Source organism: Noviherbaspirillum cavernae (assembly GCF_003590875.1).
Classification (GTDB): Bacteria; Pseudomonadota; Gammaproteobacteria; order Burkholderiales; family Burkholderiaceae_D; genus Noviherbaspirillum; species Noviherbaspirillum cavernae.
On the sequence record NZ_QYUN01000002.1, the window covers coordinates 2,979,612 to 3,037,282 of the forward strand.

49 protein-coding genes and 1 tRNA gene (2 of these 50 cut by a window edge) are annotated in these 57,671 nt (G+C 60.1%); 32 read left to right on the forward strand and 18 right to left on the reverse strand.

What is annotated here, in order from left to right; translation table 11 throughout:
- From D3870_RS13965 to D3870_RS14000, 8 genes are all read left to right on the forward strand, one after another.
- Nucleotides 1–1,068, forward strand: the 3' portion of a protein-coding gene (locus D3870_RS13965; protein ID WP_119742125.1) for an oxidoreductase. Its footprint begins 954 nt before the window's first position; 1,068 of the gene's 2,022 nt are visible here — the last part of the coding sequence; the start codon falls outside the window, past its left edge; the stop codon is at nt 1,066–1,068.
- Nucleotides 1,069–1,116: 48 nt separating this feature from the next.
- Complete coding sequence (locus D3870_RS13970) at nt 1,117–1,548, forward strand: nuclear transport factor 2 family protein (RefSeq protein WP_119739993.1); 432 nt, start codon at nt 1,117–1,119, stop codon at nt 1,546–1,548.
- 107 nt (nt 1,549–1,655) lie between these two features.
- The gene (locus D3870_RS13975) at nt 1,656–2,195 is read left to right on the forward strand and encodes a PadR family transcriptional regulator (protein WP_119739995.1); all 540 of its coding nucleotides are present in this window, start codon (nt 1,656–1,658) and stop codon (nt 2,193–2,195) included.
- Nucleotides 2,196–2,314: 119 nt separating this feature from the next.
- Nucleotides 2,315–3,106: a TOBE domain-containing protein gene (locus D3870_RS13980; protein ID WP_242489981.1), complete on the forward strand. Its 792-nt coding sequence runs from the start codon at nt 2,315–2,317 to the stop codon at nt 3,104–3,106.
- Nucleotides 3,103–3,855 carry a molybdate ABC transporter substrate-binding protein gene (modA, locus tag D3870_RS13985; RefSeq protein ID WP_119739999.1) on the forward strand — a complete coding sequence of 251 codons (753 nt, stop codon included), beginning with the start codon at nt 3,103–3,105 and terminating at the stop codon, nt 3,853–3,855. Before D3870_RS13980 ends, modA begins: the two co-directional genes overlap by 4 nt.
- Nucleotides 3,852–4,259 carry a TOBE domain-containing protein gene (locus D3870_RS13990; protein ID WP_119740001.1) on the forward strand — a complete coding sequence of 136 codons (408 nt, stop codon included), beginning with the start codon at nt 3,852–3,854 and terminating at the stop codon, nt 4,257–4,259. Before modA ends, D3870_RS13990 begins: the two co-directional genes overlap by 4 nt.
- Entirely contained in the window at nt 4,259–4,927 is a 669-nt protein-coding gene (gene modB, locus D3870_RS13995; RefSeq protein WP_119740003.1) for a molybdate ABC transporter permease subunit, read from the forward strand. Before D3870_RS13990 ends, modB begins: the two co-directional genes overlap by 1 nt.
- A gap of 1 nt (nt 4,928) precedes the next feature.
- Nucleotides 4,929–5,807, forward strand: coding sequence for an ABC transporter ATP-binding protein (locus tag D3870_RS14000; RefSeq protein ID WP_119740005.1), 879 nt, complete (start codon nt 4,929–4,931; stop codon nt 5,805–5,807).
- Nucleotides 5,808–6,219: 412 nt separating this feature from the next.
- On the opposite strand, the gene D3870_RS14005 is transcribed toward D3870_RS14000, so the two are convergent.
- From D3870_RS14005 to D3870_RS14015, 3 genes are read right to left on the reverse strand one after another with little or no spacing between them, the layout of a single operon-like run.
- Nucleotides 6,220–6,954 carry a hypothetical protein gene (locus tag D3870_RS14005; protein ID WP_147375801.1) on the reverse strand — a complete coding sequence of 245 codons (735 nt, stop codon included), beginning with the start codon at nt 6,952–6,954 and terminating at the stop codon, nt 6,220–6,222.
- Nucleotides 6,955–6,967: 13 nt separating this feature from the next.
- Nucleotides 6,968–9,028 (reverse strand): peptidoglycan DD-metalloendopeptidase family protein, encoded by a 2,061-nt coding sequence (locus D3870_RS14010; protein ID WP_158590466.1) that lies wholly within the window; start codon nt 9,026–9,028, stop codon nt 6,968–6,970.
- Nucleotides 9,003–12,029, reverse strand: a complete 3,027-nt coding sequence (locus D3870_RS14015) for a type VI secretion system Vgr family protein (protein ID WP_158590467.1) — start codon at nt 12,027–12,029, stop codon at nt 9,003–9,005. The genes D3870_RS14010 and D3870_RS14015 overlap by 26 nt, the downstream gene beginning before the upstream one ends.
- Before the next feature lie 254 nt (nt 12,030–12,283).
- Between D3870_RS14015 and D3870_RS14020 the strand changes: the two genes are divergently transcribed.
- From D3870_RS14020 to D3870_RS14025, 3 genes are all read left to right on the forward strand, one after another.
- A complete protein-coding gene (locus tag D3870_RS14020) occupies nt 12,284–13,744 on the forward strand; it encodes a catalase (RefSeq protein WP_119740013.1) in 1,461 nt (486 codons plus the stop codon).
- Between the two features lie 88 nt (nt 13,745–13,832).
- The gene (locus D3870_RS22565) at nt 13,833–14,120 is read left to right on the forward strand and encodes a hypothetical protein (RefSeq protein WP_199710807.1); all 288 of its coding nucleotides are present in this window, start codon (nt 13,833–13,835) and stop codon (nt 14,118–14,120) included.
- Nucleotides 14,084–15,832, forward strand: a complete 1,749-nt coding sequence (locus D3870_RS14025) for a cation:proton antiporter (protein ID WP_119740014.1) — start codon at nt 14,084–14,086, stop codon at nt 15,830–15,832. Before D3870_RS22565 ends, D3870_RS14025 begins: the two co-directional genes overlap by 37 nt.
- 24 nt (nt 15,833–15,856) lie before the next feature.
- Here D3870_RS14025 and hutC read toward each other — a convergent pair whose 3' ends face one another.
- Nucleotides 15,857–16,579, reverse strand: a complete 723-nt coding sequence (hutC, locus tag D3870_RS14030) for a histidine utilization repressor (protein ID WP_242489982.1) — start codon at nt 16,577–16,579, stop codon at nt 15,857–15,859.
- Between the two features lie 225 nt (nt 16,580–16,804).
- Between hutC and D3870_RS14035 the strand changes: the two genes are divergently transcribed.
- The 10 genes from D3870_RS14035 to hutI all read left to right on the forward strand — a co-directional run bounded on the left by D3870_RS14035 (nt 16,805) and on the right by hutI (nt 28,040).
- Nucleotides 16,805–17,959, forward strand: coding sequence for an ABC transporter substrate-binding protein (locus tag D3870_RS14035; protein ID WP_119740018.1), 1,155 nt, complete (start codon nt 16,805–16,807; stop codon nt 17,957–17,959).
- Nucleotides 17,960–18,138: 179 nt separating this feature from the next.
- Complete coding sequence (locus D3870_RS14040; RefSeq protein WP_119740020.1) at nt 18,139–19,002, forward strand: branched-chain amino acid ABC transporter permease; 864 nt, start codon at nt 18,139–18,141, stop codon at nt 19,000–19,002.
- 8 nt (nt 19,003–19,010) lie between these two features.
- On the forward strand, nt 19,011–19,856 hold the full coding sequence (locus D3870_RS14045; RefSeq protein ID WP_242489983.1) for a branched-chain amino acid ABC transporter permease: 846 nt from the start codon (nt 19,011–19,013) through the stop codon (nt 19,854–19,856).
- On the forward strand, nt 19,853–20,668 hold the full coding sequence (locus D3870_RS14050; RefSeq protein ID WP_119740022.1) for an ABC transporter ATP-binding protein: 816 nt from the start codon (nt 19,853–19,855) through the stop codon (nt 20,666–20,668). The genes D3870_RS14045 and D3870_RS14050 overlap by 4 nt, the downstream gene beginning before the upstream one ends.
- Complete coding sequence (locus tag D3870_RS14055) at nt 20,661–21,365, forward strand: ABC transporter ATP-binding protein (protein WP_119740024.1); 705 nt, start codon at nt 20,661–20,663, stop codon at nt 21,363–21,365. The genes D3870_RS14050 and D3870_RS14055 overlap by 8 nt, the downstream gene beginning before the upstream one ends.
- A 40-nt stretch (nt 21,366–21,405) precedes the next feature.
- The gene (gene hutU, locus D3870_RS14060) at nt 21,406–23,124 is read left to right on the forward strand and encodes a urocanate hydratase (RefSeq protein WP_119740026.1); all 1,719 of its coding nucleotides are present in this window, start codon (nt 21,406–21,408) and stop codon (nt 23,122–23,124) included.
- Nucleotides 23,125–23,587: 463 nt separating this feature from the next.
- Nucleotides 23,588–25,129, forward strand: coding sequence for a histidine ammonia-lyase (hutH, locus tag D3870_RS14065; protein ID WP_119740028.1), 1,542 nt, complete (start codon nt 23,588–23,590; stop codon nt 25,127–25,129).
- Nucleotides 25,130–25,226: 97 nt separating this feature from the next.
- Complete coding sequence (hutG, locus tag D3870_RS14070) at nt 25,227–26,189, forward strand: formimidoylglutamase (RefSeq protein WP_119740030.1); 963 nt, start codon at nt 25,227–25,229, stop codon at nt 26,187–26,189.
- 2 nt (nt 26,190–26,191) lie between these two features.
- A complete protein-coding gene (locus tag D3870_RS14075) occupies nt 26,192–26,797 on the forward strand; it encodes a HutD/Ves family protein (RefSeq protein WP_119740032.1) in 606 nt (201 codons plus the stop codon).
- A complete protein-coding gene (gene hutI / locus D3870_RS14080; RefSeq protein WP_119740033.1) occupies nt 26,787–28,040 on the forward strand; it encodes an imidazolonepropionase in 1,254 nt (417 codons plus the stop codon). Before D3870_RS14075 ends, hutI begins: the two co-directional genes overlap by 11 nt.
- Nucleotides 28,041–28,109: 69 nt before the next feature.
- Here hutI and waaF read toward each other — a convergent pair whose 3' ends face one another.
- The 4 genes from waaF to D3870_RS14100 form a co-directional block, all read right to left on the reverse strand.
- Entirely contained in the window at nt 28,110–29,156 is a 1,047-nt protein-coding gene (waaF, locus tag D3870_RS14085) for a lipopolysaccharide heptosyltransferase II (RefSeq protein ID WP_242489984.1), read from the reverse strand.
- Nucleotides 29,153–29,740, reverse strand: a complete 588-nt coding sequence (locus D3870_RS14090) for a peroxidase-related enzyme (protein ID WP_119740035.1) — start codon at nt 29,738–29,740, stop codon at nt 29,153–29,155. Before D3870_RS14090 ends, waaF begins: the two co-directional genes overlap by 4 nt.
- Nucleotides 29,737–31,476, reverse strand: coding sequence for a lipid A export permease/ATP-binding protein MsbA (msbA, locus tag D3870_RS14095; RefSeq protein ID WP_119740037.1), 1,740 nt, complete (start codon nt 31,474–31,476; stop codon nt 29,737–29,739). The genes D3870_RS14090 and msbA overlap by 4 nt, the downstream gene beginning before the upstream one ends.
- A 93-nt stretch (nt 31,477–31,569) precedes the next feature.
- Complete coding sequence (locus D3870_RS14100; protein ID WP_158590468.1) at nt 31,570–32,856, reverse strand: O-antigen ligase family protein; 1,287 nt, start codon at nt 32,854–32,856, stop codon at nt 31,570–31,572.
- 193 nt (nt 32,857–33,049) lie between these two features.
- On the opposite strand from D3870_RS14100, the gene D3870_RS14105 reads away from it, so the two are divergent.
- Nucleotides 33,050–33,865, forward strand: a complete 816-nt coding sequence (locus D3870_RS14105) for a glycosyltransferase family 2 protein (RefSeq protein WP_119742132.1) — start codon at nt 33,050–33,052, stop codon at nt 33,863–33,865.
- A 55-nt stretch (nt 33,866–33,920) separates the two neighbouring features.
- On the forward strand, nt 33,921–34,790 hold the full coding sequence (locus D3870_RS14110) for a glycosyltransferase family 2 protein (RefSeq protein WP_119740041.1): 870 nt from the start codon (nt 33,921–33,923) through the stop codon (nt 34,788–34,790).
- Between the two features lie 18 nt (nt 34,791–34,808).
- Here D3870_RS14110 and D3870_RS14115 read toward each other — a convergent pair whose 3' ends face one another.
- Nucleotides 34,809–35,723, reverse strand: coding sequence for a LysR family transcriptional regulator (locus tag D3870_RS14115; protein ID WP_119740043.1), 915 nt, complete (start codon nt 35,721–35,723; stop codon nt 34,809–34,811).
- Between the two features lie 145 nt (nt 35,724–35,868).
- On the opposite strand from D3870_RS14115, the gene D3870_RS14120 reads away from it, so the two are divergent.
- Both D3870_RS14120 and D3870_RS14125 read left to right on the forward strand, forming a co-directional pair.
- Nucleotides 35,869–36,258, forward strand: coding sequence for a DUF2917 domain-containing protein (locus D3870_RS14120; RefSeq protein ID WP_119740045.1), 390 nt, complete (start codon nt 35,869–35,871; stop codon nt 36,256–36,258).
- A gap of 23 nt (nt 36,259–36,281) precedes the next feature.
- Nucleotides 36,282–36,953, forward strand: coding sequence for a GNAT family N-acetyltransferase (locus D3870_RS14125; protein WP_158590469.1), 672 nt, complete (start codon nt 36,282–36,284; stop codon nt 36,951–36,953).
- A 40-nt stretch (nt 36,954–36,993) separates the two neighbouring features.
- Here D3870_RS14125 and D3870_RS14130 read toward each other — a convergent pair whose 3' ends face one another.
- Together D3870_RS14130 and D3870_RS14135 are read right to left on the reverse strand one after the other, a co-directional pair.
- Nucleotides 36,994–38,019 (reverse strand): aromatic ring-hydroxylating oxygenase subunit alpha, encoded by a 1,026-nt coding sequence (locus tag D3870_RS14130; protein WP_119740049.1) that lies wholly within the window; start codon nt 38,017–38,019, stop codon nt 36,994–36,996.
- A 15-nt stretch (nt 38,020–38,034) separates the two neighbouring features.
- Nucleotides 38,035–39,219 carry an ABC transporter substrate-binding protein gene (locus D3870_RS14135; protein WP_119740051.1) on the reverse strand — a complete coding sequence of 395 codons (1,185 nt, stop codon included), beginning with the start codon at nt 39,217–39,219 and terminating at the stop codon, nt 38,035–38,037.
- A gap of 132 nt (nt 39,220–39,351) precedes the next feature.
- Here D3870_RS14135 and D3870_RS14140 point away from each other — a divergent pair, with 132 nt between their 5' ends.
- A complete protein-coding gene (locus D3870_RS14140) occupies nt 39,352–40,263 on the forward strand; it encodes a LysR family transcriptional regulator (protein ID WP_119740053.1) in 912 nt (303 codons plus the stop codon).
- A gap of 77 nt (nt 40,264–40,340) precedes the next feature.
- Here D3870_RS14140 and dnaE read toward each other — a convergent pair whose 3' ends face one another.
- Nucleotides 40,341–43,787 (reverse strand): DNA polymerase III subunit alpha, encoded by a 3,447-nt coding sequence (gene dnaE, locus D3870_RS14145; protein ID WP_119740055.1) that lies wholly within the window; start codon nt 43,785–43,787, stop codon nt 40,341–40,343.
- Nucleotides 43,788–43,947: 160 nt separating this feature from the next.
- Between dnaE and D3870_RS14150 the strand changes: the two genes are divergently transcribed.
- A complete protein-coding gene (locus tag D3870_RS14150; protein WP_119740056.1) occupies nt 43,948–44,814 on the forward strand; it encodes a sulfurtransferase in 867 nt (288 codons plus the stop codon).
- 51 nt (nt 44,815–44,865) lie between these two features.
- On the opposite strand, the gene D3870_RS14155 is transcribed toward D3870_RS14150, so the two are convergent.
- Nucleotides 44,866–45,564, reverse strand: coding sequence for a pirin family protein (locus D3870_RS14155; RefSeq protein WP_119742134.1), 699 nt, complete (start codon nt 45,562–45,564; stop codon nt 44,866–44,868).
- 100 nt (nt 45,565–45,664) lie between these two features.
- Between D3870_RS14155 and gluQRS the strand changes: the two genes are divergently transcribed.
- Nucleotides 45,665–46,534, forward strand: a complete 870-nt coding sequence (gene gluQRS / locus D3870_RS14160; protein WP_119740058.1) for a tRNA glutamyl-Q(34) synthetase GluQRS — start codon at nt 45,665–45,667, stop codon at nt 46,532–46,534.
- A gap of 75 nt (nt 46,535–46,609) precedes the next feature.
- Here gluQRS and D3870_RS14165 read toward each other — a convergent pair whose 3' ends face one another.
- A complete protein-coding gene (locus tag D3870_RS14165; RefSeq protein ID WP_119740060.1) occupies nt 46,610–48,049 on the reverse strand; it encodes a DEAD/DEAH box helicase in 1,440 nt (479 codons plus the stop codon).
- 451 nt (nt 48,050–48,500) lie between these two features.
- Here D3870_RS14165 and D3870_RS14170 point away from each other — a divergent pair, with 451 nt between their 5' ends.
- The 3 genes from D3870_RS14170 to D3870_RS14180 all read left to right on the forward strand — a co-directional run bounded on the left by D3870_RS14170 (nt 48,501) and on the right by D3870_RS14180 (nt 52,110).
- A complete protein-coding gene (locus D3870_RS14170; RefSeq protein ID WP_158590470.1) occupies nt 48,501–49,604 on the forward strand; it encodes a GNAT family N-acetyltransferase in 1,104 nt (367 codons plus the stop codon).
- 45 nt (nt 49,605–49,649) lie between these two features.
- Nucleotides 49,650–50,798: a GNAT family N-acetyltransferase gene (locus D3870_RS14175; protein WP_119740064.1), complete on the forward strand. Its 1,149-nt coding sequence runs from the start codon at nt 49,650–49,652 to the stop codon at nt 50,796–50,798.
- Nucleotides 50,799–51,087: 289 nt separating this feature from the next.
- On the forward strand, nt 51,088–52,110 hold the full coding sequence (locus D3870_RS14180; RefSeq protein ID WP_158590471.1) for a GNAT family N-acetyltransferase: 1,023 nt from the start codon (nt 51,088–51,090) through the stop codon (nt 52,108–52,110).
- 31 nt (nt 52,111–52,141) lie between these two features.
- Here D3870_RS14180 and cydB read toward each other — a convergent pair whose 3' ends face one another.
- The 4 genes from cydB to rpoD all read right to left on the reverse strand — a co-directional run bounded on the left by cydB (nt 52,142) and on the right by rpoD (nt 57,332).
- Complete coding sequence (gene cydB, locus D3870_RS14185; RefSeq protein WP_119740068.1) at nt 52,142–53,149, reverse strand: cytochrome d ubiquinol oxidase subunit II; 1,008 nt, start codon at nt 53,147–53,149, stop codon at nt 52,142–52,144.
- Entirely contained in the window at nt 53,139–54,614 is a 1,476-nt protein-coding gene (locus D3870_RS14190; RefSeq protein ID WP_242489985.1) for a cytochrome ubiquinol oxidase subunit I, read from the reverse strand. The genes cydB and D3870_RS14190 overlap by 11 nt, the downstream gene beginning before the upstream one ends.
- Before the next feature lie 391 nt (nt 54,615–55,005).
- Nucleotides 55,006–55,084: transfer RNA gene (locus D3870_RS14195), tRNA-Ile, on the reverse strand.
- Nucleotides 55,085–55,109: 25 nt separating this feature from the next.
- A complete protein-coding gene (gene rpoD, locus D3870_RS14200) occupies nt 55,110–57,332 on the reverse strand; it encodes an RNA polymerase sigma factor RpoD (RefSeq protein ID WP_242489986.1) in 2,223 nt (740 codons plus the stop codon).
- On the opposite strand from rpoD, the gene D3870_RS22825 reads away from it, so the two are divergent.
- A protein-coding gene (locus D3870_RS22825) for a hypothetical protein (RefSeq protein WP_242489987.1) crosses the window boundary here: on the forward strand, nt 57,322–57,671 show its 5' portion. The gene runs 52 nt beyond the window's last position; only the first 350 of its 402 coding nucleotides appear in the window; it begins with the start codon at nt 57,322–57,324; its stop codon lies beyond the right edge, outside the window. The genes rpoD and D3870_RS22825 overlap by 11 nt on opposite strands.

Sequence of the window (57,671 nt, forward strand, 5' to 3'; positions counted from 1 at the left end):
CCCTTCTTCGTGCGCAAGGCGGAACAGGGACGTGCGGACGAGATCAATACCTGCATCGGCTGCAATCAGGCCTGCCTGGACCACACCTTCGGCGGCAAGATCACGTCCTGCCTGGTCAACCCGCGCGCCTGCCACGAAACCGAACTGGTCTATCAACCTCTTGAAAAACGCAAGCGCATCGCCGTGGTTGGCGCGGGGCCGGCCGGACTCAGCTTCTCGATCACCGCCGCCGAGCGCGGCCACGACGTGACGCTGTTCGAGGCCGGTCCGGAAATCGGCGGCCAGTTCAACATCGCCAAGAAAGTGCCGGGCAAGGAAGAGTTCCACGAAACGCTGCGCTACTTCGGCAGGCAGGTCGCGCTGCGCGGGGTCAGGCTGGTGCTGAACACGCGCGTGGATGCGCATCAACTGCAACAGGATGGCTACGACGAAATCGTGCTGGCGACCGGCGTGACGCCGCGCGTGCCGGCAATCGACGGCGTCGATCATCCCAAGGTGCTCGGTTATCTGGACGTGCTGCGCGACGCAAAACCGGTCGGCAAATCGGTCGCGGTGATCGGCGCGGGTGGTATCGGCTTCGACGTCGCCGAGTACCTGACGCATGCGGGCGAGAGCGCCAGCGTCAACCCGGAGAAGTTCTATGCCGAGTGGGGCATCGATACGAACTACCGCGCGCCGGGCGGTATTCGTCCTCCTCAGGTCGAGGCCGCGCCACGGCAGATCCACATGCTCCAGCGCAAGGAGAGCAAGGTCGGCGACAACCTCGGCAAGACGACCGGATGGATACACCGCACTTCGCTCAAGGCACGGCGCGTCGGCATGACACCGGGCGTCGCTTACCGCAGGATCGACGACGCCGGGCTGCATGTGAGCATCGACGGGCAGGATCGCGTACTGGCGGTCGATCACGTGGTGTTGTGTGCCGGCCAGGAGCCGCTGCGCGAGCTGTACGAGGGCTTGAAATCGGCCGGTTGCAGCGTGCATCTGATTGGCGGCGCGGATGTGGCGGCAGAACTGGATGCCAAGCGTGCGATCGATCAAGGCACCCGCCTGGCGGCAGTGATCTGAACAACACAACAGCGGTAGACACCTGCAATCATTCTTTTGGAGATTTCCATGACAAATTCCCTTTCCGCGTTGAAGCCCGCCGTCGCCGCATCGCTTTCAACATGGCACGTCATGGTGGCAAAAGGCGATCTCGCTGCGCTGCCCTCGATCGTGCATCCGGATGCGGTGTTCCGCTCGCCGATGGCGTTCTCGCCATACAAGTCGGCCGATGCCGTCGTGCTCGTCCTCAACACTGTCATCCGCGTGTTCGAGAATTTCACCTATCACCGCGAACTTGCCACGGATGACGGCCTGAATGTCGTGCTCGAATTCAGCGCCAACGTCGGCGACAAGGAGTTGAAGGGCATCGACATGATCCGCTTCGACGCACAAGGCAGGATCGTCGAGTTCGAAGTCATGATCCGGCCAGCCAGCGGCTTGCAGGCGCTGGGACAGGAAATGGGGAAGCGCCTCGGACAACAGCTGCCGGCGTACAAATGAATCCTGGCGGGGTTCGAGCGGCAATGCGGCTGAACCCCGGATTCGGCGGCGTGCGCCTTCGGATCCGCGTGGGATAATCGCCCCCGCGCGTCAACTTCTCATCCCTCATGTCCCTACCCCACGCACTTCTCACCTCCCTGATCGAGCATCCTAGTTCGGGTCTGGAACTGGCCCGCCGCTTCGACCGTTCGATCGGCTACTTCTGGCATGCGACGCATCAGCAGATTTACCGGGAGCTGGGACGGCTGGAGAATGCCGGCTGGGTCGAATCCCTGCCCCCCGAGTCGGGGCGCGGGCGCAAGAAGGTGTACCGCGTGCTGCCTGCCGGTCGCAGGGAATTGAAGCGCTGGACCGCGGAAAGCCAGGACCCCAGGCCCATGCGCGACGAATTGATGCTGCGGTTGCGCGCCGAAGCGGTGATCGGCCCGACCGCAATCAGGCAAGACATCGAGCGCCGGCGCGAGATGCATCGCCAGCAACTCGCGCTCTACCGGCAGCTCGAAGCGAGCGATTTCCCCTCGGACGATCTGTCGCGCGAGAAACAAATTCAGCACCTGATCCTGAGCGCCGGCATCATGCTCGAAACGCTGTGGGTCGAGTGGTCGGAAAAAGCGATCGAGGTACTGTCGCAACCGGCGCAGAAATAGCCGGAATCCTATTCCCCTGCAAGCGCAGCATCGACCATGAAATGGCCTTATTGCGCAAAGCGTTATATCATTTCATATATAACGAATAGGCCAATGAAGCCATGCCCTCACCGAAACCCATGAAAATCCAGGGCCGCCTGTGGCTCGAACAGGACGAGCGCAGCCTCGCCGGCCATGGCCGCATCGACTTGCTGCAACGCATTGCCGAATCCGGCTCGATCAGCCAGGCGGCCAAGAGCATCGGCATGAGCTACAAGGCGGCATGGGATGCGGTCGATGTGATGAACAACCTGTCCGGCGCGCCGCTGGTGGAACGCAGCACCGGCGGCAAGGGCGGCGGCGGCACCCATCTGACGGAGCGCGGCCAGCGCCTGATCGCCTCGTTCAGGCGGATCGAGGAAGAACATCGCCGCTTCCTGCAATCCCTGGGCGAACACATCGACGACTTCGCGGACACGTACCAACTGATTCGGAGATTGAACATGAAGACCAGCGCACGCAACCAGTTCTACGGCAAGGTCAGCCGCATCAAGCACGGTGCCGTCAACGACGAGATCGAGATCGAATTGCCGGGCGGCGACAGGATCGTTGCCGTCATCACGCAGGAAAGCACGCAGCATCTGGGACTCGCAATCGGCTCTGACGCGATCGCGCTGATCAAGGCACCGTGGGTGATGCTCGCCACCGGCGCGGACGACCTCAAGCTGTCGGCGAGCAACCGCCTGTCCGGCAGCGTGGTCAAGCTGACGCCGGGCGCAGTGAATACGGAAGTGATCCTCCAGCTGCGCGGCGGTGCCACAGTCTGCGCCATCGTCACCAACGACAGCGCCGCGGAACTCGCGCTGGCCGAAGGCAGGCCGGCGACCGCCATCTTCAATGCCTCGCATGTCATCGTCGGGGTGCCGGCATGAGCCGCCTGATTTCCGTTTTCGTCGCCCTGCTGCTCCTGTCGCAGCAAGTGCTGGCCGACACGCTGACGGTTGCCGTTGCCGCCAACGTGCAATACGCATTCGACGATCTGCAGGCGGAATTCAAGAAGGAAACCGGACACGACATCAAGCCGATCTACAACTCGTCCGGCAAGTTCGCCGCGCAAATCCTGAACGGCGCGCCATTCGATGTGTTCCTGTCGGCCGACATGGAATACCCGGACACGCTATACAAGAAAGGTGCCACCGCCACCGCGCCGAAGATATATGCCTACGGCACGCTGGTGCTGTGGAGCATGAACGATATCGACCTGTCCAATTGGCAAGGCACGCTTGCCGATCCGGCCGTCAAGAAAATCGCCATCGCCAATCCGAAGACCGCCCCCTATGGCCGAGAAACTTTCAAGGCCCTCGCCTACTACAAGCTCGATGAAACGCTGAAACCCAAAATCGTGCTCGGCGAAAGCATCGCGCAGACCAACCAGTACATTCACTCCAGAGCGGCCGACGCCGGCTTCACCGCCAAATCGGTCGTGCTGTCGCCGGAGATGAAGGGCCAGGGAAAGTGGATCGACGTGCCAAAGGAGGCGTACCAGCCGATTGCACAAGGCGCGGTGATCCTCAAGCATGGCCAGGCCACCAACCCGAAGCTGTCGCAGCAATTCCACGACTTCCTGCATTCGGCGAAGGCACGGGCGATATTTGAACGCTACGGCTACGCCCTGCCATGAACCGACTGCCGGGACGCATCGCACACATCGAAATCGCCGGCAGCATCGCGCTGGTGGACGTCGAAGTGGGCGGCCAACGCTTCACCGCGACGCTGGTCGGCGCCAGTGACGAAGCTTCGACATGGCCGATCGACATGCCAGTGACGCTGCTGTTCAAGGAAACCGAAGTCTCGCTCGCGAAGAACCTGTCCGGCCTGATCAGCATGCGCAACCGCATTCCGGCCACGGTGACCGCCATCGAACGCGGGCAGCTGCTGACCAGGGTCACGCTCGACTTCATCGGCTGCGAACTGGTGTCGATCATCACCACCCGTTCATCGCACGCCCTTGCGCTGGAGATCGGCGACGCGGTCGAAGGATTGGTGAAGGCCAATGAAATGACGCTGCTGCCGGAGTCGGTCTGATGAGTTTCGACTGGCAGCCGCTGCTGCTCACCTTCCGCCTGGCAGCCATCACCACCGCCATTCTGCTCGTTATCGGCATCCCCCTCGCCTGGTGGATCGCGCACACCCGCATCCGCCTCAAGCCCGTGGTCGAAACCCTGGTCAGCATGCCGCTGGTACTGCCGCCGTCAGTGCTGGGGTTCTATCTGCTGCTCGCATTCAGCCCGCAGAACGCATTCGGTCAATGGCTGGAGCAATGGTTTCACCTGCGCCTGGTATTCAGCTTCGAAGGCCTGATCATCGGCTCGGTGATCTTCAGCCTGCCGTTCATGGTGCATCCGGTGCAGGCGGGCTTCCAGAATCTGCCGGGATCGCTGCTCGAAGCATCGCGCACGCTCGGCAAACCGGACATCGTCACCCTGTTCCGCGTGCTGCTGCCCAACATCAAACCGGCATTGCTGTCCGGCGCGGTGCTCAGCTTCGCCCACACGGTCGGGGAATTCGGCGTCATCCTCATGATCGGCGGGAACATCCCCGGCGTCACCAAGGTCGCCTCCATCGCCATCTACGACGAAGTCGAAAGCCTGAACTACGCCGCGGCGAATTTCTACGCCGCCGTGCTGTTCGCGGTGACCTTCGCGATCCTGCTGACGGTGTATGTCGTGAACAAGAAATTGAAAGCGATATGACGTGATCGAAATCGCCTTCACCAAGACATTACAAAGCGCAACCGGCCGGCTCGAACTGGATGTCCATGCCGGCATTGAATCCGGCAGCTTCGTCACGCTGTTCGGCCCCTCCGGCGCAGGCAAGACAAGCATCCTGCGCATCCTCGCCGGCGTGACCACACCCGATCACGGCAGCATCGTGGTGGACGGCGTGACCTGGTTCGACTCCGACAAGCGCATCAACCTGCCGCCCCAAAAGCGCGCCATCGGCTTCGTGTTCCAGGACTACGCACTATTCCCCAATCTCAGCGTGCGGCAGAACGTCGCATATGCCGTCACCGCGAACGACGCAGCTTGGGTGGACGAGTTGCTCGACCTGATGGGCCTGACGGCACTGCAACACCGCCTGCCGGACACCCTGTCGGGCGGACAGAAGCAGCGCGTCGCACTGGCCCGCGCCATCGCCAGAAGACCCCGCCTGCTGCTGCTCGACGAACCGCTATCGGCGCTCGACGCACAACTGCGCAGCCAATTGCAGGACGACCTGCTGCGGCTGCACCAGCGCTTCGGCCTCACCACCCTGCTAGTCAGTCACGATCTGGGAGAGGTCTTCAAGCTGTCGCAGCGAGTATTGCGTCTTGAAAACGGCCGCATCATGCAGTCCGGCTCACCCGCCGAAGCCTTCCTGCAAAAGCAGCTCGCAGGAAAACTCCAGCTGCACGCACAGGTCCTGACCATACGACGCGAAGAAGTCATTCATATCGTCACACTGCTGATCGGGCAGGATATCGTCGAAGTGATCGCCTCTGACGATGAGGTACTGGGATTGCGGCAAGGGGATTTTATTTCGATGTCGGCAAAGGCATTCAGTCCGTTGCTGATCAACAGCAGGGGGAGTTAGCGGTCCTGGCCATCGAGTGCGGCAGTTGCTGACCGCTGAACTGCCAATTGCAAACGCATTTGTTCATGCGCAAAGCATATGGAGTTATTTTGGATGGGGATCATCGCCTTGAATTCGCACCAAACGATCTCGCCGGATTCTCATCCTCGATCAACTTGTACGCAGTGCCGTCGAAGCGGTAACGCGCCTACTGAGCACGAATGGAACTCCGCAGCGTTCGCAAGTGGCAGATCTCGTACACGACGTATTCCTTGAAGTCTTCGCTTCAAATTGGATAACCGAGTTTTGTCTGCACATGAAGCTTGCGCGTGGCCAAATTCTGCAAAGATAGCCATGCACGAGCAATGGCTTGTCACAGTCAGCCAGGTTCATTTATTGGTTCGCATTCATAGCGCACGCGCTCATGCCACCTTCATTTGGAATAGATCCGCCTTTCCAATGGACCAATGGGACAATCCTCGTTCCATGTCCGACTACATTGTGCTTCAACTTCAGACTTGACGCGGAAGTCATAAAACATTTCGACGGCGCGCCCACTCTCTTCCACGTAGTTCCATCGATATTGATAAACGCCTCTACGCAGCTCCAAGGATGGATTGGGAATATATGCTCGTTCAGATTGAGCCAAGGTAAAGACAGACTTGAATTCTTTGTCATACATGAGATAGTCATGCAAACTCATTGCACTCCCACGCTTTGATTTATAAAAACACGACACAACAAAGAAAGAGAACTGTGGAGAATTCCTGAGAACACTGAAGTTCGATTCTTCACACCCCTCAGCCGCACCTAGTATGAACCCATATTGAACACCGCCGTCCGCAACTCGAAATTCCCGCAGTTTTCCCTTGCCTTTTCCTGACACAAAAATTCCCATCCTGAGGTTGTTCGCCCTTTCGATGAGCAAGTCGACCCCGGACGTAGCGAAAAGCGATCGCTGATCGTCCGGCAACCTCTGCTGACGCTCCAACTCCAACTCAATGTCGATAGCGCGGTAACAATCGGTCGAGTCGTAGTTCACGTGATCCTTGCATTGCACGAGCTTTGAACGCAACTCCTTTGCGCGAGAATTCTCATACTTATCGACACCGAAGGCCGGAGAGAGAAATCCCATTAAAAACAGAATAGGAAGGTAGAAATTTTTCATGATCATGTTTCATCTAACTGCAACGATTCAAGAATGGCAATGGATCCATGCGGCCATCAAGCCCCGTTGATATGTTTGGAGAATGGCGTGATTCGAAATGTAGGTGTCCTCCATTCGCAATTGAATCCATTCCTTTCGCATTACCGCTGTCACCGGTTTTTCCAAGAATTTCTCCAGATTTCACGTAGCTACCTTCCTGCACATTGATGCTACTGAGATGCGCATAATAGAAATGGACCAACTCATTGTTTGGATATTTGCTTTGATAGTATTGTCTTTGCTTTGCCGGAAGATCATTCACATCGACCTGCAAGGTAATGGCGGCGCCATATCCGGTCGTCACGGCAAACGCTCTGATAACTCTTTTTATTCGTCCATTTGCGACCGCATAGACAGGTGTACCAACCTTGGCAACCAAGTCGATCCCTTGATGCGCTTTCGTTCCGCCGTTGCGAACCATACCGAAGGTCGCGCTTCTACGACTAGCCAAAAGCGCCGTACGAATTGTGCATTCATCTAGTGGGTCCTGCCAACTCATCGCCGCGCCGGCCTGCTCCGTGGGGAGCTGAAATGGAAGGGAGACCTCTTTTGAATTTGGTGAAGGTGGACCTGCCGGAAGACCCAACGTCTTGCAGATTTCTTCCATACTTCTTGCGCGAAATCCGGCTGGGTTTACCATAAATTGCGTGATGCTTATATTGGAATCCACATAGCTGAACAGCCAATGGACATACGCCTTGACGGGCTCGCGATTAAAGCGCGCAATATATGCGTCTGCCTTTTCCTTAATTTGTGCCTTCAAAAGCTTCTCGGCTTCCGGTGCTGTCAAAGTACCTTTAACAATCGCAGCAGCTCCGTGCGCGCCTTCGTGATGGGCAAAGTACATAGCCTTTGCAAGATCCTCCGGCTCGAGCGAATCAATATTAATTCCCCGTTTTCTTAGGCGATCCAAGTTGATTTGGCCGTACAATGCCGCGCTATCGATCGCATACTCTGCGTCAAACCGCCAGCGCAAAGCCGGGTCTGTGGCGATCCGATGATGAGTTTGCCCCTTACGTCCGGAAATCACATAGATTCCACCCTCTCTCTTCCCGGAGATTTTTTCGTAGCCATTCTCCTGCGTAAGACGAATATTCATAAACGAGCGGCTATCGGTGCACATCTCCAGCCATGTTTCAGACATGAATTGCGTCAATCCAGCGGCATTTGTCTTCTCGTTTTTGCTATCCGCGTTCCATTCGCCGCCGCGAAGCTTTGCAGCCTCGGCATGTATCAATGCCGCCAAGGCATGTGGTGTGAAACCATACTTTTTTGCGCTGGCGATTATGAATTTTCGGTACTTTTCGTTGGCCGGTATCAAGTATAGGTTTTCGTCAGCAAATACTGTCGCCACGATATGTGTCGGATTGCCACCTTCGAGACGAGTCTCGGTGATGAGCGGCTCCGGCAGCCTCGTGGGCGGAGTCTTAGACTGTTGTCTTGGGCGCTTGCCATCGGTCGGCTGCGCATGTATATCCTGATTTTTATGCTTGATCTTCTTCTGCAATTGAGACGTCGTTGCATCTTGCTTTCCTTGCTGTGTCCAATACCGACTCTTGATCAATATTTGACGTGAATTGATGATCAACGATTTCTTCCCCAAAGGTAGAACCTTATGTTCATCAATCAATTCATATTTTCCCTCGATGTTTTGCAATCGCACTTTTAAGCCTTTGGCGTGATCGTCAATCAATATCGGCCCAACTTCTCCTCCGACATTTGTAGTGAATTCCTTTTCTTTACCATCAAAGGAAAGCTTGAGTTTTGCAAAAGCAATCGGTGCACGAATCAAATCAACAATTCTAAGAGTGAGTTCGCAGTCGTTCTCCGCAGATATATTCGGAAGGCGTAGTTTTTGTCCGGGGTGAAGTGTATGCGCTGCCTTCCCTTTCAATCCATTTTCGGTGGCAAGCAGGTCAATGTTTATATCGAATTTTTTACTGATTCCCCATAACGTGTCGTCTTTTCTCACGATATAAATTTTTGTTTGAAGTGTCATTGCGCGGCCTTTATGAATGGTTCTTTTCTTCTTCACGCCCGTCTTCATCACTCGCACTAGAGGACGCTTCGTGGTCTTCTGGCATCTGGTATTGATCGGATTCGAGTTCTTCGAAAGTACTAGTCCAAGCGCGATAGCCTGCAAGCGCGCTGTATTCTTCGGAATCCTCTTTGATATCAAGACCAATTTCACCGCCAGCCGACGCGATTGATTTTTTCAGAACAGTTTTGTCTTGTCGGCGATACATTTCTATTTGAGCCCCTTCCAATCCCTTTCCCTCGAGAGTAAGTAGCTTGAACTGCTTTGCATGCGGAACGGAAGCATAGCTAGGCAAAAAAGGCAACGCCACCGTCCTGCTCGCCGGCCCGTCCAGCACCTTCATCCCGGCCTTGAACTCCACCTTACCCGGTGCATGGATCTCGATGCTGCCGCCGGCGATCTTCAGGTACGCGCCGCCGGCGGTGAGCAGCACGTGGTCCTTCGCCGCCGCTTCCACGCTGGCGTGCGTGCTGCTGATCGACACGTCCTTGTCCGCCGCCGCGCTGATCGCGCCGCTGTGGGCCTGCACCGAGACCTTGCCGCTGGCGGCGTGCAGCTTGATGCCGCAGTCGCCCTGTTCCTTGCGTTGCGCCCTGGCGTCACCGCGGGTGAACAGGCTGATGCCGGATCTGGCGGCCGCAGCGACGTTGCGGCCGGCGGTGGCGCTGGCGTCGAGTCCGCCGGTGACGGTGGCGGCATCGGCGACGAGGTGCGCGTCCTGCGGCGTCAATAGCGCGATGCCGGCAGGGGCGCTGATCACGAGGTCGGGGCGGCCGAAGGCGGGGACCTTGCCGGCACCCCCACCTTGCTGCGTGCCGATGCCATCCTCGCTGTGCGCGAGCGAGGCAAGCGCGCGCTTGAGGACGGTTTCGGGACGTTCGTGCCGGGCCTTGTCCAGGGTCTTGCCGGCAAATGCGTTGTGCTGTTGCGCGCTGTCGGCGAGGTTTGCTTGCAGTTCGTGCGCCTGCTGCAGCTGCCGCTGCGCTTCCTGCGCGTCCATCTGTGCGCCGCTGCCACCCGGACGGGCGTCGGCACTGATCAGCAGGCCATGGCCGGCGCGCAAGGCGCCGTATGCCTCGGTGGTGAGTTCGGTGCCGTGGCCGTGGCTTTGCCGGCGTTCGTTGTCCTTCTGGCGCTTGATGTGGCCGAGGTTCAGTTGGGTGGCGTGGCCGGTGGTGGACAGCCGCGTGCCGACCTGGCCGGTGCTGTCGTCGAATACCAGTGCATTGCTGCCGCCCTGTCCGTCGTGGCTGTGGCCGATTTCCTGGGTCTTGAAGCCCGACAGCACGGCGTTGTGCGCGTGCGCGCCGCTTGCGCCGGCGAACCAGGCGGGGGCGTTGCCGGTGGCGGTGCCTGCGCCCTGCCCGACGGCGTTGCCTTGCGCGTCGTCCATGCCGCGTCCGTTGTAGAGGCTGCCGACGATGATCGGACGGTCGATGTCGCCTTCGAGATAGTCGAGCAGCACTTCCTGGCCGATTCTCGGGACGAAGCTGCTGCCCCAGTTGGGGCCGGCGGCGGTTTCGGCCACGCGCACCCAGACATAGGCGCCTTCGTTGCCGGGAGCGTTGTCGCCGCCTTGCGGGTGGGACTGGCGGCCGTGGCTCCGGCTGCCGCGCTGCCAGTGCATCTGCACCTTGACGCGGTGGTCGCGCTCGGTGTTGAGGTCCTGCCCCGCCACGCCGACCACGATGGCGGTGTGGGGGCCGGTGACGGTAGGCCGGGGATGCAGCAGCGCACCACGTCCGTCGGCGGTCAGCGGCCGCCATGGCACGTCGGCGCGCACGGCAGTGAAGCGGTTTTCGTAGAGCGGGGCGGCGTCCGCTTCCGGTGCCGGCGTGCCGGCGGTGTTGGCGAACACGCCGGCGATCAGGCTGCGCGCGTCGGAGGACAGGTTGTTGCGGGCGCGGTGGCGGACGTGGATGACAGCGAAGGTCGCGGCGGCGTCCCCGCTGCGCCGGCGCTCGGCATCGTACAGGGCGTGGCCGGTCAGCACGAAGGTGGTGGCGGGCGCGAGCGTGCGCACCGTGCTGCTGCCGCGGCAGGTGCGGTCGCGCGCCTCGAACGCTTCGAGCATGCGGCGGGCGGCGCGTTCGGCTTCGGCGCGCGTGGCAAAACGCTCGAGTCCCGGATGATCGATGACAGGCAGCGCCGGGATGGCGGCGCTGTCCTGTGTACTGTCGGCGTGCGCGTCGAGCACGGCGACCTGCGCCGGATTCCAGCTGGCGACCGACACGGCGTTGGGCACGATGCGCTGGCCGGCCTGCCAGGCGGTGATGCTGTCGGCCTGTTCGGTGGCGGCGGCGCGGTGGTAGCGGATCGCATCCTGTGCGTTTGGCGTGAATGCGCCGTTGTGGTCGCCGATGACCAGGGTGTGGCTGCCGAGGGCGGCGCTGCCTGCATCGCCGCTGTGCTCGAACCAGTAGAACAGGCCTTCGTCGGCCAGCAGGCGCTCGACGAAGGTCCAGTCGCCTTCCTCGAACTGGGTACGGATGTCGTGGCGCGGATAGCCGTCCCGATCGGCCAGCGCCAGACGCCAGGACGGTGCGAGCCGGCCGTTGTCGCGATAGCCGCCGAAGATGTCATCGAGGATGTCGAACACGCTCGCGTCCTGCCAGACGTAGCTGTCGCGCCGGTGGCGCAGGAAGGCGGTCCAGGGTTCCAGCGTGAGGACATGGCGGGTGAAGCCGCCGTCGCTGCCGAGGCGCTCGATCGCGGTGAGATGGCCGTGCAGCGGTCGCAGCGCGCTGCGGCTGTGCTGCGTCAGGATTTCCAGCAGCGCCGGCTGTCCCAGCAGACCGTGCAGGTCCAGCCGCGCGTCCGTGCTCAACGCATGGATGCGGAAGCAGAACCCCTGGCTCAATCCTTCTTCACCCTCGATGCGCTCGACCAGCAAGGCATCCGCGCCGAGCGACGTGGTGAGGCGCAGCAGGCGGGTGTCCTGGGTGTACCGGGTCAGATGCGCACGCAAGGCGGCGTTGTGGGTGATCGTGTCCGACATGAGATTTCTTGCAAGGAAGGAAGCGAAAAAGAACCGGATTTCAGCACGGAATTGCTTTTTTTGCAATTTTTTCCATGAGGCAATTTCAGTGAAATCACTCAATGGATGAATGCATGAACAGTGATAAAAAATAATGCCTTTTACGAAACCAAACATGTTCTTTCTGTTCCACATCTATTGATGTGGCGAACGCGGTGTCGCAGTCCGTGCGGCGACGTCGCACCAGGTTTAGTTAACTGACAGAAAGGGATTTGATGAAACCACTTACCACCGCCGCCGGCGCACCTGTCGCCGACAACCAGAACTCCATCACGGCCGGCGAGCGCGGTCCGATGCTGTTGCAGGATGTCTGGTTCCTGGAAAAGCTGGCGCATTTCGACCGCGAAGTGATTCCCGAGCGGCGCGTCCATGCCAAGGGTTCCGGCGCATTCGGCACCCTGACCATCACGCATGACATCACGCGTTATTCGAAGGCGAAGCTGTTTTCCGAGGTCGGCAAGAAAACCGATCTGTTCATCCGCTTTTCCACCGTCGCCGGCGAGCGCGGCGCGGCGGATGCGGAGCGCGATGTGCGCGGCTTCTCGATCAAGTTCTACACCGAGGAAGGCAACTGGGATGTGGTCGGCAACAACACGCCTGTGTTTTTCGTTCGCGATCCGCTGAAGTTCCCCGATTTCATCCACACGCAAAAACGCGATCCGAAAACCAACATGCGCAATCCGACTGCCGCATGGGATTTCTGGTCGCGCCATCCGGAATCGCTGCACCAGGTCACGATCCTGATGAGCGATCGCGGCTTGCCGCAGAACTACCGGCAGATGCATGGCTTCGGTTCGCACACCTTCTCGTTCGTCAATGCGAACAATGAACGCTTCTGGGTCAAGTTCCATTTCAAGTCGATGCAGGGCATCGCCAACTACACCAATGAAGAGGCGGTGGACATCATCGGCACGGATCGCGAATCGGCGCAGAAGGATTTGTTCGACAGCATCGAGAAAGGCAGCTTTCCGAAATGGCGCATGTGCGTGCAGGTCATGCCGGAGACCGACGCTGCCACCTATCCGATCAATCCCTTCGATCTAACCAAGGTCTGGCCGCACAAGGACTATCCGCTGATCGATGTCGGCGTTCTCGAATTGAATCGCAATCCGGAGAACTATTTCGCCGATGTCGAACAGGCCGCGTTCTCTCCGGCCAACGTGGTGCCCGGCATCGGCTTCTCGCTGGACAAGATGCTGCAGGGACGGCTGTTCTCGTATGGCGATGCGCATCGCTACCGACTCGGCATCAACCATCACAACATTCCGGTGAATGCGCCGCGCTGCCCCTTCCACAACAGCTTCCATCGCGACGGCGCGATGCGCACCGACGGCAATCTCGGCGGCACAGTGAATTACGAGCCGAACCGGTTCGGCGAGTTTGCGCAGGACCCGAATGCGGACGAGCCGCCGCTGGCGATCAGCGGAGCGGCCGATCGCTACGATCATCGCGTGGACACGGATTACTACAGTCAGCCCGGCGCCCTGTTCCGCTTGATGAACGATTCGCAGAAGCAGCAGTTGTTCGACAATATCGCCGCGGCGATTGCGGGCGTGCCGGACGATATCAAGCGTGTGCAGCTCGGACATTTCAGCAAGGCCGATCCGGCATACGGCGCGGGAGTGGAGAAAGCATTGGACATGCCGTTGCATGAAACGCCGAACGCGATTCCGTAAGCGTGCATGTCTCGTATCAGGATGACATGAGGGAACTCGAACGGGAGCGTGTGCCACATACAGATGACATTCATCGCATGCGTTCGGCGTGACAACCGATAGCGCCTGTGCCGGGCGAGACAGCTTGTTTGTTGCTGTCGAAATCATCATGGCTGCCGCGACGATGGCAGCCATTTTTTTTTGCATCGAAGCAGTGCATTGCATCGACGTTGCCGCAATTTGCAGCATCTCCACGCATGCGTTATTGTTCGTGCACATTCCAATTTCCCATCGTCAATTTTTCTATGGAAATTGTGACAACCTCCTCCACTCCTCCATCATTGAAAGGGCTCCTCACGCATGCATGCAATCGGGTTCATACAAGATCTTGCGGTGATCATGGCAATTGCCGGTATCGTCACCATCCTGTGCCATCGCTTCAAGCAGCCGGTGGTGCTCGGCTACATTGTGGCCGGCGTCATCCTCGGGCCGCATACGCCGCCGTTCCAGCTTGTCGAAGATGAGCACACGATCCAGATTCTTGCCGAACTCGGCGTGATATTCCTGTTGTTTTCGCTTGGTCTGGAATTCAGCATCAAGAAACTGTTCCGCGTGGGCGTCACTGCGCTGCTGGCGGCGGCGAGCGAAATCGCGCTGATGCTCTGGGTCGGCTACGAGATCGGCATGTTCTTCGGATGGAGCAAGATGGACTCCATCTTCCTCGGCGCGATGCTCGCCATTTCATCGACCACCATCATCGTCAAGGCGCTGGATGAACTCGGCATGAAGCGCGAAAAATTCGCGCAGCTCATTTTCGGCATCCTGATCGTTGAAGATATTCTTGCCATCGGCATGATCGCTCTGCTGTCGGGTATCGCAACCAGCGGCACCGTCAATACCGAAGATGTGTTTGCGACGCTCGGCAAGCTGTCTCTCTTCATGATCGTGGCGCTGGTGCTGGGCTTCTTGATCGTCCCCAGACTGCTGACCTATGTCTCTCGCTTCAAGAGCAAGGAAATGCTGCTGATCACCGTGCTGGGGCTGTGCTTCGGATTCTGCCTGCTGGTGGTGAAACTGGAATACAGCGTCGCGCTGGGTGCCTTCATGATCGGCGCGGTCATGGCGGAAGCGCGCCAGCTGCATATGATCGAACGCTTGATCGAGCCGATACGTGACATGTTCAGCGCCATCTTCTTCGTCACGGTCGGCCTGTTGTTCGACCCCAAGGTGCTGTCCATGTATGCCATGCCGATTGCCGTCATCACGGTCGCCGTCATCATCGGCAAGGTGCTTTCATGCGGCGTCGGCACGTTTCTCGCAGGCCACGACGGCCGCACCTCGCTGCGCACCGGGATGGGAATGGCGCAGATCGGCGAGTTCTCGTTCATCATCGCCGCGCTTGGTCTGACGCTCAAGGTCACGAGCGAATTTCTGTATCCGATGGTGGTGGCGGTATCCGCCATCACGACGCTCCTGACGCCTTATCTCATCAAGCTCGCCGATCCGCTGTCAGCCAGGGCCGCAAGCGCCATGCCGCACGGCGTGTCGCAATTCTTCAGCCGCTATCCCGCCTGGCTGCAAACGCTCCAGCCGCAAGGCGACAAGGCGCAGATGACCAGCATCGTTCTGCGCATCCTGATGCAGGTCATGGTGAACTTCGCGCTGGTGGTGGCCGTGTTCGTGGCGAGCGGCTATGTGGCCTCGGCCATCTGGCGGAACTGGACCATATGGGGTACGGATGCGGACATGCAAAAGGCGATCGCCTGGGGCAGCGCGCTCTTCATTTCATTGCCGTTCCTGATTGCCGCCTACCGCAAGCTCAAGGCCTTGAGCATGCTGCTGGCCGAACTGTGGGTCACATCGGCGCATCAGGGCAAAGCCAGGAAGCTCGTGTCGGAAATCATCCCGTTTGCGTCGATCATGGCGATCCTGCTGATCATCGCGAGCCTGAGCATCAGCATTCTGCCGCCGCTGGAGTATGTCGCCGTCATATTGATTGCGGCGACCGTGCTCACTTTCATCCTCTGGAAACCGTTCGTGAAAGTGCATGCGCGCCTGCAGATCGCACTGTTCGAAACGCTGAACGAGGACAAGAACGCGCAGCACTGACGGCTTGCCGCGGCCGGGACGTTCTCAGAAACTCCCGGCGAACTGATAGCGGCTGCCGGGATGCCACATCGTCACGAAGGAGGCGACCTGCGCCTGCGACAGCGTGCGGCGCTTCAGCACGAGGCACGGCTCCTTCGCGCGGATATGCAGCATTTCCGCGATCTCGCGCGGCGGGCTGAGTGCCTCGATGCTGTAGTTCACGCCTTGCAGCGGCGCGGCCGCCATCAGGTATTCGTTCGGCGTGATGGCGGAAAAATCCTGCTGCATGTATTCCGGCGCGACGTCGGGATTGACCCAGCGGTCTTCAAGCTGGATCGGAATGTCGTTCTCGAAATGCACGATCAACGAGTGGAACAACAGCTCGCCGATCTCCACCCCGAAGGTTCCCGCCATGTGCTCGCCCGCTTTGCCGCGCTCGAGCAGGTGCAGCTCGCTGCGATGCCTGTGGCCGCGCGCGCGCACCTCTTCCGCAATGCTCTTGATCTCCACCAGCGTGGCCTGGTACTTGTGCTGCGCGACGTAGGTGCCGGAGCCCTGAATGCGCGTCAGCAGCTGATCGTCTGTCAATTCGCGCACCGCGCGGTTGACGGTCATGCGCGAGACGCCGAACTGCTTCGCCAGAACCTGTTCCGATGGAATCGCGTCGCCTTCCTTCCAGTATCCCGCGTGAATCTGCCCGAGCAGATAGTCCTTGATCCGCTGAAACACCGGCACGGCACTGTTCTGAGCTTGTTCTTCTGCTTTCAAATTCTTCTCCAAACCGGAAGCCGCCATTGTAATTGCCTGCCGTCACACCCCACCTGTCTACGCAAAAAATAAAATTCTTGCGCCAGTTGTATATACAACTTATCATAAGCTCGGGCCGATTTGAAGCTGTACCGGTTTCAATAAGTCGCGGATCGCGTTGAAGCAACGAACACGAAAAAGATCCGGCATGCGTTTGTTTTCAAACATTCCAAAGGAGAGGAATTCATGATTCAGTCCCACCGTAAGCAGTTACTCACTACCGCAGCAATCTGTGCCGCTCTGGCAGCGCCGACCGCCTTCGCGGACATCAAGATCGGCTTCAACGCCCCACTGACCGGCTTCGCCGCAGCGGACGGCAAATCATCGCTGGAAGGCGCGAAGCTGGCCGTGGCGCAAGCCAATGCCAAGGGTGGCATCAATGGCGAGAAGATCGAACTGGTTGTCTATGACGATCAGGCGTCGCCGAAGGAAGCCGTACCGGTCGCCACCAAGCTGGTGGAAAAAGACAAGGTGGTGGGTGCGGTGTCCGGTTCCTACTCCGGCTCGACCCGCGCCGCTGCCGGCATTTTCCAGCAGGCCAAGGTGCCTTACGTCACCGCTTACGCGCTGCATCCGGACATCACCTTGACCGGCGACTACATGTTCCGCTCCTCCACCATGGGCGAAGTGCAAGGCCGTGCCGGTGCGCAACTGGTGCAAAACCTGGGCAAGAAGAAAGCCGCGCTGATCACACTGAAGAACGACTTCGGCCAGGCACTGGCCGCCGGCTTCAAGGAAGGCGCTGGCAAGTTCGGCGTGCAAGTCGTCAGCGAATACGAATACGGCATTCAAGACCGCCAGTTCGGCGCGCTGGTGTCCAAGGTCAAGTCCGACAATCCTGACGTCATCTACGCCACCGGCTATTACTTCAACGCCGGCCCGCTGGTCAGCCAGCTGCGCGCCGCAGGCGTGACAGTGCCGGTGATCGGCCAGGAAGGCTATGACTCCGACAAGTTCATCGAAATCGCCGGAGCCGCTGCCGAAGGCGTTTATGTGACCACCTCGCTGGATCGCGATTCCGAATCCCCGGTGACCAAGTCCTTCATCGCCGAATTCCGCAAGTCGGCCGGCTTCAACGCCGACATGGTGGCAGCGTCGGCCTACACCGCGACTTCGGTGCTGATCGAGAGCCTGAAGAAGAGCGGCGGCAAGGGCGGCGAGGCGCTGAAGAACGCGCTGGCAGCTGGCACCTTCGAAACGCCGATCGGCAAGCTTGCGTTCAACGACCTGCATGAAGTGAAGAAGGACGTGCAAGTGCAGATCGTGAAGGACAAGGCCTTCCGTCGTCACTCGGTGATCACCGGTCCGCTGGTGACGCCGCCGTCGAAGGCTGGGAAGTAATTCCAGACGCATCAGCGACTGACAGTAACGGTAGGGTGGGCACGAAGTGCCCACCTTGGGTCTACCGATGCAAAACTGCGTGGGCACTTCGTGCCCACCCTACGAATATTGCAAAGAGGAAGGCGTACCGCAAATACCGCCTGTCCACTGAAACAACCTAACGCAATCAAGGACTCACCATGCTCTTCCTGGAGCTGATCGCACAGGGTCTCGTACAAGGCAGCATCTACGCCCTCGTGGCGCTGGGGCTGACGCTGGTGTACGGCCTGCTGCGCATTCTGCACGTGGCACATGCCGCGTTATTCACACTCGGCGGGTACATCGGCGTGCTCGTCATGAACTCTTCCGGCAGCATGTCGCTGGCATTCATGGCCGCGATGGTGGCGGCGGGCATCATGGGCATCGCCATGTATCGCCTGTGCTACGCGCCGATGCTGAAGCAGCCGCCCTTCGTGGCGCTGATTGCATCGATCGGCCTGTACATCGCCTTCGAGGAATTGTTCCGCATCATCTTCGGCGCGTCCGGCCTGTCCTATCAGGCACCGCCGCTGCAAGAACAAGTCGCTTTGTTCGGCGGACTGCAATTCAAGCAAGCCGAACTGATGGTCATGGCCAGCACCGCCATCATCATCGCCGTGCTCGGCTATCTGCAAAACAAGACGCGCGTCGGCGTCGCCTGCCAGGCGACCGTGTCCGATCCGCAGATGGCGCAGTCCTTCGGCATCAGCCTGAACAAGGTGCGCGACATCAACTTCTTCGTCGGTTCCGCACTGGCCGGTTTCGCCGGCGTGTGGGTCGCGCTGCTGAACAATCTGGTCGAACCGACCATGGGCAGCGTGCCGTCCTACAAGGGTCTGGCGATCATCGTGCTGGGTGGCATGGGCTCGGTGCGCGGCACCTTGCTGGCGGCGCTGATCCTGGGCGTGGTCGAATCCTTCGGCACGATCTATCTCGGCAAATTCCTCGACCGTAACGCGATTGCCTTCGCGTTCCTGATCATTGTGCTGATGTTGCGTCCGCAGGGACTGTTTGCGCGGAGATAAGAAGAATCATGGATTACGAAATTTCCCTACTGACCTCGATGGGCATCAGCGTGCTGTTCGCCCTGTCGTTAAACCTGATCACCGGTTTCTGCGGCCAGATCAGCCTCGGCCACGCGGCCTTCCTCGGCATCGGCGCCTATCTGTCGGCGATGCTGTGCAAGACCGGCCTGCCTTTCTTCGCGACGCTGCCGCTGGCAATGCTGCTGGCCGGCTTCATCGGCGTCATCGTCGGTCTGGCCAGCCTGCGGGTGCGGGCCGACTTCCTCGCCATCACGACGATGGGCGTGGGCTTCCTGTTCGTCGGCATCGTGCGCCAGCAGGACTGGCTCGGTGGCGAACTGGGCGTGTCGGGCATTCCCGATTCCGGCCTGTCGAAGATCGGCTTCATGACGCTGACGCTGGTGCTGTGCGCGGCGACGGCGGCGCTCTGCATCTACATCAAGAAGTCGTGGATGGGCCGCGTGTTCAACGGCGTGGCGGAAGATGAAGACACCATGCGCGTGCTCGGCATCGACGTGCCGCGTTACAAGCTCGCCGCGTTCGCCATCGGCACCGCGCTGGCAGGCCTGGCTGGTGCGCTCTATGCGCAGAACCTGAAGTTCATCGGCCCCGACAGCTTCGGCTTCGTCGAATCGATCACCGTGCTGTCGATGGTCGTCGTCGGCGGCATCGGCTCCGTACCTGGCGTGGTGTTCGGCGCAGCGGTGTTGTCCGCCCTGCCGGCCTGGTTCCAGTTCATCGGCGACTACAAGCTGCTGGTGTACGGCGGCCTGCTGTTCCTGATGATGCGCTTCTCGCCCAGCGGCGTGGCCGGCATGGTGTCCCGCGTCTTCAACAAGGGAGGTCGCGCATGACGTCTGCAAACAAGACTCCCCTGCTGTCGGCCAACGGCGTCACGGTGCGCTTCGGTGGCCTGACCGCCATCGACAACGTATCGTTCGACGTCTACCCCGGCGAACTGCTGGGCCTGATCGGCCCGAACGGCGCAGGCAAGACCACCATGCTGCGCGCCATCACCGGCGTCGTGCGTGCCACCGAAGGCAATGTCACGCTGGAAGGCGAATCGCTGAACGGCTTGCCGATTCACAAGCGCATCCAGAAAGGCTTGTCGCTGTCGCAGCAATTGGTCAAACCGTTCCGTGAAATCTCGGTGCTGGACAACGTCGCACTGGCTGCCGGCGTGGCGCGCACGCACTCGCCGCTCAAGTCCTTGATGCATGTCTCGCAAAAGGAAGAAGAAGCCATCGGCCGCCAGATGCTGGAGCGTGTCGGCATCGCTGCACACGCCGACCAGAAGCCCGGCATCCAGCCGCTCGGCATCTTGAAGCGACTGGAAATGGCGCGTGCACTGGCGTTGAAGCCCAAGCTGTTTCTGCTGGACGAACCGCTGGCCGGGCTCAATTCCAAGGAAGCGAACGCGCTTGCCACCACCATCGCCGAGATCAACCGTCAGGGCGTGACGATCATCCTGATCGAGCACAACCTCGGTGAAGTGATGCGCATCTGCCAGCGCCTCGTGGTGCTGGACAACGGCCGCAAGATCGCCAGCGGCGAACCGCGCGCGGTGATGAACGATCCCGCCGTGCGCGCTGCCTATCTCGGCGGCGACACGATCGCGGAAGCAGGCGTGAAGGAAACAGCACACGCAGGAGACGCTCATGCTTGAAATCAAAAACATGTCATGCGGCTACGGCGCATTCGAAGCGGTCGGCGACCTGTCGCTGACCCTGAAGCCGGGCAGCATCACCGGCCTGCTCGGCGCAAACGGCGCAGGAAAATCCTCCACACTGATGTGCGTCGCGGGCCACGTCGCGATGAAAAGCGGCGACATGCTGTTCGAAGGCGAAAGCATCAGCAAGCTCTCGCCCGAGCAGCGCGTCAAGCGCGGCATCGCCATCTCGCCCGAAGGCCGTCGCCTGTTCAAGGACTTGACCGTGGAAGACAACCTGCGCGTCGGCGGCCTGATCCAGCCGGCCTCGCATTTCGCGAAGGACCGCGATTACGTGCTGAGCATGTTCCCGCGCCTTGGCGAACGCCTGACCTCGCTGGCGGGCAACCTGTCCGGCGGCGAACAGCAGATGCTCGCCATCGGCCGTGCGCTGATGACGCGACCCAAGCTGATCATGATCGATGAACTGTCGCTGGGCCTGATGCCCAAGGTCATCGACCTCTGCTATCGCGCCCTGAAGCAATTGCAGCAGGACGGCATGACGATTCTGCTGGTGGAACAAAACACCGACCGCGTGCTGTCGGTGGCCGACGATGTCTGCGTGCTCGAATCGGGCCGCACCGTCTGGCAAGGCAAGGCTGACGACGCGCGCAACGACCCAACTTTAGCTGCGGCCTATCTGGGTTTGCATTGATACCTGTATCGACACACTCAACGAGTTTGAAGGACACACCATGACTACCATCACCGAGAACACCACCCTGACCAACGACCCGCGCTGGGACGCATCCCGCGAGATCCGCGCGCCGCGCGGCAGCGAGAAGGTCTGCAAGAGCTGGCAGACCGAAGCGGCCTACCGCATGCTGCAAAACAACCTCGACCCCGAAGTGGCCGAGAACCCGAAGCACCTCGTGGTGTACGGCGGCATCGGCCGCGCCGCCCGCAACTGGGAATGCTACGACAAGATCCTCGACGTCCTGAAGAACCTGAACGACGACGAATCGCTCTTGGTGCAATCCGGCAAGCCGGTCGGCGTGTTCCAGACCCATGCCGACGCCCCGCGCGTCTTGCTCGCCAACTCCAACCTCGTGCCGAAATGGGGCAACTGGGAGCACTTCAACGAACTCGACCGCAAGGGCCTGTTCATGTACGGCCAGATGACCGCCGGCTCCTGGATCTACATCGGCAGCCAGGGCATCGTGCAAGGCACCTATGAAACCTTCGGCGAAGCCGGCCGCCAGCACTTCGGCGGCAGCCTCGCCGGGCGCTGGATCCTGACCGCGGGTCTGGGCGGCATGGGCGGCGCGCAACCCTTGGCCGCCACCCTGGCCGGCGCCGTCTCGCTCAACATCGAATGCCAGCAAAGCAGCATCGACTTCCGCCTGCGCACCCGCTATCTCGACAAGCAGGCGAAGGACATCGACGACGCCATCGCCCTGATCAAATACCACACCGAACGCAAGGAAGCCGTCTCCATCGGCCTGCTCGGCAACGCCGCCGAAATCCTGCCGGAACTGGTCAAGCGCGCCAAGGCCGGCGGCATCAAGCCCGACCTCGTCACCGACCAGACCTCGGCGCACGACCTGATCAACGGCTACCTGCCGGCCGGCTGGACTGTCGCGCAATGGAAAGCCGCGCAACAGGACCAGAGCCAGCACGCCAAATTGAGCGATGCCGCCGCCAAGTCCTGCGCGATCCACGTGCAAGCCATGCTCGACTTCCAGGCGCTCGGCAGCTACGTGGTCGACTACGGCAACAACATCCGCCAGGTCGCGCTGGATCAGGGCATCAAGAATGCGTTCGACTTCCCCGGTTTCGTGCCGGCCTACATCCGTCCGCTGTTCTGCGAAGGCAAGGGCCCGTTCCGCTGGGTGGCGCTGTCCGGCGACCCGGAAGACATCTACAAGACCGATGCCAAGATCAAGGAACTGTTCCCCGACAACAAGCACGTGCACAACTGGCTCGACATGGCGCGCGACCGCATCGCCTTCCAGGGCTTGCCGGCACGCATCTGCTGGCTCGGCCTGGGCGAACGCCACATCGCCGGTCTCGCCTTCAATGAAATGGTCAAGAACGGCGAACTGAAAGCCCCGATCGTGATCGGCCGCGACCACCTCGACACCGGCTCGGTCGCCAGCCCGAACCGCGAAACCGAAAGCATGAAGGACGGCACCGACGCCGTGTCCGACTGGCCGCTCTTGAACGCGCTCCTGAACACCGCCGGCGGCGCCACCTGGGTCAGCCTGCACCATGGCGGCGGCGTCGGCATGGGCTACTCGCAGCACTCCGGCGTGGTGATCGTGGCCGACGGCACCGAGGCGGCAGCCAAGCGGCTGGGCCGGGTGCTGGTCAACGACTGCGGCTCCGGCGTGATGCGTCACGCGGATGCCGGCTACGAGACGGCGATTGCGTGTGCCAAGCGCAATGGCTTGAACCTGCCGATGATCAAGTAAAGCAGCGCAAGAAGAGCAGGAAACAGCGTGGGCACGGTGTGCCCACCCTACCCATGGCAAGACCACGCACGGTCGCGCCGGAGGGTTTTGCAGTTCCGCTGTGACGCTGCCGCGAAAGCGATGTGTCAAACGGATAAAGAAGCGAAACCTGTCTGAGTCCTCGCGCAGCGAGGGCGAGTTCGTTTCGCTTCCCGCTTGCTGCATTGTTTTCGCGGGAACCCGAAGGGCAGCGGCTGTGCGGTCGCCTTTCTTTGCTTACTTTCTTTGGCGAAGCAAAGAAAGTGAGTGGCCGCCGGGCCACCCCCGGCCTGTCCCCACGAAGTAACAACGGCAGTAACGAAGGAAAGATCCCGGATCCCGGCGTTCGCTGGAATGACGGAGATATGCGACAGTTCTCTCTTCGTAGCATATATTCATAGCAAGACGAGCAAAGACCGAACCACCTTATAAAAGGGTATCGACCATGCAAAACAGTCTGACTCTCCACCCCGGCAACCTCACCCTAAGCAAGCTCCGCCAAATCTGGCGCGACGCCCCCAGGCTGACGCTGGACCAATCCGCCTACGCAGGCATCAACGCCTCCGCTGCAACCGTCCAGAAAATCGTCGACCGCGGCGCGCCCGCCTACGGCATCAACACCGGCTTCGGCAAACTCGCCAAGACCCACATCCCCGACGACCAGCTTGAACAGCTGCAACGCAACCTGATCCTGTCGCACTCGGTCGGCAGTGGCGAGTTGATCGACGACGCCATCGTGCACCTGATCCTCGCGATGAAAATCGGCAGCCTCGCACGCGGCTACTCCGGCATCCGCGCCACCGTGATCGACACCATGATCGCGATGCACAACGCCGGCATCATGCCCTGCATTCCGTGCAAGGGTTCGGTCGGCGCCTCGGGCGATCTCGCGCCGCTGTCGCACATGACGCTGGCGTTGTTGGGCGAAGGCAATGTCCGTGTCGCAGGAAAGATATTGCCGGCGCAGATAGCATTGAAAGAAGCAGGTATTGCACCGGTCGTGCTGGCCGCGAAGGAAGGCCTCGCATTGATCAACGGCACGCAAGTATCGACCGCCCTCGCGCTGCACGGCCTCTTCCTTGCCGAACGCATGCTGGAAGCCGCAACCGTCACCGGCGCGCTGTCGGTCGATGCCGCCAAGGGCAGCGATGCCCCCTTCGATCCGCGCGTGCATGCGGTGCGTGGCCAGCCGGGCCAGATTGCGCTGGCGGAAATCTATCGCCAGCTGCTCGCAGGCAGCGAAATCCGCCGCTCGCATCTCGACAACGACGAGCGCGTGCAAGACCCCTACAGCCTGCGCTGCCAGCCGCAAGTCATGGGTGCCTGCCTCGACCTGATCGGCAATGCCGCGCGCACGCTGTTGATCGAAGCCAATGCCGTCACCGACAATCCGCTGGTCTACGCGAAGGAAGGCGACGTGATTTCCGGCGGCAACTTCCACGCCGAGCCGGTCGCCTTCGCCGCCGATACGCTGGCGCTCGCGATTGCCGAAATCGGCGCGCTCTCGGAACGCCGCATCGCGCTGCTGATCGACGCCACGCTCTCGGGCCTGCCGCCCTTCCTTGTGCAGTCGTCGGGCCTGAACTCCGGCTTCATGATCGCGCACGTCACGGCAGCGGCACTGGCCTCCGAGAACAAGTCGCTCGCACATCCCGCCAGCGTGGACAGCCTGCCGACTTCCGCCAATCAGGAAGACCATGTGAGCATGGCGACCTTCGCCGGACGCCGCCTGCACGACATGGCGCACAACACCGCGACCATCATCGGCATCGAAGCGCTAGCTGCCGCGCAAGGCATCGATTTTCACAAGCCGCTGGCAACGTCGCCGAAGCTGGCGGCGATGCACGAAGGCTTGCGCAGGCAGGTCGCGTTCTACGACAAGGACCGCTTGTTCGCGCCGGATATCGAGGCGGCGAAACAGATGGTGCTGCAGGGCGACCTGAGCGCGACCTGCCGTGAATTGTTTGGCGATTTGTACGTCGCGTAAAAACGTAGGGCGGGTCCCACCCGCCATCATGCACAGCGGCGGGTGAGACCCGCCCTGCAACCGACACCGAGCAAAAGCAGAAAACGAGGACCACACCATGCATCAACAACCCGACATGAGCCGCTGGCAAGGCCGCATCGACAACGCCGAAGGCGAACTCGGCCGCCGCTGGCACCAGATCGTCCGCCCGCTTGCCGCGACAACGGAAGGCAAAGGCATCGCCCTGATCGGCTTCGCATGCGACGCCGGCGTGGCGCGCAATCACGGGCGCATCGGCGCCAAGAACGGCCCGGCCGCCATCCGCACGGTGCTCGGCAACATGCCGGTGCACCGCTGCACCTCCATCCACGATGCCGGCGACATCGTGTGCGTCGCCGAGGAAAAGAACGACGGACTGGAATCAGCGCAGAACTCGCTGTCGGCGGAAATCGATCAGTTGCTGGATCGCGGCCTGCTGCCCATCGCCCTGGGCGGCGGACATGAAATCGCCTTCGGCTCCTTCGGCGGCCTGGCGCGCCATCTCGCAAAAAAAGAGAAGGCGCCACGCATCGGCGTCATCAACCTCGATGCGCATTTCGACCTGCGCATGGCCGAACAGGCCAGTTCCGGCACACCCTTCCGCCAGATCGCGGAAGATTGCCAGGCACGCGGCTGGCCCTTTCAGTACTGCTGCCTCGGCGTCAGCAATTTCGCCAACACCGAAGCCCTGTTCGAGCGCGCGCGCAAGCTGGGCGTGACGTGGCGGCTGGACGACGAGATGGGTGTCGCGCAACTCGACCCGACGCTCGCCACGCTCGCGAACTTCATCGCGCAAGTCGATTACCTCTACTTCACGATCTGTCTTGACGTGCTGCCGGCCGCAGTCGCGCCCGGCGTCAGCGCACCCGCGCCGCGCGGCGTGCCGATGGAAGTGATCGAACCCATCGTCGACATGGTGGCCGCCAGCGGCAAGCTGCGCGTCGCCGACATCGCCGAGCTGAACCCGCATCACGACATCGACCAGCGCACCGCCCGCGTCGCCGCCCGCTTCGTGGCTCGGCTGGCCGAACGTACCAGCTAATCATGCGCAAATTCGACGCCAGCAATTGCAAGGTGATGCCTTGGAAAAACGGCGGCGGCATCACGACCGAGATCGCCATCGAACCGGCCGATGCCACGCTCGACAATTTCGAATGGCGCATCAGTTCGGCGCAGGTCGCCACATCGGGGCCGTTCTCGCATTTTCCGGAAATCGACCGCTCGCTGGCGGTGCTCGAAGGCAGCGGCTTGCAGCTGCGTGTCGATGACGCACAGCAGGCGACGCTGACGGCGGCGAGCACCCCCTTCGTTTTTCGCGGCGAGCAAGGCATCGAAGCCACCTTGCTCGACGGCCCGATCACGGATTTCAACGTCATGACGCGCCGCACGCGCTGGACGCATGCGCTGGAACGCCTGCAGTTTTGCGGAGACACGTCGCTGGCACGTCGCGCGGATCAAGTGTTCATCTACTGCGCACGCGGCGCCGACATCGCGTGCAGCAACGCGCTCGGACAAGGCATCGCGCTGGACGCCGGCGATTCGGTCCTGGTCGGCAGTACCGACGGCGAGCAGATTCAACTCTCTTCCGCATCGCCCGCCGATCTTTACATCGCCCATCTCTCATTACAGGAAGCAAAGAATGCCCGTTGATCAGCCTCTCCATTGGGATTCCCTCTGGATCAATGTCCATCTCGCCACTGTTGCCGACGCCAACGGCTACGGCGACATCCGCGACGGCGCGATCGCCGTCAAGGATGGCCGCATCGCATGGCTGGGAGCGCGCAGCGCACTGCCCGCCGGTTATCAGGCAAAGGAAACGCACGACGGCGAGGGCTGCTGGCTCACGCCCGGCCTGATCGACTGCCACACGCACATCGTGTACGCAGGCAACCGCAGCGACGAATTCGAAGCGCGCCTGAACGGCGTGGCCTATGAAGAGATTGCAAAGCGCGGCGGCGGCATCGTCTCGACCGTGCGCGCCACCCGCGCCGCGACGGAAGACGCGCTGTACGCCGCCAGCCTGCCGCGCGTGCGCAATCTGCTGGCCGAAGGCGTCACCACGCTCGAAATCAAATCCGGCTACGGCCTCGACCTCGAGAGCGAACGCAAGATGCTGCGCGTGGCGCGCAAGCTCGGCGCAACGCTGCCGGTGCGCGTCAAGACCACCTTCCTCGGCGCGCACGCACTGCCGCCGGAGTATGCGGGACAGGCCGACGCCTACATCGACCTGATCTGCGAACAGATGCTGCCTGCGCTGGCCGACGAAGGACTGGCCGACGCGGTTGATGCCTTCTGCGAAAAAATCGGCTTCTCCAGCGCGCAGACCGAACGCGTATTCGAGGCGGCAAAGGAACGCGGCCTGCCGGTGAAACTGCACGCCGAACAACTCTCCGATCAGGGCGGCGCGGCACTCACCGCCCGCTATCGCGGTCTCTCCGCCGATCACCTCGAATATCTGTCGGACGAAGGCATCGCCGCGATGGCCGCCGCCGGCACCGTCGCCGTGCTGTTGCCTGGCGCGTTCTACTTCCTGCGCGAAACCAAATTCCCGCCGCTGCAGGCATTGCGCGACGCCGGTGTGCCGATCGCCATTTCCACCGACTGCAACCCCGGCACCTCGCCCATGACCTCGCTGCTGCTGGCGATGAACATGGCATGCACCATCTTCCGCATGACGCCGCAGGAAGCGCTGGCAGGCGCGACCATCCACGCAGCCAGGGCGCTCGGCATGGAAAAGGATTGCGGCAGTCTGGCAGTCGGCAAGCTTGCGGATTTTGCGCTGTGGGCGATTGACCGTCCGGGCGATCTGGCGTATGCGATCGGCGGGAATCCGTGCCAGGCAGTGGTGAATGCGGGGGTCAAGCGCGGCGCCCGGATCGACGCGGCCGGCTGAACGCGCCTCGCTTGCAGCAGGGAGCGTGTCCGCAGCATGAGCGGACACGCGGCCGGGTTCACCCTCGCCTCAATGAGACGCCAATACGGGCTGCAACGGCTCCCATGCCATTTCTGCGGAAATTTCCTTCATGCATCGGTGATGACCCAAGGGACATTCGCGCTGCTTGCAGGGCGAACATTCCAGCCCGAGCCACAATGACGTGGCGACATCCGAGAACGGCGGCGCGTGTTTCGGATCAGTCGGCCCGTAGATTGCCACGATCGGCCGATTCAAGGCAGAGGCGATGTGCAGCAAGCCGGAATCGTTGCTCACCACGGCATTCGCTTTCGCGATCAGGGCAATCGCGTCGCCCAGCGAGGTAACACCGGCAAGGTTGTGTACGCCCGGCGCTGCGGCGACGATCTCGTCGCACACCGGCTTGTCTTTTCCGGAACCGAGCAAGGCGATCTGTGCCTGCGGATGCGCACGCAGGATGATCTTCGCCAGATCGGCAAAATGCGACGTCGGCCAACGCTTGGCCGATCCGAATTCGGCACCCGGCGCAAATACCACCAGCGGCAGCTCCATGCGCAATCCGATCCTCGACAAGGCGGCCTCTTGCTGCACCTCAGGCACGTTCAGCGACGGACGCGGCAGCGCGGACGGTGCCGGCACCTCGCGCGCAGGTGGTGCGGCAAGCGCGGCATAGAAAGACACCATGGGACGAGGCGCGGCACGATTGTCACGATGGATGACGTTGAGCAGGCCGTACCGCATTTCGCCGCGATACCCGACCCGGCGCGGAATCCCGGCCAGCCAGGGAATCAGCGCGAACTTCAGCGTGTTGGGCAGCACGTAGGCCTCGGCATAGCCTCTTTGCTTCAGACGCGCGGCAAACTCGCGGCGCTCCCGCAATTGCAGCGCACCATGCCTGAACGGCGCTTCCAGCACTGTGTCAACCTCGCGCATCGCCCGCCATGCCGGCGCCACCCAGCCCGGTGCAAGCACATCGATCGGGTGATCGGGATGCCGCTGGCGCAGCAGTTGCAGCAATGGCTGCGCCATCACCGCATCGCCGATCCAGTTCGGCGAGATGACGAGAATACGAGGCACGCCGGATGCAACGGATGTCATGTGCGCGGCACCCGTCCCATCAGGTAAAACTCGTCGTTCGGCCGCATGGACACCACGTTCGCCATGCGGTTGGACAAGCCGAAGAAGGCGGTGATCGCGGCGATGTCCCAGACATCTTCGTCATCGAATCCGTGCTGGTGCAAGAGCGCGTAATCGTCTTCGGTCACGTCCTGCGAACGCAGGCAAACCTTGAGCGCAAAATCCAGCATCGCCTTCTGGCGCGGCATGATATCGGCTTTCAAGTGATTCACCGCGATCTGGTCGGCCACCAGCGGCTGCTTGGAGTAGATGCGCACCAGTGCGCCATGCGCCACCACGCAATACAGGCAACCGTTCCTTGCACTGGTCGCGGTGACGATCATTTCGCGATCGGCCTTGGTCAGGCCGCCGGTGTCCTTCAGCATCAGCGCATCGTGATAGGCGAAGAATGCGCGGAATTCATCGGGCCGATGCGCGAGGGCAAGAAAGACATTCGGCACAAAGCCTGCCTTTTCCTGCACGGCCAGAATCATCTGCTTGATGTCATCCGGCAACTCAATCAACTCGGGCACGGGGAAGCGGGAGATGGGCGGCGTGTTGGTCATGATGCAAGCTCCTTTTCGAACTGCAGATGGTACAGATTGGCATAGACCCCATTTCTGGCAAGAAGCTCCGCATGCGGCCCCGATTCCACGATCCGGCCGCCCACCAGCACGACAATGCGGTCTGCCCGTTCAATCGTGGACAGGCGATGCGCAATGACCAGCGTCGTGCGGCCTTGCATCAGCTCGTCCAGCGCCGCCTGCACGGCGCGCTCGGATTCCGAATCGAGCGCCGAAGTCGCTTCGTCCAGGATCAGGATCGGCGCATCCTTGTAGATTGCGCGCGCAATGGCGAGGCGCTGGCGCTGACCGCCCGACAGGCGCATGCCGTTGTCTCCGACCGGCGTTTCCAACCCTTGCGGCAAGTTCGCGATCACCTCGCTCAGATGCGCCGCTCTCGCCGCGGCCTCGATACGCGCACGATCCGGATTCGCGTCGCCATACGCGATATTGGCCGCCACGGTATCGTCGAACAGCACGACGTTCTGGCTCACCATCGCGATCTGCGCGCGCAGGCTTTCCAGTGCAAGCTGTCCGATCGGCTCGCCATCGAGGCGGATTTCGCCGCTGGTGACGCGATAGAACTCCGGCACCAGGTTGACCAGCGTCGATTTGCCGCCGCCCGACATGCCGACGAATGCCACGGTCTCGCCCGGCATGATCTTCAGATCGATGCCGGCAAGCGCAGGCTGGTTCTGCCCCGGATAGGAGAAGCCGACGTCGACGAACTCCAGCCTGCCGTCGACGCGCCCCGTCAGTCGCTTGCCGTCGCCGCGCTCCGGCGCGGTATCGATCAGCGCGAACACCGCCTCGGCCGCCGCCATCCCGCGCTGCAAGGGCCCGTTGACTTCGGCGATATGCTTCAGCGGCGTCAGCAGCATCAGCATCGCGGTGATGAATGATGCAAAACCGCCGACAGTCGCCTCGCCTCGGCCCGACTGGATCAAGGCAATCACGATCACCACCGACACCGCACAGGCCGTCATGATCTGCGTGATCGGCACCGTCGCGGCGAAGGTGCTGGCCATGCGCATCGCATAGCTGCGCAGCTTGCCGGCGCGGGCTGCGAAACGCGTCTGTTCGTAGTGATTGCCGCCGAAGATCTTGATGACTTGCTGCGCCCGCGTGGTTTCCTCGATGACCTGCGTCAACTCGGCGTTGACCGCGAGATAGTCGCTGTTCAGCTTGCGCAGGCGCTTGCCCGTCATGCGCACCACGACCGCGATCAGCGGCAGCAGCACCAGCGTGATCAGCGTCAGACGCCAGTTCAGCCACAGCAGATAGCCCAGCAGACCGATCACCGTCAGGGTGTCGCGAATCAGGGACGTGAACACGTTGCGGATCATGTCGATGATCTGCTGCACTTCAAACATCATCGAATTGATCACCCGCGCCGATGAGCCTGTCACATAAAAGCTGACGGGCACGTCGAGCAGGCGGTTGAACATCTGCTGCCGCAACTCGTTGAGCAAGCGCGTCGAAACCCACGTCATCATGTACGTGGTCGTGAAGGTGGAAGCGCCGCGCAAGGTGAAAATCCCGACCACGAAGACCGGCACGGCCCACAGCGAGAACGACGGTGCGCCGGAGAAGCCCTTGTCCAGCAGGATCTTCATCATCGCCGCCAGGGACGGCTCGGTCAGCGCCGTCACCATCATGCCGATGAACGCCAGCGCGAGGCGGCCCTTGTACGGAGGAAGCATCAGGGCGAGACGCTTGAAGTGCGTCGGCGGTTTCATTGTTCAGCTCGCTGTATCAACATGTGCAACCTTGCTTGAAAATCAATCGGCACCGCCTGGCAGCGGCTGCGATCGGGAATTGGATTGTTCATACTAACCGACGCGATCCGCGACGGCCGCGCCGCCGCCCCATCGCATCGGGACGCCGCGCCGCGCCTGCGCATACAGGCAACCGGCAAGGAGCGCGAACCAGTGGCCTTCCGTGACATCCCACAACAAACTGTTGAACATGGCCGAGATGAAGAAGACCCCGCACAGTATCAGCACGCAGTCCGCCGCGTAGGAGGCGTTCTTGCGGCCGCCGAAAGCCAGCGATGCCATGAGCAATGCGTACAGCACCAGCCCCGCTGCGCCCAGCTGCACGCCGATCAGGATGATTTCGCTGTGCGGTTGATGCCGGCGCGACTGCATCTCACTGCCTACCGGCCATACCGTTTTTGCGATGGGGGAAAATGCTTCCTGGAACGAACCGGTTCCCGAACCCAGCAAGGGGTTTTCCGCAATCAGCCTCAGGCCGCCGCGATAAAACGCCAGGCGAATGCCGCTTGAACTGAATACCTCCGAGCCGGCAGGCGAACCGGAATGATTTTCCATCTCTGAAACGAGACGCTGAACGCGGGATTTGACATTGTTCGACATAAAGTAAGTACCGGCGAACAACATGAGCACGGTCATGATGCTGATCACCAGCATTTTCGGTCTGGCATGAAACCGCGCGAGCGACAGCACCATCAAGCCGACAAACAACACGATGTAACCGGTACGTCCCTGCGTCAGAAAAATGATCGGGAACGCAAAAAAGAGTCCGCCAACAATCGAGAGTATCCGCGTGCGCGTCGTCGCCGCGTAATGGTAATAAGCAAAGCACGCCACTGCGGCAAAGCCGAGCAGGACGCCGGTCGTGATGTGATTCTTGAAAACCACCGCATTGTGCGGGTCGGGCACGCGCTTGATGCCGATGCTTCCCGGAACCAGGCCCAGCCGCGCGAGATACGAGGAAACGGCAAGAATGGCCGCACCGGCCATGAACGCGATCATCGCGCGCTTCGTCAACTTGTCGTCGCGCCAGGCCAGCGCCATGCCCAGCGGAATCAACAGCAACTTGAGGTATTTGCCGATACCGCCGCGCACCTCATTGGCGGGCGCGATGGTCCACAGGGTGCCGAGGATGAACAGTCCGAACAATGCAAGCGCAAGCAAGGATGGCCGCAAACGCAAGCCGTCCCGCAATTCCCTGTCTGCATACAGCGCAAATGGAAAGCTCAGGTAAGCCAGCCATACGAAAACGTTCGTCAGCGCCGTGGATGTCGAAACAAAAAACAGCGCCAGCACGAAGAACCAACCCGCCATGCGCGTGGCCGCCACTCCCGATATCCTCATCAAATCCATTCCCTTTAATTGCCAGGCCGCCGTTCCGCGAAAGCCTGCGCGATTATATTGGATTATCCCGAATCGACACCATGCGTCTCGCGCCGGAACGCCGCGCCCTGGCAGCCCATCGCAAGCGCAAACCGATGCCCTATAATCCAAGCGCCTCTTTCTGTCGCCATCCGAATATCGTGCAAAACAAACAATGAATACCCCTCCCGAAACAGCGGCGGTTCGCCTGTCCGTGATCCTGATCACGAAGAATGAAGTGCATAACATCAAGGCATGTCTGAATAGCGTGGATTTCGCGGACGAGATCATCGTGGTCGACTCCGGCAGCACGGATGGCACGGTCGAACTGGCGCGCGCGGCCGGCGCTGTTGTCATCGAGACCACGGATTGGCCGGGATTCGGCCCGCAGAAAAACCGCGCACTCGAGGCTGCGCGCGGCGAATGGGTGCTGTCGATCGATGCCGATGAACGCATCACGCCGGAACTCGCCGATGAGATCAGGCAGGCGATTGAACAACGCGCATCGGCCGACGCCTGCGACATTTCGCGCCGCTCGTGGTATTGCGGCCGCTTCATCAAGCATTCCGGCTGGACGCCCGACTACGTGACGCGCCTGTTCAGGCGCGGGAAGGCGAAATTCACCAACGACATCGTGCATGAGCACCTGGTCGTCGAAGGCAGTACGCAACGCCTCAAGTCCGTGATGCTGCATTACAGCTTCCGGGATTTTTCGCAAGTGCTGCAAAAAATTGACAACTATTCCACACTATCTGCACGACAAGCTTACGCGCGCGGCAGGCGCGCCAGTGTGGGCCAGGCCGTACTGCATGGCATGTGGGCTTTCATGCGCACCTATTTCCTGCGCCTGGGCTTTCTGGATGGCGCGAACGGTCTGGCGCTGGCAATTTCCAATGCGGAAGGCAGCTACTACCGGTACCTGAAAATCTGGCTGCTCGATCAACAGGATCCGCTTGCGTCATCGTCCGCAAATACCGTGGACAGGCGCTGATCGCCATGTGCGCAACCCTTGTGAAAACTTGTCAACGACACGCCAGCTTCGAAACATGACTTCAAAAAATGACATGCTGATTTCGGTCATCGTCACCACCTACAATCGACCGGATGCGCTGACGGAGGTGATGCATGCGCTGCTGGATCAGACCGACCGGAACTTTGAAGTGATCATCGCGGACGACGGCTCGGCCGAGCCCACGCGACAAGCCATCCTGCCGTTCCGCAAAACCAGCCGGAGCCGCGGACCGCAGCGCTTCGTTCATGCATGGCAACCGGATGACGGTTTCAGGGCATCGGCTGCGCGCAATCTCGGCGTGTTCGCTTCGCGTGGTGAATATCTCATTTTCCTCGATGGCGATTGCGTTCCGCGACCCGATTTCGTCGCCAGGCACCGGCTGCTGGCGGAAGCGGGCTTCATGGTGTCGGGCAGCCGCGTGCTGCTGTCGGAGCAATTCACGCAACGTCTGCTGTCCACGGACGCGTCCGCCCCGGTTCACTCCATGGGCTTGCCGTACTGGATGATGCAAAGAATCCTCGGCAACGCCAACAAGGTCGTTCCGCTGCTGCACTTCCCCGATACACGCTTGCGCCATTACCGTTCGGTCAAGTGGAGCAGGATCAAGAGCTGCAATCTCGCCATGTGGCGCAGCGACTATGCGGCGGTGAACGGGTTCGATGAAAGCTTTGTCGGCTGGGGCCATGAAGACGCCGACCTCGTGCTGCGCCTTGCGCGGCACGGCGTCAGGCGCAAGGGTGGCGCGTTCTCGACCGAAGTCTTTCATTTGTGGCATCGGGAAAATACACGTGCCACCGAATCGGAAAATCGCCAGCGCGTGGAAGAACGCATGCGCAGCGGCTTGATCAAGGCCGAAAGCGGCTTGTCCGCCCATCCCAAGCCGGAAGATCGCATCGAGACCTGAGTCGCGCTCAGGCCTCGCTCAAAACCGGTCCCAATCCGGCTGCGGCCCGAAGTGCTCCATCAGATGATCGATGAACGCGCGCACCTTCGGCTGCATGTAGCGATTGGGCATGTAGGTCGCGTAGAGCGACGTATCCGGGTTGGCTTCGCTGTCCGGCAGGATCACCTTCAAGCGGCCGCTCTTCAGGTAGCGGCCAAGGATATAGGTGGGAAACAGCACGATCCCCATGCCATCCAACGCAAGTTGCAGCAACACTTCCGAATTGTTGACGCGGCATTTTCCGGAGATCGGCAGGACGACTTCCTTGTTCCCGATCCGGTAATGCCAGCCGCCGCTGCGGGGCGCCGGTATGCCTTGGTAGAGCAGGCATTGGTGGTTCAGCAAATCCTGCGGCGTGTGCGGCGTGCCGTGGCGTGCGAGATATTCCGGCGACGCGACCGTGACCCAGCGTACCGGCGCGATCTTGCGTGCCACCATCGCGGGCGCAGGATGATCGGTGATGCGGATGGCGAGGTCGTAACCCTCATCGACGATATCGACCATGCGGTCGCTCGCATTGAGTTCGACCTCCACGTTTTCATGACGCTGCAGAAAGGTCCGCAATGCCGGCGCAAGATGCAGCGAGGCGAAGATCACCGGCGAGGTGATTCTCAGCACGCCGCGCGGCTCGGCCTGCAGTTGCGTCACGGTTTGCGTTGCGGCATCGATTTCGTGGCTGATGCGCACGCAGTGTTCGTAATACGCCGCACCGATTTCCGTCAGGCTCATGCGGCGCGTGGTGCGGTTGAGCAATCTGACGCCGAGCGCACTTTCCAGGCTGCTGACCTGCTTGCTGACCAGCGATTTCGACGTGTTCAGCATGTGCGCGGCGCTTGAAAAGCTTTTCGTTTCCACCACCTTGGCAAACGTCATCATTTCCGCGAGTCGTTCCATCGTCTCTCCTTCGCATCGATTTATTGTTCTTCATTGAGAACAATCTTATTCCATTTTGTCGGATTGTAATTATCTGGCAACAAACCATAATGTGCTTCACAGAGGCCATATCGACGAGCGCCTCCCGTCAGCAAAGGAGAACGTCATGCGCGCTGCCATCCATGCCAATACCGGCTCCTCGCCGCGATACGAAAACCGCCAGCCGCCGGATCACACAACGATGGAATTGAACCCGCATGGCAGCACGGTCCGGTTGCAGGGAGAACAGCATCTCGCCATGCATGACGCACTCGGCTGGAGCGTGCGCGCACTGTCGGGCACCGTCTGGATCACGCAGGACCGCGACCCGCGCGACGTCGTGCTGCAAGCGGGGGAATCATTCACGCTCGATCGCAACGGCGCGGCGCTGCTGACCCCGATCGGGCGAACCGAGTTTCGGCTGCAACATGCCTGCGCAGATCGTGCCGCATGCGGCAGCGCATCCGGACGGCGGCCCTGGCAGCCGCGGTCCGGCCCGCAAGCGCAGACGGCATAAGCCGAAACAACATGGAGGACACGATGGAACAGCGCCTGCTTCCCTCCTTCCACTGGTGGCGATACCTGCGGCCTGGTCCCGGCAATGGCGCATCGCCGTCCGCGCCGATGCGCGATCGCTGGCGGCTGAAGAACGGCGCGGCTGTCGCCATCCGCGTCGCGCAATCCGGCGATGCGCCACTGATGCAGGACATGGTGCGCGGCTTGTCGATGGAAAGCCGCTATCACCGCTTCTTCTATCCAGTGCGCGAATTGACGCCCGATTTGCTCGACCGCTTCGTGCAAGCCGACCCAATGGGCTCGATGACCTTGCTGGCAGTGAGCGGGAAAGGGAAAGATGAAGTTGCAGTCGGCATGGCGCAGTGCGCAGCCGACCCGTATCCGCTGCGCGGCGAATTTGCAGTGGTCGTGACCGACGCATGGCAGCGCCTCGGCATCGCAACACGGCTGCTGCGCAATGTGATCTGCATCGCACGCGCAGCAGGGATCGAGCGCCTCGAAGGCGACATCATGTCGGACAACGAACCGATGCGCCGCCTGCTGGCAGGCATGGGGTTTGAAACGGGCATCCACCCGGATGGCGCGTATCTGGAAAAAGCATGGAAGGTGCTTGATCAGCCAACCCGGGATTGCTCGGGCTTGACGGGCCTGGTTGCCGGACGCAGCCATCAATCGCAAGCCGTGTTGCACGCGTGAGGATGGCGCGCCGGACAGGGCGTCCGGCGCCATCGCACAATCAGGACTGCAGCGCGGCCTTGTTCAAGCGATCGATAATGCGGCGTGCACGATTGGCGCCCGCATCGACATGGATATCGATCATCGGCAGATCCCCGAAGCGGCACATGTTCTGATACTGCGCTTCAATCACCACCTTGTCTTCCGCGAAAGTTGCTTCGGTCTGGCTATACACCAGCTCGCTCATGTCGGGCCTGTCCGGATGGGAGTTGCTGGCAATGGTCCAGAAATAATGCGAGGTCGTCTCCGTCTCCGGCGTGATGCCGTGGAAACCGCGCATATGGAAACCGCCACGATTCGGGTTGTCGAGCGGCTCCGTATCGGCATCAACCGCACCGGTCCAGATGTTCAGATGCGAGACGTGGAAATCGATTTCCTGCCAGCGGTCGATCAATCCCTTGAACGGCCATGCCTGGCTGTAGGTCGCCGGCGGCTGCGATGCCTTCATCCAGCGCACGACGCGCACGTAGTCGTCGTCGCTTTCAACCCGGGTCGGCGCTTCCATGTGAATCTGCGGATTGCCGCCAATGGTTTTCAAATGCACGTAGCCCAGATGACTCAGGTCCAGCAGATTGTCATGGATCAACTGATACGGCGCGTTGTAATGGAACAGGCCGCCCTTGTACTTGTAGCGCGGGTCGTCATGCGCGGCGATTTCCGGAGGCAGTGACGTCGGCTCGCTGTCAGGCTGATCGCTCAGCCAGATCCAGACGATCTGGTTGCGCTCGGCCACCTTGTATGCCTCGACGCGGCACTTGGATGGAATGCGCGCCTGCCCCGGTATCTCGACGCACTGACCGTTCGGCGCATAAAGCAATCCGTGATAACCGCAGCGAATGCCGCCCTTGTCAATTATGCCGCAGGAAAGCGGCAGTGCACGGTGACAGCAGCGGTCGTCCAATGCCGCAACTTCACCGGCAACGGTACGGAACAGGACGAGCGGACGGTTGAGTATCGTGCGTGCGACAGGTTTGTCCTGGAGTTCCCAGGCATACGCCGCGACATACCATTGATTCATCGGAAACATGATCGTATTTTTTCTTTACTTGGTGGATTCTTTGACCGGGTCTTTCACCCCGTCGAATTTGTCGATTTCGGTGGCGACCAGCTTGCCGGCCTGCCTGTCGATGCGACGGATGTAGATCGTCTGCACGATGTCGCGGGTGGCCGGATCGATCGTCACGGTGCCGCGCGGGCTGGTGCTGGAATAGCCCTTGACGGCTTCCATGAATGCCGCGCCATCGGCATTGCCGTTGGTCTTGGCCAGCGTCCTCGCGATCAGCGCCATGCCGTCATAGGAGGAGGCCGCGAGGAAGCTCGGCTTGAATTTGCCATTGACCGTCTTCGAGAATGCATCGAGGAACTTTGCATTTTCCGCACCCGGCCGGGTGTAGGAATAGAAGCCGGAGGAATAGATGCCGACCAGCGCATCGCCGCCCTCGCCCAGCACGTCATCGTCGCCCCAGCCTTCGCCGCCGAGGAAGCGGATGCCTGCCTTGTCGAGGCCCTTCTCGCGGTATGCCTTGGTGAACGACACCATAGGCTGGCCGTTGGGCAGGAATACATGCACGGCATCCGGCTTCTCATCCTTGATCCGCTGCACGAAGGCGCCATAGTCGACCGTGGATAGCGGCATGCGCACCGAGCCGACGATCTTGCCGCCCAGTCCGGTGAAGGTGTTGTTGAACCAGGTTTCGGCATCGAGGCCTGGACCGTAATCGGAGACGACGGTGAACACGCGGCGCGAGCCGGACTTGTATGCCCATTCAGCGAGCGGCTTGGCCGACTGCGCAATCGTGTAGGAGACACGCGTCACGTACGGCGAACGCGAGGTGATGGCGGACGCAGCGGCATTCATCACCACCATCGGTTTCTTCGCCTGATCCGCGATGCCTGCGGCCGCCATCGCGTTCGGCGTGAACACGAAGCCCGCGAGAATATCGACACGGTCGCGCGTGATCAGCTCTGTGGCGAGACGTTTCGCGACATCCGGCATCGTGCCGGTATCGTCCTTGTAAATGATCTCGATCTTCTTGCCGGCAACCGAATCGCCATGCAGGCGCAGATAGGTCTCGATGCCGGCCCGCATCTGCGCGCCGCTTTCTGCGGCGGTACCCGAGAGCGTCGTGATGACGCCGACCTTGATGGTTCCTTGTGCAAGTGCTGTGGAAGTCAGGCCGGTCAAGATCAGTCCGGCGCAGCAAAGCGCGGTCTTCATGCGATGCATGGGTTGTCTCCTGGTTTCGTTATCGGAATGAATGCACGCTCTTGTCGGTTGGCGCTTTCATGTCATGTTAATGCGTTCGTGTTATATATCAATGGCATTTGGCACATAACATTTATTCGAATTTCAAATATCATGTGGGATCTCGACATTGATCTGAACCTGCTGCCGGTCGTGCTGGCGGTCACGGAAGAACGCAGCGTGAGCCGCGCCGCGCAACGGCTGGGGTGGACCCAGCCCAAGGTCAGCATTGCGCTGAACAAGCTGCGCGCCAGCCTAGGCGATCCGCTTTTCATTCGCACCTCTCACGGCATGGAGCCGACGCCGCGCGCACTGTCGCTGATCGCGCCAACGAAGGACATCCTGCAGCGCGTGAAATCCAATGTGCTGTTGAACGAGGCCTTCGACCCGGCAGCGACGACGCGCAAGTTCACGTTCGCACTGTCGGACATCGGCGAGATGACCTTCCTGCCGAAGCTGCTCGCGTATTTCGAAAAGCATGCGCCCAATGCATCGGTATCATCCGTGACGCTGCCGCCGAACGAGATCGCGAATGGACTCGAGAGTGGCGATGTCGACCTCGCCTGCGGCTACTTCCCCGATCTGAAGAAGCGGAATTTTTTCCAGCAGCGCCTGTTTCCGCATTCCTTCATCTGCCTGCTGAATGCGGATCACCCGATCAAGGGGGAACAACTTTCCATGAAGGACTTTCTTCGTCTGGGCCACGCGGTAGTCCGGGCAGAAGGACGGAGTCAGGAAATCTTCGAGCAGCTGCTCCAGAAGCACAAGATCGAACGGCATGTCGTGCTCTCCACACCGCACTTCATGTCCATTCCGTTCATCATCGCATCGACGAATCTTCTGGTGACTGTACCGTACGCCGTCGGCGAATCCTTTGCCAGGATCGCCAACATCCGCTTGATCAAACCGCCGATGGAAATTCCCTATTTCGACTTGAAACAGCACTGGCATCGGAAGTACCACAAGGATGAAGCCAATATGTGGGTCCGCGCGGTGGTGTCAAAGCTGTTCGGGAATCCGCAGTAAGTGCTGCATAAAAAACCCGCTGGCCTTTCGGACAGCGGGTTGTTGTCAGTCAACCAGGATACGACTGGGAAACGCGTTCAGTATTCCACCGTCGCGCCCTGCACTCCCAGCCGGTCGAACAGGGTCTGCTTCAGCGCATCGACCGGCGACACGCGCCAGTCGTCAGCCAGGCGAATTTCGCAACCGACGCCCGGCAGCGCGTAGCGCATCGTCAGCGGCAGGCCGGTATCGGAGCGATACGGCGCGAGGATGGTCTTGATCTGTGCCGCATCGATGCGATTCGACAGCGAGAATGCAAACTGCTTGCCGAACTGCACGCGCGCCGTCGCGATATCCATCACCTTGTCCGCCGTGATGCGCAAGCCACCGGAGAAGCGATCCTCGGACACCTTGCCCTGCACGGCGAGGAATTCATCCTCCTTGAACAGGTTGCGGTTCGGATCGAAGAGTTCGTTGTACACCGTGACATCCACCGTCGCCGTCTTGTCGTCCAGCGTCACGATCACCATCTTGCCGCGCTGGGTCATCTGGGTGCGTACGGCGGTGATCACGCCGGCGATCAGGCGCTGGTCGCGCGCCGGCTCCAGCTTCACCAGCGGCGTGCGGGCGAACTTTCGCACCTCGTCCGCATAGGCGTCGAACAGGTGGCCGGACAGGTAGAAACCGAGTGCGACCTTTTCTTCCGTGAGCCTTTGCTTGTCGCTCCATGGCGGGGCTTTCACGTATTCCAGCGGTGCTTCCATGCCGGAGTCCGCGTCGCCGAACAGGCTGACCTGATTGGCCGAGGCCTCGGCCTGTTCCGCGCATTCCATCGCGAAATTCACCGACGCCAGCAGCACCGCGCGATCCGCATTGAGACTGTCGAATGCGCCGGCGCGAATCAGCGCTTCGATCGTGCGGCGGTTGATCTGGCGCTTGTCGACGCGCTTGACGAAATCGAACAAGTCGGCGAACGGTCCACCCTGCCGCGCCGCGATGATCGCTTCGATGGCATTCTGGCCCGAGCCCTTGACTGCGCCGAGGCCGTAGCGGATCTTGTTCGCCTTCTGGCCCGGCTCGCCGACCGGCGTGAAGCGATAAACCGACAGGTTGATGTCCGGCGGCAGCAGCGTGAGGCCGCACACGTCAACCGCGTCTTCGACCAGAATCTTGATCTTGTCGGTGTCGTCCATCGCGAGCGACAAGTTGGCCGCCATGAACGCGGCGGGATGATGCGCCTTCAGGTATGCAGTGTGATACGACAGCAATGCATACGCGGCGGCGTGCGACTTGTTGAAGCCGTAGCCCGCGAACTTTTCCATCAAATCGAAAATCTCGTCGGCCTTCTCCTGCGACAGCCCGTTCTTCGCCGCGCCTTCGCGGAAGATCAGGCGGTGCTCCGCCATTTCTTCCGGCTTCTTCTTGCCCATCGCGCGGCGCAGCAAGTCCGCGCCGCCGAGCGAGTAACCGCCGATGACCTGCGCCATCTGCATCACCTGCTCCTGATACACCATGATGCCGTAGGTTTCGGACAGGATGCCTTCGGTGCGCGGGTCGGGATATTCGAAGCGTTCGCCGTGCTTGCGTCGGCAGAAATCCGGGATCAGATCCATCGGGCCTGGGCGATACAGCGCCACCAGCGCGATGATGTCCTCGAAGCGGTCGGGCCGCGCATCCTTCAGCATGCCTTGCATGCCGCGGCTTTCAAGCTGGAACACGGCGACCGTTTTCGCCTTGGTCAGCAGCTCATAGGAAGCGCGGTCGTTGAGCGGCAATTTCTCCAGCGAGAAATCCGCCATCGCCGGATCGAGCCGCTTGATGTAGCGCACGGCGCGGTCGAGAATCGTCAGCGTGGTCAGCCCCAGAAAGTCGAACTTCACCAGGCCGACCGCTTCCACGTCGTCCTTGTCGTACTGCGACACCACGCCCGAATCGCCGCCCTGCGTGTACAGCGGGCAGAAATCGGTCAGCTTGCCCGGCGCGATCAGGACGCCGCCGGCGTGCATGCCGATGTTGCGCGCGATGCCTTCGACCTGCTGCGCGAGATCGAGCAATTGCTTGACCTCTTCTTCGTTTTCCATGCGCTCCTTCAAGAGCGGCTCTTCCTCGATCGCGTCGGCGATCGTCACCAGCTTGCCCGGCTTGAACGGGATCAGCTTGGAAATGCCGTCGCAGAAGGTATAGCTCATGTCGAGCACGCGGCCGACATCGCGCACCGCGCCCTTGGCCGCCATCGTGCCGAAGGTCGCGATCTGCGACACCGCGTCGCGGCCGTAGCGATCCTTCACGTACTGGATCACGCGATCGCGGTTCTCCTGGCAGAAGTCGATATCGAAGTCGGGCATCGATACCCGTTCCGGATTCAGGAAGCGTTCGAACAGCAGGTTGTATTCGAGCGGATCGAGGTCGGTAATCTTCAACGCGTACGCCACCAGCGAACCCGCACCGGAGCCCCGGCCCGGCCCGACCGGCACGCCGTTGTTCTTGCCCCACTGGATGAAGTCCGCCACGATCAGGAAGTAGCCGGGGAAGCCCATCTTGATGATGGTGTCGGTTTCGAATTTCAGGCGCTCTTCATAGCGCGCACGGTTCGTCTCGCGCTTCTCGGGATCGGCGAACAGCTGCACCAGGCGTTCTTCCAGCCCGGTTCTCGCCTGCTGCACCAGGAAGTCATCGAGCGACATGCCGTCCGGCGTCGGGAACAGCGGCAGCTTCGGCTTGCCCAATTCCAGTTGCAGGTTGCAGCGCTTGGCAATCTCGATCGAGTTTTGCAACACGGCCGGCATGTCGGCAAACAGCTCGACCATCTCGGCCTGCGACTTGAATGCCTGCTGCTCATTGAAGCGCTTGACGCGGCGCGCATTGGCGAGGATCTCGCCTTCGGCGATACAGGTGCGTGCCTCGTGTGCGATGAATTCTTCGCGCGTCAGAAACTGGGTCGGATGCGTCGCCACCACCGGCAGGTTCAGCTTCGCCGCCAGCGCCACCGTCTGCCGGACGTGGCTTTCCATGTTCGGCTGGCCGTAGCGCTGTATCTCAAGGTAGAAATGATTCGGGAAGATACGCGTCCAGCGTTCGGTGCAGCGTTGCGCCGCCTCCATGTTGCCATTGTCGATTGCAATCCCGACATCACCCGATTGCGCCCCCGACAAGGCGATCAGTTCGCTCGCCGCGCCGCCTTCCAGCCAGTCGGCGCGAATCTCCGCACGGCCGCGATAGACATTGGTCAGCCAGGCCCTGGACAGCAACTCGCACAACTGCAGATAGCCGGTGCGATTCTTGACGAGCAACAACAGGCGCGATGGCTTGTCGCGGTCGTCGTCATTGCTGATCCAGACGTCGCAACCGGCGATCGGCTTCATGCCCTTGCCGCGCGCGGCCTTGTAGAACTTGACCATGCCGAACAGGTTGGCAAGATCGGTAATCGCCAGCGCAGGCTGGCCGTCTTTGGCGGCGGCCTTGATGACGTCATCGATGCGCACGAGGCCATCGACAATGGAGTATTCGGAGTGGAGGCGGAGATGGATGAAGTGCGGCGATGTCATCGGTGTATTTTACCGCGCCTGCCTCCTTCCGCCGGGCAATCCTTGCGGCAATCACAGTCAATTTCGTCTGTCCGCCGCCGAAGCGATGGCGAACCGCGACGATGGCACTCATCCCCGTTTATAATGTTGGCAAATCAAAGACTTACAGAGATTTTCACTCATGCAGCCAGCCAATCCCTACGTCAACATCTCCGCTTACAAATTTGTCACGTTCAACGATACGCTTGAAAAGCGTTCGCAATTCCGCGCACTGTGCGAAGAACTGAGCCTGAAGGGCACCATTCTTCTCAGCCCGGAAGGCATCAACCTGTTTCTTGCCGGCCTGCGCGAACAGATCGACACCTTCCTCACATGGCTGCGCGCCGATCAGCGCTTCGCCGATCTGGAAGTCAAGGAAAGCCTGTCGGACCGGCAGCCGTTCACGCGCATGCTGGTCAAGTTGAAGCGCGAAATCATCACGATGAAGCATCCTCTGATCAAGCCGGAAGAAGGCCGCGCACCCGCCGTTGCAGCGACGACATTGAAGCGCTGGCTGGATCAGGGGCACGACGATGCCGGCAAGCCGGTGGTGATGGTCGATACGCGCAATGCATTCGAAGTCGATGTCGGCACATTCGACAACACGGTCGACTATCGGATCGAGAAATTCAGCGAATTCCCGGATGTGATCGCGGCGCACAAGGATGATTTCGAAGGCAAGACGATCGTGACCTTCTGCACCGGCGGCATCCGCTGCGAAAAGGCCGCAATCCACATGCAGAACGTCGGCTACGACAGCGTGTATCAACTCGAAGGCGGCATTCTGAAATACTTCGAGGCAGTGGGCGGCGCGCACTACACCGGCGACTGCTTCGTCTTCGATTACCGCACCGCGCTGAATCCGAAACTGGAGGCGACGCAAACCGCGCAATGTTTCGCTTGTCGCGCCGTGGTCACGCCGCGCGAACAGTTGTCACCGTATTACATTCCAGGAAAATCCTGCCCGCATTGCCAGAAGGAAGTGCGGGCAGAGTTGCAGGAAGCATAATTCCATACTGGAACGCTTGAGTGGCTTCCTGCGGGAAGCCACTCAATGACATCAAGTCAGATCGAACAGCAACACTTCCGCATCCCTTCCCTGCGTCACGTCAATTTTCGGCTCGCTCACCGCTTTCAACGCATCCCCGGTCTTGAGCGGCACGCCATTGACGGTCACTTCTCCACGCGCAACATGCAGATAGGCACGACGGCCTTTTGCGATCGGCATGCTCGCGTTTTCGGCACCGCTGAACAGTCCCGCATATACCTTGGCATCCTGATGAATCGTGACCGAACCATCCTGCCCGTCGGGACTGGCAATCAGGCGAAAATGGCCGCGCTTGTCTTCCTCCGAAAAGCGTTTTTCTTCGTAGCCCGGCGCAATCCCGCGCGCATTCGGTTCGATCCAGATTTGCAGGAAATGCGTCTGCCGATCCGGCAGCTGGTTGAACTCCGAATGCATGACACCGGTACCGGCACTCATGCGCTGCACGTCGCCGGGCCGGATCACGCTGCCATTGCCCATGCTGTCTTTGTGCGCAAGCGCGCCTTCCAGCACGTAACTGATGATTTCCATGTCCCGATGACCATGCGAGCCGAAACCCGAGCCGCCGCTGATGCGATCGTCATTGATCACGCGTAATGCGCCGAATCCCATGTGCTGTGGATCGTGGTAATCGGCGAACGAGAAACTGAAGTGCGAATTGAGCCATCCGTGATCGGAATGGCCGCGCTCTTCGCTTTTGCGTAACTCAATCATGTTGTCATTCCTTTCATGCAAGCGCATTGCGTCGATATGAGCAGCGTTTGTTCTGTTTTACCATGACGTTATTCGACAACCAGGCACGAAGACAATTCTGATGACGCATTACATCGGCCGTTTCGCCCCCTCTCCAACCGGCCCTCTGCACAAAGGTTCGCTGGTCGCGGCCATGGCCAGCTATCTGGATGCGAAAGCGCAGCAGGGAAAATGGCTGGTGCGCATCGAAGACATCGACGAGGCGCGCACGGTACCGGGCTCGGCGGAATCCATTCTCGAAACCTTGAGCGCACTGGGCATGCAATGGGATGGCGAGGTGGTGTGGCAAAGCCGGCGCAAGCCTCTCTACGAGGCCGCGTTCGAACGGCTGGGCTCGCATGCCTATGCCTGCGGCTGCACGCGGCGCGAGATTGCCGATTCGCGGCTCGGCGTGGCATCCGATGGCGCGGCCGTCTATCCGGGAACCTGCCGCCATGGTTTGGCTGAAGGAAAGGCTGCACGCGCCTACCGGCTGCGCGTACCCGATGCGGGAACTGACTGTATTGCGTTCGCGGATCGCTGGATGGGTTCCATCTCGCAACATCTGGCCACCGAAGTGGGCGATTTCGTATTGAAGCGCGCGGATGGTTTCTGGGCCTATCAACTGGCAGTGGTGGTGGATGACGGCGAGCAAGGCGTAACGCATGTAGTGCGCGGCGCCGATCTGCTGGAATCGACGGCGCGGCAGATTTATCTGCAAGGCCTGCTCGGCCTGCCGTCACCGCGCTATCTGCATGTGCCGATGGTAACCAATGAGGCGGGTGAAAAGCTGTCGAAACAGACCGGCGCCCATGCACTCGACCTGTCGCAACCGCTGGAAGAATTGCAGGCGACCGCCGCATTCCTCGGTCTTGCGATCAAAGAGACACGATCGGTGGAGGATTTCTGGGTGCGGGCAGCGTACGCGTGGAGGCAACGCTTTCCCGCATAGGTTCGTTCGCCTGCAACGCGTGTGCGAAATTACGCACCATGGCCGCCTGAATCCGCGGCCTCTCATCAGGGTTGGTCAGCGCTTGGGCGTGCCGCCCAACAATGCGGCGACCTTCGTTTTTTGCGGCTTGGTAGTGGCGGGTTTATTGGCCACAGCGGTGTCGCTTTCCGCATGTCCGGTGGATGGCTCCGGCTCATACGGCTTCAGGAACCACGGATCGACCTTTTCCTTGCGCGGGCCGTAGGCGCTGCGGCCGTACTGCGCACCCCGGCTCGGCGATGCGCCGGATTCGCTGTCGTCGCGGCGCGGACGCCGCTCGCTCGACCGCTGCGGCACGAAGCCGCTCAGTTGCAGGCGAGCGATATTGTGCTTGATCAGTTTTTCAATGTCGGCGAGCAGCCGCGTGTCCTTGTCGGTGTACAGCGAAATCGCGTCGCCCGATGCTCCTGCACGGCCGGTGCGGCCGATGCGATGCACATAGTCCTCGGCGTTGTACGGCAAGTCGAAATTGATGACACAAGGCAGTTCCGCGATATCCAGTCCGCGCGCCGCGACGTCGGTGGCAACCAGCACTTCGATCGTGCCTTGCTTGAATGCCTCCAGCGCGGCCATGCGTTCGGCCTGCGTCTTGTCGCCGTGAATCGCGGAGGCCTTCACACCTTCCTTCTCCAGATGACGCGACAGGCGCGATGCGCCGATCTTGGTGTTGGAGAAGACGATGACCTGCTTCAAGCCGCGATCGCGGATGATGTGCGCAATCGCATCGCGCTTGGCTTCCTCTTCGACTTTGTAAAGCACCTGCGTCACGTTGTCGGCGGTCGCATTGCTGCGCGCGACTTCGATCGTCACTGGATTCTGCAGGAAGCTGGCTGCCAGTTTCTTGATGTCAGGAGAAAAGGTCGCGGAGAACATCAGGTTCTGCCGCTGCTTCGGCAACAGATTGATGATGCGTTGCAAGTCCGGCAAGAAACCCATGTCCAGCATGCGATCGGCTTCATCCATGACGAGGATTTGCGTCTGTCCGAGATTCAGGGTTTTCTGCTGCACATGGTCGAGCAGCCGTCCCGGCGTGGCGATCACGATTTCCACCCCGGCACGCAAGGCCGCGGTCTGCGGTGCCATGTCGACCCCGCCGAAAACCACGGTCGCGCGCAACGGCGTGTGTCGCGAGTACGCCTTGACGTTATCGGCAACCTGGTCGGCCAGTTCGCGCGTCGGCGTCAGGATCAGCGCACGCACCGGATGGCGCGCCGGCGATGCACTTGTGTTTGCATGCTCCAACAGCGATTGAATGATTGGCAACGAGAAACCGGCGGTCTTGCCTGTGCCCGTCTGCGCGGCACCCATGACATCACGGCCTTGCAGCACGATGGGAATCGCTTCGGCCTGGATCGGTGTCGGATGCGTATAACCTTGATCGGCAAGCGCACGCAAAATATCGGGCGACAAGCCGAAGTCTTCGAAGCGGACAGCCGGCGCGGCATTTTGCATAGATGCTAACTGTGTATCGGACATGGTAATAATTACTCTGCCGCAGTAGGGTACGGCGCTGCTAGGGTTAGGGATGCGAATTGACCCCGGTGACGAAGCCGCCAGAAATTGACGCTCTTTCAATATGTAACCCTTCATTATACGCCTCACCCGATATGCCGGGGCACGGGCACGCGCATCCAACGCGGCGCATTCAATCTCGAAAGAGCACGACCCAGGTCTGACAATGCGCACGTCAAAAAATTGCGCGGCATTCCAGCATGACAACGAACGTCGCATGCAATATCCCTCGGACTGCATTCGTGCAACCGAAGCGCACGAGAATGATATCTCTCAATAAGCATTCGATGCGGACGTAATCCAATGGTTGAAGACGTCGTGACGGATGCATCACCGCATCCGTCACGGACCCGTGCATGCACTCGCGCATTGCATCGGAACCGCAACACGAAAAGAGCCCCCTCCGAATTCATCCATGGACGCACAACAGATCAACATATCGGTGTACGAAAACCTGGTTCCTGACTTTGCGGAAGCAGAATTGGAAAACCTGTACGGAAATATCTATTCATCGCTTGCACAACTGCGTGCGTGCGGGAATCTCGAAGGCATCAACACGTACGCGGTGCGGGATGGCGACAGACCTGTTTGCATTCTGCTGTTCCGCCGCCGCAAGACAAAACTGCAGGTTGTCAACGAAGGCATGGCGATCGGCGAAAAAGAAATGCGGCGCTTCGCCGAACACATGTTCGCGACATGCAGTTCGCTCAATCTCATTTCGTTTCATGCGATCGCAACGGACATGCGCCGGCTGCCGTTTCCGCATCAACGCTACAACTGCCTCGAAGACATCGTGCTGGCGCTGCCTCGCACGCCGCAGGCCTATCTGGCGAGCATGGGAAAGTCCACGCGCAGCTACATCAACCGTTACATGAACAAGATCAGGCGCGAACTGCCGACATTGCGTTTTCAAGTGCATGTGAACGAGGAAGTGAGCGAACAGCAGCTGCACGACGTCATTCAACTCAACAAGTACCGCATGGCAGAAAAGAACAAGGTGTGGTCGATCGACGGCAGCGAACGCATCGTCAGGCTCGCGAGATCGCGCGGACTGACCGGCATCATGGAGATCAATGGACGAGTCTGTGCCGGTGTTGTCAATTTCCGTGCCGGCGATAACTATTTTCTCGAACTGCTGTCGCACGATCCCGCATACAACGATTACCGACTCGGCACGCTGTGCTGTTACCTGACCATTTGCGAATGCATCACGCGCGGCGGCAGGGAATACCATTTCCTGTGGGGGCAGAACGAATACAAATACCGCCTGCTGGGAGTGCAGCGCGATCTGGATCACGTCGCCATCTATCGCTCGCGCGCGCATATGCTGCTGCATGCCGATACCGCACTGAACAATACCGTCAAGAGTGCCGTGCGTCGCACAAAGGTCTGGCGGCATCACGCACAGCATGGCGGCAGGCACGATGCTGCTTCGCGTCTCGCACTCAATATTCTGAATCGGATCAGTACCATCAAACACCACGCCGATGGGCTGCTGGCAAGGCAGAAACAAGGATAAACATACATATATGAACACCGGAGACTACCTGGATGAAAACCATATATGAACTCGGACAGCGTCACCGTTTCGCTCTACGAACATTCCGTTCCATCCTTCATGGAAGCGGAGATGGATCGTCTGTATGAACACATCCATTCATCACTGGCGCAATTTCGCGTGTACGGCAATCTGGCCGATGCCACCAGTACTTACGTTGTCCGGAAAGACGGCAAGGTCACAACCGCCTTGTTGTTTCAGATCAGCAAAACGCACGTGCGGGTCCTCAATGAGCAGATCAGCATTGACTCGCAGGAACTTGAGCGCTTTGCAAATCACATCTTCACCACATACAAATCGGTCCATCGCATCACCTTTCACGCGATCAGGGGGGAGACCGCAACGATTTCCTTCCCTCATCAGCGCTTCAACTGCACGGAAGATATCGTCGTCAACTTGCCGGCTACGCGCGAAAAATACCTTGCCAGTCTCGGCAAGAATACGCGCAGAAACATCAAGCGCTATACCGATCGATTGATGCGCTGCTTCCCGAGCTTTCGCTACGAGTTTTACGAGCATGACGCGGTGAGTGCCGAGCAGTTGCAGACGATTATCGGTTTCAACCGTGCACGGATGGCGGGAAAGCAGAAGGTCTCGACCATCGACGATGATGAGGCGGAGCGGATAGTGCAGCTCGCGCAGACCTGTGGCGTGGTCGGCATCGCGACCATCGATGGACGCATATGCGCCGGCGGCATCGGTTACCGTGCCGGCGAAAACTATTTTCTGAATGTGATCGCGCACGATCCGGCATATGACGATTACTGGATAGGCGTGCTGTGCTCGTACCTGACGATCTGCGAATGCATTGCGCGCGGCTGCAAGGAATTCCATTTTCTCTGGGGCCGCTACGAATACAAGTTCGCACTGGGCGCTGTGCAACGCGATCTGGATCACCTCGTCATCTACCGATCCCGCGTGCAGCTTTTTCTGAACGGCGTCACCGCTTCGCGGATCGCCTGCACCGGCTATATCCGGATGGCGAAGTTCTGGATGCTGGATCAAGCGAGGCAACAGGGCAGCGACCGTTTTCCGGCACGCGCAGCTGTGTATGTCGTGACTCGCCTGCGCAGCCTGAAGCGCACGGCGTCGGGCATGCTTGCGCAGCGCAAGAAAACCATTTCCTTGCCGGAAGAACCCATCAACGATATCTGACGGAAAGCCGTTTGAGCAGACACAATGGCCCGCGCATTAGCGCTGGAAGAATTCATGCTGGCGATGCAAGATGAATCGTTTTCCATTCCCGTCTCCCGCACTTGTCCTCACCCTTCCCCGATAACTCCGGCATATCAATTCGATTGCGGCTTCGGAAATTTTCCGCTGCCGCGTTATCCGTCAATTTTTCACCGTTCAATTCATGCAATCGCACAATATTGCCATTTCATTCCACGAGAATTCCGTTCCCTCTTTTTCCGGCCCCGAAATGGAACGGCTGTATGGGCACTTGTATTCCTCACTCGCACAATTCAGCGTGTACGGCAACCTCACGACAGACACCTGCACCTATGTCGCGCGGCAGCACGGGATTGTGATTGCGCTCCTTCTTCTGCGGATCGAAGGCGAACACGTGCGGGTTCTCAATGAACAGATCGATGTGGGCGCTGCGGAAATCGAGCGGTTTGCGCGCTACATGTTCTCGTCGCGACCGTCACTGAAAACCATCCGCTTCCGCGCAATCCAGACCACGCTGCATCGCTTTTCATTCCCCTGCCAGCAGGTCAACATATCCGAAGACATCGTCGTGTCGCTGCCGGATACCAGCGACGATTACGCGGCACGCCTGGGCAAGGCCACGCGCAAGAACATCAAGCATCACCTCAGCAGATTGAGGCGCAGCTTTCCGACGCTGGTGCATCAGGTCCGTGCCAGGGAAGAGGCAAGCGAGCAGCATGTGCGCGAGATCGTCGCATTGAATCGCGCACGAATGGCTGGAAAGAACAAGGTGTCGTACATCGACGACGAGGAAGAGGAGCGCATCGTGCGCCTCGTGAAGCTGTGCGGCGTCGTCAGCGTGATGACGCTCGATGACCGGGTGTGTGCCGGCGTGATCTGCTATCAGGTCGGCTCGAACTATTTTTCACTGGTGAATGGGCATGCCACGGAATACGACGATTACCGTCTCGGCACGCTCTGCTTCCATCAGACGATTTGCGCGTGCATCGAGCGCGGCGGCAAGGAGTTCCATTTCATGTGGGGCCAGTATCCGTACAAGTACATGCTGCTGGGCGTTCAGCGTGACCTCAACAATCTCGTCATCTATCGCTCCCGCATGCAAGTGCTGCTCAACAGCCACACGGCCATGCGGATCGCATTCAGCGCGCAGATGCGCCGTGTGAAGTTCTGGCTGCTTCAGCAGGGCGAGAAGAAAAACGATCCGCGTCTGGCGGCGCGGATCATTCCTCACTGCTTGAGCATTCTGAAAAACCTGCGGCAGCACACTGCCGGGCTGCTGCCGCAGCGAAAATAAGACTGCAGACGAAACACGATTGCGCAGGCGCTCAATGATGGTAACCGATATCCGATCGCACCTTTCCCCGAAACACCCAATACGACCAGAACACATAGAGCAGAATGACCGGTAGCAGGAACATGGTGCCGATGATCAGGAACTGCTGGGAGATGGGTGCAGTCGCGGCATCCCACAGCGTGATCGAAGGCGGCGCAACATAGGGCCACAGCGATATGATCAGCCCGGTATAGGCGAGGAAAAACAATCCCATCGCGCACAGGAAGGGCAGCACCTCGCGCCCTCTTCGCAAGGAATCCCACAGCAGCCATGCAATCGCGGCGGTCAGAATCGGCACCGGCGCGAAGAAGAACAGATTCGGCATGCTGAACCAGCGCTCCGCGATGCGCGCATCCTTCAGCGGCGTCCACACGCTGATCATCACGATGAAGAGCAGAATGCCGAACAGGCACCAGCGCGCCTTGTCGCGCGCCCACTGCTGCAGATCGCCCTGCGTTTTCATGTACAGCCAGGTGGCGCCGAGCAGCATATAGCCGACCACCAAGCCCAGTCCGGTCAGCAGCGGGAACGGCGCGATCCAGTCCCAGCTCGTGCCGGAGAATGCGCGCCCGGACACGGGGAAACCCATGATGAAATTGCCCAGCACCACGCCCTGCGCATAGGTCGCCACCAGCGAGCCGTAGGCGAATGCCGCGTTCCACACGCTTTTTTTCGCGCCTGGCGCGTCGCGGAATTCAAATGCCACGCCGCGAAATATCAGGCCCAGCAGCATTACAAGGATAGGGAAGTACACAGCCGGCATGATCACCGCAAATGCCAGCGGAAACACCGCAAGCAGCCCGCCTCCGCCGAGGATAAGCCAGGTTTCATTGAAGTCCCAGATCGGCGCGACGGAGCCAACCATCAGATCGCGGTCGTGCTCGTTCCTGCGCAGCGCAAAAAGGATGCCGACCCCGAGATCGAAGCCGTCGAGCAGCACGTACATCAGCACGGCCAACGAGAGGATCGCGGCCCACAAGGGTACGAGGTCAAGATTCATCGCGTGCTCCTGCAGGCGAGGTTGCGGTATCCAGCGTGTCCGTCGCGGCGGAAAGCGGACGCGACGGACGTGCATGGGTTTCGGCAATCTGCGGCTCTGCCGCCGGCGTCGGCCCTATCCGGACCAGCCTGCGCAGCAGCAGGTAGCCGCCGCCGAAGATGATGAGATACGCCACCGCGTACAAGCTTAGTGACAGCGCAACGTCCGACGCGGTAAGCGATGGCGTGACGCCTTCCGAGGTTCGCATCAAGCCATAGATAATCCACGGCTGCCGCCCCACCTCTGTGGTCGTCCAACCGGCCAGCACGGCGATGAAGCCCGCCGGCGCAGTCCACGTGCAGAGCCGCAGATACCACGGACTGTCAAACAGCTTTCCTCGTCGCCAAAGCAGCAGCCCGCAGATCACGACAAACAGCATGATCATCGCAATGCCGACCATGATGCGAAAGGCAAAGTACACGATCGCCACCGGCGGCCGGTCTTCCTTCGGCCACTCCTTCAGACCTTTGACCTCGCCATCGAGCTCATGCGTCAGGTAGAGGCTGCCGAGCTTGGGGATCGCGATTTCGAAGTGATTCTTTTCCGCCTCCTGATCGGGCAGCGCAAAGATCGATGCGGGCACACCTCTTTGCGTTTCCCACAAACCCTCCATTGCCGCCACCTTCACCGGCTGGTATTTCAGGGTATTGAGGCCGTGCAGATCGCCGACGATGACTTGCAGCGGCACCATGACGGTCAGAAACACCAATGACATGCGCACCATGATTCTGCTTTCGGCAAGGGCACGGCCCTGCCGCAGGTAGTAGGCACCGACACTCAGGATCACAAACGCGGTTGTCACCAGAAACGCGCTGACCGTATGCACAAGGCGGTACGGAAAGGAAGGCGTGAAGATCACCTCGAACATACTGGTCGGGAAGAACCGGCCATCGATCACCTCATAGCCGGCCGGCGTCTGCATCCAGCTATTGACTGCCAGAATCCAGAACGACGACAGCACCGTGCCAAGCGCGACCATCACCGCCGACATCGCATGCGCCCATTGCGGCACGAGTTTTCTGCCGAACAGCAAAACGCCGAGGAAAGCCGCCTCGAGGTAGAACGCAGTCAGCACTTCATAGGCAAGCAGGGAACCGATCACGTTCGACGCACCATCGGAAAACCGGCTCCAGTTGGTGCCGAACTGGAAAGGCATCACAATGCCCGACACCACGCCCATACCGAACGAGATCGCGAAGATCTTGATCCAGTACGCTGACAGACGCCGCACCACATCATTTCCGGTGATCCAATAGCGCACCTCCAGCGTCGCGATATAGCACGACAAACCAACTGTGAATGCCGGCAGCAGAATATGGAAAGCGATGAGCCAGGCGAACTGGATCCGGGAAAGCAGCAATGCATCCATGAAGAACCCCTTGGTATAGCTGCATGCAGCGACAGCCTGTTTTCGGCGGAACGACATTTACTGCACAGACGGAACTGCGCAGATGCACTACGCGTAACTGCTACATGAGCATGCGGCTGGAGAAGCGCCTCTCGAACGCGAAACGAATTGCGTGACGGCGACCATGCAGGCATCCTGCATTCATCGTTGCCGGCGGCCAAGCCTCAAGACAGCACACTTTCATGAGCTGCCACCGATCACAAGGTAACCGATCAGACTGCCCGCAAGAATTCGCCGTTCAAAACATGGATGGTCCAGCGATGCGTTTCGTTATGACCGCATGCCTGCACATCTAGTTCAATTGACAAGTTTTCTGACCGCCAAGTTCATGACGCAGGGATTGCCGGACAGGGAACGGCGCTGCAGAAACGACAAGGGGTTAGCATAATCGCTAACCCCTTGATTTTGATGGTGGGCCTCCCGTGAGTCGAACACGGCACCAACGGATTATGAGTCCGCTGCTCTAACCAAGCATGAGCTAGAGGCCCGTCAAGCTTTGCTACTTAACTTAACTTAACTGCCCTCGAGGAAACTCTTGAGCTTGTCGGAGCGGGATGGATGCCGCAACTTGCGCAGCGCCTTGGCCTCTATTTGGCGGATGCGCTCGCGTGTCACATCGAACTGCTTGCCGACTTCTTCCAGGGTATGGTCAGTCGACATTTCGATGCCGAAACGCATGCGCAGCACTTTCGCTTCACGCGGCGTCAAGGAGTCCAGCACGTCCTTGACCACACCACGCATCGATGCGTGCAATGCCGCATCGGCAGGTGCCAGCGTATTGTTGTCTTCAATGAAGTCGCCGAGATGGGAATCGTCGTCGTCGCCGATCGGTGTTTCCATCGAGATCGGCTCTTTCGCGATCTTCATGATCTTGCGGATCTTGTCTTCCGGCATTTCCATCTTGATCGCCAACGTTGCCGGATCCGGTTCGGCACCGGTTTCCTGCAGGATTTGGCGCGAGATGCGATTCATCTTGTTGATCGTTTCGATCATGTGCACCGGAATACGGATGGTGCGCGCCTGGTCTGCGATGGAGCGTGTGATGGCCTGCCGGATCCACCATGTCGCATAGGTCGAGAACTTGTAGCCGCGACGGTATTCGAACTTGTCCACCGCCTTCATCAGGCCGATGTTGCCTTCCTGGATCAGATCGAGGAACTGCAAACCACGATTGGTGTATTTTTTCGCGATCGAGATCACCAGACGCAGATTGGCCTCGGTCATTTCGCGCTTGGCCTTGCGCGCCTTCATTTCGCCGGCAGCCATCTTCTTGTTGATGTTGCGCAGATCCGGCAGCGGCAACACGACGCGCGCCTGCAAATCGATCAGTTTTTGCTGCAATTCCTTCACGGTCGGCACGTTGCGACCGAGGATGGCGCTGTATGACTCGTTAGCGACGACTTCGGCGTCGATCCAGTCGAGATTGGTTTCATTGCCGGGAAAAGTCTTGATGAAACGGACGCGCGGCATGCCGCACTTGTTCACCACGACATCCAGAATCTGCTTCTCGATGTGGCGCACTTCATCGACCTGGCCGCGCAGCGTGTCGCACAGTTTCTCGACGAATTTCGCGGTGAAGCGGATGCTCAACAACTCGTTCGAAATCGTTTCCTGCGCCTTGACGTAGGGCTTGGAGTTGTAACCCTCCTTCTCGAAGGCCTTGCGCATCTTGTCGAACTGCGACGAGATTTCGCCGAACTTCGCCAACGCATCGCGCTTCAACTGCTCGAGCTGCTCAGCCGAGAAGCCGGCAGCACCGCCCGAAGCGTTGCCTTCGTCTCCTTCTTCCTCGTCTTCCTCGTTGTCGTCCTCTTCATCATCGGGGGCGACGGCAGGCGCGGCGGCGGCAATCGTTTGCTCGGGCGCGTTCAGATCGACCAGTCCGTCAACGATTTCATCGATCTTGATTTCATCCCTTTCGACCTTGTCGGCGGCGGCCAGAATTTCGGCAATCGTAGTCGGGCAGGCGGAGATCGCCTGAATCATGTCCTTCAGGCCTTCCTCGATCCGCTTCGCGATTTCGATTTCGCCTTCGCGAGTCAACAGTTCCACCGAGCCCATTTCACGCATGTACATGCGCACCGGGTCGGTGGTACGACCGAAGTCGGAATCCACGGTGGACAAGGCGGCTTCGGCGGCGGCTTCGGCTTCGTCATCGCTGGCGACGTTGGCAACACTGTCGGACAACAGCAGCGTCTCCGCATCCGGCGCGTGTTCGTAGACGGCGATGCCCATGTCGTTGAACGTGCCGATGATGCCTTCGATCGCTTCCGGGTCGACGATATTTTCCGGAAGATGGTCGTTGATTTCGGAATACGTGAGGAAACCGCGATCCTTGCCGAGCTTGATCAGGGTTTTCAGTTTCTGGCGACGCTGTTCGAGCTCTTCCTCGCTCGCCTCGGTATCGGAGGAGAACGCATCTTTCAGCAAGGCCTTTTCCTTGGCCTTGCGGTCCTTCGCCCGTGCCTTGTCGGCGGCCTTGAGTTCGGCGCGTTCGACAGCATTCAACGCGGCGACTTCATCGTTCTCGGGCTGGAATTCCTTCGGCTTGCGGCCGCGACGACCCGGAACTTTCACTGTCGGCAACACATAGCCGGATGTATCAATCGCGGCCAATGCCGCAGCATCGGTTGTCTGGCTGACAGCCATCACTTTCGTTTCGGACTTCGGTTCCGCTTTTGCGGTCGTTTTGACAGGCTTGTTCGAAGTCTTCAATTCAGTCTTCTTGTTTGTCACGGGCGCTTTCAGATTCTCGGTAGCTGGTTTTCCGACAGCTTTGGACGACGGCTTTGCTTTCGGCTCCGCCGTTTTGGCGACCGGCTTTGGCGCGGCCTTGGCGGTCTTTGCCGGAGCTGCATTTGCGATTTTCGCCTTGCCTGTTGACTTGGCGGCAACAGATTTCTTCACGGCAGGCTTTGCTATCGACTTGCTGGAGGCAGTTTTAGTTGCAGCCGATTTCGCGTTTTTTGCGGTAACGGTCGTTTTCGCGGGTTTCTTCATTGCGTTCGCCATGGAATCAATACCAACTGGAATTGCCCTCATTGCTCGAATGATGACGCAAGTGGAGCCGATTAA

Coding starts and splice junctions, on each gene's coding strand:
- D3870_RS14140 (WP_119740053.1), top strand. CDS start 39,352: ATGTGGGATCTCGACATTGATCTGAACCTGCTGCCGGTCGTGCTGGCG.
- D3870_RS14035 (WP_119740018.1), top strand. CDS start 16,805: ATGATTCAGTCCCACCGTAAGCAGTTACTCACTACCGCAGCAATCTGT.
- D3870_RS14020 (WP_119740013.1), top strand. CDS start 12,284: ATGAAACCACTTACCACCGCCGCCGGCGCACCTGTCGCCGACAACCAG.
- D3870_RS14130 (WP_119740049.1), bottom strand. CDS start 38,019: ATGTTTCCGATGAATCAATGGTATGTCGCGGCGTATGCCTGGGAACTC.
- msbA (WP_119740037.1), bottom strand. CDS start 31,476: ATGAAACCGCCGACGCACTTCAAGCGTCTCGCCCTGATGCTTCCTCCG.
- D3870_RS13970 (WP_119739993.1), top strand. CDS start 1,117: ATGACAAATTCCCTTTCCGCGTTGAAGCCCGCCGTCGCCGCATCGCTT.
- D3870_RS14175 (WP_119740064.1), top strand. CDS start 49,650: ATGAACTCGGACAGCGTCACCGTTTCGCTCTACGAACATTCCGTTCCA.
- hutI (WP_119740033.1), top strand. CDS start 26,787: ATGCCCGTTGATCAGCCTCTCCATTGGGATTCCCTCTGGATCAATGTC.
- D3870_RS14165 (WP_119740060.1), bottom strand. CDS start 48,049: ATGTCCGATACACAGTTAGCATCTATGCAAAATGCCGCGCCGGCTGTC.
- D3870_RS14045 (WP_242489983.1), top strand. CDS start 19,011: ATGGATTACGAAATTTCCCTACTGACCTCGATGGGCATCAGCGTGCTG.
- D3870_RS14125 (WP_158590469.1), top strand. CDS start 36,282: ATGGAACAGCGCCTGCTTCCCTCCTTCCACTGGTGGCGATACCTGCGG.
- D3870_RS14100 (WP_158590468.1), bottom strand. CDS start 32,856: ATGAGGATATCGGGAGTGGCGGCCACGCGCATGGCGGGTTGGTTCTTC.
- D3870_RS14090 (WP_119740035.1), bottom strand. CDS start 29,740: ATGACCAACACGCCGCCCATCTCCCGCTTCCCCGTGCCCGAGTTGATT.
- hutU (WP_119740026.1), top strand. CDS start 21,406: ATGACTACCATCACCGAGAACACCACCCTGACCAACGACCCGCGCTGG.
- dnaE (WP_119740055.1), bottom strand. CDS start 43,787: ATGACATCGCCGCACTTCATCCATCTCCGCCTCCACTCCGAATACTCC.
- D3870_RS14075 (WP_119740032.1), top strand. CDS start 26,192: ATGCGCAAATTCGACGCCAGCAATTGCAAGGTGATGCCTTGGAAAAAC.
- hutG (WP_119740030.1), top strand. CDS start 25,227: ATGCATCAACAACCCGACATGAGCCGCTGGCAAGGCCGCATCGACAAC.
- D3870_RS14025 (WP_119740014.1), top strand. CDS start 14,084: ATGCATGCAATCGGGTTCATACAAGATCTTGCGGTGATCATGGCAATT.
- D3870_RS13980 (WP_242489981.1), top strand. CDS start 2,315: ATGAAAATCCAGGGCCGCCTGTGGCTCGAACAGGACGAGCGCAGCCTC.
- hutH (WP_119740028.1), top strand. CDS start 23,588: ATGCAAAACAGTCTGACTCTCCACCCCGGCAACCTCACCCTAAGCAAG.
- D3870_RS14055 (WP_119740024.1), top strand. CDS start 20,661: ATGCTTGAAATCAAAAACATGTCATGCGGCTACGGCGCATTCGAAGCG.
- D3870_RS14155 (WP_119742134.1), bottom strand. CDS start 45,564: ATGATTGAGTTACGCAAAAGCGAAGAGCGCGGCCATTCCGATCACGGA.
- D3870_RS14015 (WP_158590467.1), bottom strand. CDS start 12,029: ATGTCGGACACGATCACCCACAACGCCGCCTTGCGTGCGCATCTGACC.
- D3870_RS14110 (WP_119740041.1), top strand. CDS start 33,921: ATGACTTCAAAAAATGACATGCTGATTTCGGTCATCGTCACCACCTAC.
- gluQRS (WP_119740058.1), top strand. CDS start 45,665: ATGACGCATTACATCGGCCGTTTCGCCCCCTCTCCAACCGGCCCTCTG.
- modB (WP_119740003.1), top strand. CDS start 4,259: ATGAGTTTCGACTGGCAGCCGCTGCTGCTCACCTTCCGCCTGGCAGCC.
- D3870_RS13975 (WP_119739995.1), top strand. CDS start 1,656: ATGTCCCTACCCCACGCACTTCTCACCTCCCTGATCGAGCATCCTAGT.
- D3870_RS14105 (WP_119742132.1), top strand. CDS start 33,050: ATGAATACCCCTCCCGAAACAGCGGCGGTTCGCCTGTCCGTGATCCTG.
- D3870_RS14170 (WP_158590470.1), top strand. CDS start 48,501: ATGGACGCACAACAGATCAACATATCGGTGTACGAAAACCTGGTTCCT.
- D3870_RS14120 (WP_119740045.1), top strand. CDS start 35,869: ATGCGCGCTGCCATCCATGCCAATACCGGCTCCTCGCCGCGATACGAA.
- D3870_RS13990 (WP_119740001.1), top strand. CDS start 3,852: ATGAACCGACTGCCGGGACGCATCGCACACATCGAAATCGCCGGCAGC.
- D3870_RS14050 (WP_119740022.1), top strand. CDS start 19,853: ATGACGTCTGCAAACAAGACTCCCCTGCTGTCGGCCAACGGCGTCACG.
- D3870_RS14040 (WP_119740020.1), top strand. CDS start 18,139: ATGCTCTTCCTGGAGCTGATCGCACAGGGTCTCGTACAAGGCAGCATC.
- D3870_RS14115 (WP_119740043.1), bottom strand. CDS start 35,723: ATGGAACGACTCGCGGAAATGATGACGTTTGCCAAGGTGGTGGAAACG.
- D3870_RS14135 (WP_119740051.1), bottom strand. CDS start 39,219: ATGCATCGCATGAAGACCGCGCTTTGCTGCGCCGGACTGATCTTGACC.
- D3870_RS14190 (WP_242489985.1), bottom strand. CDS start 54,614: ATGTCGTTCCGCCGAAAACAGGCTGTCGCTGCATGCAGCTATACCAAG.
- modA (WP_119739999.1), top strand. CDS start 3,103: ATGAGCCGCCTGATTTCCGTTTTCGTCGCCCTGCTGCTCCTGTCGCAG.
- cydB (WP_119740068.1), bottom strand. CDS start 53,149: ATGAATCTTGACCTCGTACCCTTGTGGGCCGCGATCCTCTCGTTGGCC.
- D3870_RS14150 (WP_119740056.1), top strand. CDS start 43,948: ATGCAGCCAGCCAATCCCTACGTCAACATCTCCGCTTACAAATTTGTC.
- D3870_RS14005 (WP_147375801.1), bottom strand. CDS start 6,954: ATGAAAAATTTCTACCTTCCTATTCTGTTTTTAATGGGATTTCTCTCT.
- waaF (WP_242489984.1), bottom strand. CDS start 29,156: ATGACATCCGTTGCATCCGGCGTGCCTCGTATTCTCGTCATCTCGCCG.